The sequence below is a fragment of the Breznakibacter xylanolyticus genome (assembly GCF_003254275.1).
GTDB lineage: Bacteria > Bacteroidota > Bacteroidia > Bacteroidales > Marinilabiliaceae > Breznakibacter > Breznakibacter xylanolyticus.
Genome location: NZ_QKZK01000006.1, coordinates 115,343 through 173,013 on the forward strand (window position 1 = coordinate 115,343; position 57,671 = coordinate 173,013).

The following is a 57,671-nucleotide window of genomic DNA, read 5'->3' on the forward strand; positions in this document are numbered from 1 at the left end:
CTGCTTGCTGGTGGGGTGAATATTCACCGTGTCGCCGGCATCGGTGAGCACCACCATGCCGGTATTGGGAACCTGACGATAGGTCATGAGCTGCGCCTCACGAATCTCGGGGTTTTGACTGCGGTGCGGGGCAATTTGTACAAAATAGAAGGGAAACTCGCCATTGCTAAAATCCAAACGCCAATTGGCAATCATTGCCGGAAACAGCGTGCGGTACTGCCAGGCGAGCGGTGCATTATTTTCGCCCTGATACCAGATAACGCCTTTAAATTTGTAATTGAGCAACGGATGCACCATGGCATTGTAGATACCATAAGGCGCTTTGTGACCTCCTTTGAGCAAGGGAGCTTTGGGCGGATTCTTTGCCGCTGCGCCGGTGATGATCCCGCCGGCAACATCTGATTTAAACTTTTCGAGAGAAGCTTTATAGGCTGCTTCGATGGAGTCGTTATGATCGATGATAAATTGGTAGCGTTTCACAATTTCATTGAGCCCCTCATGCGCCACCAACACATCTTTGCGAGTCCAGGCTTCGGCCGGTGTGCCACCCCATGATGCATTGAGCAGACCAATGGGCACACCGAGCTTTTGATACAACTCGCGTCCGAAGAAATAGGCCACGGCCGAAAATTCGGCCACCGTTTGCGGTGAGCACACCTGCCAGTCGCCTTTTACATCATCGAGGGGCACCTCGGAAGTAAGACGATCGACGGTAAACATGCGAATGGCGGGGTAGTTTGCGTTGGCAATCTCTTCTTCGTAGTTGTCAACCCCGGTGCGCCAATCCCCCTCGCCACCAAAACGACCCACATAAAGGTGCATGTTACTTTGTCCGCTGCAAAGCCACACCTCTCCCACCATGACGTCGGTAAGTTCAATCCTGTTGTTCCCCTTTAGGGAGATGGAAAAAGGACCACCCGCCTTGGGCGTTTTAACCACCACCAGCCACTTTCCATCGATGGCAGCAACGGTTGAAACGGCTTTTTTGCTCCAACTGGGCGTGATAGTTACTTTTTCACCGGGAGAAGCCCATCCCCACATATTGATATCGCACTGCTGCTGCAACACCATGTGATTGCTTACAAGAGCTGGTAATTTGATATCTGCGTTTGCAGGAATACCTGCCAGCAGAAGCAAAACCAATAGTAATTGAATAGATTTATGAATCATGATTTTTTCATTTTAAACCTTCGAGGTTTAAAAAACCTCGAAGGTTTGAAGTAAACATTATTTTCTCTTTGCTTTCAGTTTTACATAGGTGATTTCGTCGCGATTGCACACCACCTGCCCATCGACCATTTTCAACTCCACCACCTGAATGGAGCTCCGGCGCTGCTCGGTGGTGTCATTGGAATCTACGCCGTCGCGCCTGCCGGGATGGGTAAAATAATAGACATAAGCACGGTCGTTGCACACCACCACGTCGGCATGGCCGCCTTTCACCATGTCATCCTCGCCTTTGCCGGGTTCCTGCAGAAGATTGCCGGGAATTCGTTTCCAGGTCAGCAGATCATCAGACTGATACAAAGCCAATCCCTTCCACACATCGGTGATCATCCAGTATTTCTCATTCCAACGAAATACCTTGGGCCCTTCGCCGCCCTGATCACTTACCACGCGTCCTTTGTCCGTCCAATTGTAAAGATCGGGACTGTCGGCATAAAACATCGACTTACCGGCGCGCTCATTGTTGTACCACATGCGCCAGGTACCATCGGGCAATCGATAGACACAAGCATCAATCACGCGGTCGGAAGCGAGCTTGAGGGTCGATTCGTACTTCCAGTTGATCATATTGGTGCTGGTAAGGTGCATGATGTCGCGCGGATGTCGCCAATCTTTAAAAATGCCCGGCACGTAGGTGAGATACATGTGATACAAACCGTCGTGTTCAATCACCTCGGGCGCCCAATGGGTGTAGTCGGTGAGGCGATACTGAATGTCGGCCGTGTCGCGATAGGTCCAGTGGGCGCCATCTTTCGACTCGGCAATGCCAATGCGGGTTCCGTGCACCCAACTCACGCCATCGAGCGACGGGTCGTTGGCACGACGGTTGGTGTAAAACATGAACCATTTTTTCTCGGCTTTATTCCAGATGATGACCGGATCGGCAGCGCCGTCGCACACAGGGTCACGAAACAATGGCTTGGGAGCAGGCACACCGGATCGGCGTTGGGATTGACCTCCCACAGGCAGCACTGACAACAGCGCCAGGGTGATGATGAATTTTTTCATATTTTAAAAAAGTATCAAGACGTAAGTATCAAGATGCAAGACCAAGCACAAACCTTCAAGGTTTTGAAAACCTTGAAGGTTTCGTGACGGCTACTCCACCACCGTGGCCGCCATCAACCCGATAATGACATCGGAGGTGGTGGCCCGAATGGTGAGCGACTCAAGCATTTTATCAGGGTGGATGGGCATGTCGAGCAATACGGCAGCACCACCATCAATGATGCGGTTCGAGTATCCTTTGATGGCATTATGACCGTCGAAATGGCTGCCCATCCAGCCGGTTTTCAGATGCAGACGCACGGGGGCGGGCTGAGTGATTTCAAACGCCTTGCCATCGTGAAAATAATCCTGCTCGATGGGGCACCAGTTGTCGGGATTCACCAGGGGCAACACCTCACCGGAGCCGTCGGCATATCGCACCGTCACGGTTCCGTTCACCATTCGGCTTTGCATGGGATTGGTTGATCCGGCCATCATCAAATAAAGATGACGCCCCTTTCCTTGCAACACAACAGATATCGAGTCGGGGTAATTGTCCCACAACGATGCAAACGCAACATTAGGCACTTCAGCGGCCGAAGGTGTCGCAAGCATGACGCCCGACGGGCTCACTACCCTGTTACCGAGTTTGGCTTTTTCACGCAGTCCACTGTCGTCAATTACCGGATGGATATTCGGATAACACCAGTTACCCACCCCGTGTTTGGGCAGTTGCAAAGTGGGATGCGGCCAGCGCGGCGTGAGGTATTCCTGCTGAAAAATGTCGGTAATTCGGGCATTGAACACACCACTCAAATCGATTGTCGTCTGGGGCGTAGTTGATTTTAGCATCAACGCAGATACAAAACGCCCCGACCCCAAACTGACGTCACTCCCGCAACGTCTCACCTCTATCAGGTTATCGCCCGGCATCAACAAGGTCGCTTCTACTATGAACAAGGGTGATGTATCTCGTTGTTGCAATGTAACATTGGCATGCACCAACCGGTGGTTCACCCACACATCGACCGTCACCGGATGATTGAAGTAATTTGTTAATTGTAACGACATGCCATCGTTATGAGATGCCAGAACCAGCACTTCTACAGGCTGAACGACCTCGACGGGTACCGGCATCCACCACATAAAATCGCCCTGTTTCACGCGGGCAAACAACGTGCGATGTCCCAATTCGCCCGATATCTTTCCATGAATATTGGATTTTTGATCGACCCAAATTTCCTTCAGCAATTGCTGAGGATCGGATACCTTTACCACCTCATCGAGACTGAAATCATCCCCAAGCGCCACCTTGACTTCTTGAGGTTGAGCACGCAAGGCATCACCGCCCCACTCGGCCTCCACCACCAGATGTTCAGCAGCTTCAGCCTCGACCACCACTTGGGCATGAAAAACCTCCAGGTTGCATAAAGTATAATTTGCGGGACGACCATTGACGGTGATGCGCACCACTTTATCGCCCCTTGCTTTCAAATGGATGCGCCACTTCAACGTTTGAGGCAAGTGCTGAGAGAGTTCATAACGGTCAACAGAACCGTTGCGTTGATAATTGAATGATAAATCAGGTGTCTGCAATGCAGCATGGTTCCAGCCATCGGGCAGCCCCGGCATCACATTCAACACACCACAGAGGGCATCGGGTCGAAAACCGAAAAGACCCTCAACTAGCGAGCGGGCAGTCATGCCAACTTCATCGGCAAAGTCTCGGTACATCTCGCCCCGCGAGGCATCGAGAGCCGACAGTTGCACAAAATTGGCCGGGCTGCCCCCAAGATACATGGCATCGAGCAAAGTGGCTTTCCACAAGTCAAAAGCCGTCTCAGAGCGGCCGGCCTGCCAGTGAGCCAGGGCGGCATGCAGGTTTTCGGCCATCACCACATTGTTGATGCTCCAGTCGTAGGGCTGCCAATTGGTGGTGGCATGCACGTAATAATCACACAGGCGACGCGTGTCACCCACTAAACGAGACGTGTCGGAGGTGATGAAAAGGCGGGGCAAACCGGTCTCAATGTAACGCGATGCCTGCCAAGACATTTGCGGGGTGGCAGGTTCTGAGTCGAGGGCATGATAGATGGTCCACAAAGCCGCCGAGGGATGCAACGGCTTCTCACCCATCCACTCCTGGTATTCGGTAAAATGCCCCACCGATGGCATCCAAAGACGACCTCGGAGGGCTTCATTAATCTTTTGAGCCTCGAGGGCAAATCGTTGACCATCTTCGCCAATGAGTTTGGCGATTTGTGCGGCCATCGTGTTGGCAAAATAGTTATAGGCCGACGAGTGGGTCACCGCGCCACCGCTGTACTGCAAGGCATCACTGGCCCAGATGCAGCAGTAGGCATCGTAAAGGCCGTCGTTGTCGGCATCGAAATTGCGTTTTTCCCAGTCGAGGTGGCGCACCACCACCGGCCACATCTCACGCATGAAAGCTGTGTCGCCCGTCCACCTGAAATGCCGCATGAGCGCATCAATGAACACCAGGTTCATGTCGTAATGATGTGGGCGAATGTCGCCATTGGGATTGCGGCAGATGTAACCACTGGTGAAAAGGGCGTTGCCCAGCTTCTCTTCTTGTCGGGCCAGGTTTTTGGCCGGGTCGGGCACCGAGGGTCCCCAAGCAGGCTCAGTGATTTGCGACCGGGCATAACTGCGAAAGTGGCCTTTGGCACGGTCGTGCCAGCCCAGCGGGTCGGCAGTGTATGGACCTCTCCAACCATTGAGGCGCATGCGCCAGCCGATGGCGCCGTGCAGATAAGTGGAATCTTCCCATATGGCATCGGCGGCCACCGCCAAAGCAGCCCCCAGAGTGTTGATGTACGGGTCGGGGGTGGAAACGCGGATACGCGAAGCCAATCGTGCCCGGTCTGCTTCACTTTGTTGAAATACTGCCGGTATTTGCTTATCGGAGATGTGGAAATCAGCAGCGACGGCGGGCACTTTCAGTTGAAAGAACAAGGGTTTTATCCCAACCCCCGGCACCGTAGCGACCAACACAGGCGTATCGGAAACCGATGATTGTAGAAGTTGTTGAGGATGATTGATCAACGCAGCGTCACCCACACGCAATGATGCCGAAGCGGGAAAAATGCCCATCACCTGTTTTTTATCGCCTGTGGCTGACGGCGTCATGGGGATCACATTATTTCCGTTGCCGTATTGAAGAAAAAAACGATGGCCACTGATATCAAAACGATTGCCCACGCAGTTGTCGGGCTTTAAATCAAAGACATCTGACGGGTCGGCATTCATGTCCCCTTCGCGACTGAAGCGCTTGTCGGTGGCTCCGCCAAACGCAGCCACCAGTTGAATGTTTATGAGCTTTTGGTCGGCTTCGACCTTCAGCACCATCCCTTCACCCAGCGAAAGCGCCAATAACGTGACTTTTAACGAAGCCTTTCCCAACAATGAATCGCGCAGGGTATAAATCATGGAACCGGCACGGTAGCGGGCTTCAATGGTTTGAAAATTTTTCAGCCACTTGCACTGCTTCCCATTGGAGATGCCCAAGTGCAGGTTACCCCCAAAACGAGGCATGTACATGGCAAATTCGGGCAAGTCGCCCGCCTCGACCCGGAATCCGGTGTTAGTACCGTACAAAGCCCGATTAAAGCGCTTTGTGCCGTTAATAATGACAAAGTCATCACCATCGGGTCGATAACGCAATGGTCTCGCCGGCGCGTCAACAGTTGATGGCTGTGCGACAAGCGATGTAAAGGCAACGATGAACAAACAGAAAACAGTGAGAAGCCGGAAGGTCATTGGGGGGGGGTGAAGTTTAAAGTTTATAAGTTAAGGGTTTAGGGTTTAGGGTTTAAAATTAATTAAGCAGGCAATAATGCATCAAAACTGCAGGTGTTAGCTTTAGAAAACCATGAAAAAAAACAACAACATTTCTCTCTATATCAAGATATTCGCAACAAGCACGACGAGCCTTTGCACCTCAGCGTTCAATCCAACGTGCATCAAAAAAAAACCCGCCAGGCATGAGGCACCTGCCGGGTTATCACAAAATTAAACCACTCAATAAATCATTTTAGTTTGTACACTTCGGTACCGGCCAACAGCACGCACCCCAAGCCGTAGTCCTCAAAGTCGGGCACACTCGACACAGTAACAGGCTGACCATCTTTGGGCTCCTTGCCGGTTCCCTGTATGTAACCGAGAAAACCGTTGGGCTGCACGCACTCGGTGGCAATGGCATTCCACCCTTTGAGAATGGTGGGCAGATATTCCTCGCGCTTGAGGATACCGTTGTTCACGCCCCAAGCCATGGCGTAGACGAACAGCGCCGTACCCGAAGCTTCTTTGCCGCCAAAGTGATTGGCATCGTGCAGGCTCACGTTCCAAAATCCGTCGGCACGCTGAATGGGCTTAAGGGCTTTGGCCATGGTCTGCAACATCTTCACGTACTCATCGCGGTGCGGCGCATTCTTGGGCATGGTGTCGAGCAGACGAGCCATCACCGAAATGACCCACCCGTTACCACGCGACCAGTAGCAATCCTCACCATTGGGTTCTTTGTAAGGAGGCACAAAATCCTTGTCGCGCCACCACAAGCCATCCTTGGCATTGAAGAGGCCATTGCCGCCATGCTTGGTTTTGCTATAGTTATAAATCTCGAACATGCGCTCATAGTAACGGTTGTCGCCGGTAATGTTGCCCAGTTCGGCAAACACAGGCATCACCATATGGAAGGCATCAATCCACCACCAGTCGTCGTTTTGCGGGGTATTCACCATCATGTCGATGGACGTCTTAATATTGCGCAAGCGCTCGGCCTGAGGATCCATCTTCCAAAGGGCAATGTAAGTCTGACCACAGCAATGGTCATCGGCGTTGCGGGTGGTGTTGCCGTTGCGCATGCCCCACTTGTGAAACTCGCTCCAACTGAGCATGTAGTCGTAATACTCCTTCTTGGGATAGATTTTATAAAGCTCGGTCAATCCCTCGTAATACACGCCTCTGGTCCAGATGTTACTGGGGCGCTCGCGGTCGGTGACGAGTTTCATGCCCACGTCGGGGAATTTTTTCATGAAATAGTCGTTGGCACGAACAAGGGTGGCCAGCACCTCTTTGCGATCGGGCAACTGCTGTGCCAGAGCGGTTCCACACAACATGGTGGCAACAATGGCCAGAATGAATGGGTGTTTTTTCATGTTTTAAAATTTAAGCCCCGTCATCCCCAAAAGGGGGAATATGGGGTTGTTGTCATTAATATTCAGTCAATGTCTTCTTGTGTTCATTTTCTTTTTCGTGCACTTTTGCACTCCCTCCAATCATCATGCGTGATTCGTCATTGTTTAAACCGAAGAAACCACCTTCAATTTACATCATTTTGAATCACTTCGCACAATAAGATTATCGCCCCCGGCATGATAGGTCACCTGTTTGAGGGTCACTTTTTTGTCGTTCTCCACCATCAGCCGCTCACCTTTTGGGGTGGTAATTTTAATATTTTCGAGTTTCCAGTTGCTGACGTGTTTCAACTGTCCGGTCACGGCGGCCTGCACGTCCACGTTACGCACGGTGACGTCGGTGATGGGCGATACCTCAAGCCCTTCCACATCGAAAGCAGTGCCATACACATTAATGGCCGTGCAGTTTTCGAGCGTGATATTGCTGAATCGGGCGATGCCTTTGCCATCGGGCACCGGTTGGGTCATCACCTTCCAGTGTTCGGGCATCTCGGTCATGTCTGCAGGCAGTTGAGCATAGCTATAACTGGGATTCCAGTTAAGCGTGACATGCAGCAAGTTTCTCACTCCGTCGGCCTGGCAATCGATCACCGTAATGTCTTCGGCACCGCCGCCACGTGTCATGGCCGATTTGAGATGCAGCACATTTCCGGAACCATAGGCTTTCATGCGCTCAGCTCTGACATGACGAATCCAGCCGGATGTTTCGCTGCCAATGACCAACACACCGCCGCCGGCACGGGCTATGTTGTCGTGAAACCAAATGTACTCCGAAGGGCGATTCACCCGCAAGCCATCGGCATCGCGACCTGCCTTCACGCAATAATTGTCGTCGTTGCAGTCGATGTCGCAGTTCATCACCTCCACGTAGGATGACGAGTCAATGTCCACCCCGTCGGTACTGGGTCCTTTGCCATCGATGTTATTGCGGATGATTACCCCGTCGACCGTCACATTGTGGCAATACATCACGTGCACCGTCCAAAATCCGGCTTGTTTGATGGTAATGCCGCTGATGGTCACATGACGGCTATTGGCCACCTCGAGGGTGCGAACCCGTTTGCTGTCGTAATCCGATGCCCAGCGCAACCCCATAGGGGTATAGGCTTCGCGAAGATTCCAATAGTGTTCCCAATGCACCTTCCCCTGGGCATGAAGGGTTCCTTTACCGGTAATGGCCACATTTTCCTGGTCGAGCACATTGATGACCCCACAAGGCCACATCATCTCAATACCGGCCACCCGCGTTAAAATTTCGGGATAATACTTTACATCCATGAGTGCGCGCAGCTCTACCCCCTCGGCAATCTCAAAATTGACATTGCTTTTGAGGTAAATGGCTCCGGTATGATAAACACCAGGCAGGAAAGTCACCTTACCACCACCGTTGGCCGAACATACATCAATGGCTTTTTGAATGGCAGCCGTCGAAGCAATTACCTTGCCTTGGAATGCGCCATAATCATTAACACAATATACCCGTCCAGACTCCGGAAACCTTTTAGCGCCGGTCAGCTTCAGCCAATCCTGCGCCTGCACGCACATGGCCAATGCAAGCATCATCCCTACCACTATCCCTCTCATCATTTTCACGCAATTCATTGATTCGTTTTCAAGCCCACCATCCCCCGTGGGGACATCGGCAAGAGTTCAAACAAATTTACATCAATCAGAGGGTTAACCCTTTTCAACCATGAATGACAATCATCCACAACGACCATGAATTTTGTGTCAAAAAATGAAGAATATTTGCACCAACCATCACTATTTGACAACCCGGGATCAGTTTCCGTCGGGTTTCTCGTTGGCAGCCATAGGACTTATCGATAATGACCAGCTGTCGGGATCGTCGGGGTGTGAAGGATCAAATTCGGGAACATCGGTGGTGAGAAATTGGGCAAGGGGCAGCTTCAGATCAATGATGCCTTTGCGAATGCAGCGGGCGATCTCATAGGCTCCAAAACTGTTGAAATGGGTATTGTCTTCGAGTTTTTGTTCCTGCCCCGGCCAGGTATTGGCAGGATAATGCACGAATGCTTTGATAGATTTCTCCGGCCCCCATGCTTCGTACATGATTTCACTCATTTGATTCAGATCAACAAGAGGAACCTGCATGTCGGCAGCCACTTTGCGAGCCGCAGCGGGAAAGTCGCCCAAGGAGTGAACCACCTTGCCGTTGGCGTCGAAATTGCGACGATGCATAGAGGTGACGATAACGGGATTGCCGCCCTTTTGTCGTGTTAAGGAAACGAATTCACGCATCAAATCGGAATACGAGCCCCAAGCACCATGCTCATCGCCCTTGCGCTTTTGGTCGTTATGACCAAACTCGATAAAAAGGTAATCGCCGGGTTTCATCACACTGAGAATCTTGGCCAACCGCTGCGATGCCTTGAACGAATGAAGCGCTTCACCCGATTCGGCATAGTTGGCCACCACCACTTTCCCGTGTTCAAAAAAACGGGTGATCATCTGCCCCCAGGCCGCCCACGGCTCCTTGTCCTGATCTACCACGGTGGAATTACCCGCCAGAAAAACCGTGGTAGCCGTGGCATTGGGAACAATCTCCATGGCACACACCGAAGGCAGACTGTCGCCAAACTCAATGGTGAGCTTGTTGTCCCAATTGAGATAGCCCTTTTCACGGGGCTTAATGCGAATGCGTTCATTGTCACTGATGCGAGGCGTGCGCACATTCACGGTGAAGGTGCGCTGAAGGGTCTCACCACGAACGGTCTGCATCTTCTCGAGCATCAAACGGCGCGACTCGGCCTTGACGGTGGTCGATGAAGTGCCATTGGGATTTCCCAGCGTCAACGTCACGTCGTAATTCCCCTCCGGCAATTTCACCGAAAAATAAAACGGCCTGTCCGAAAAGCAATAATCAGAAGTAAGGGCGTTGCCCTTTTTGTGCTTCTCGGCTGCGGGGCGGGTATTGTAATCAAACCCAAATCCCGATGCATCAGAATAAACCATCTCGGGTGCCACCCGGGTGTACCCTTTGGCCGTTTTGCCATTTCCGAAATCGAACTTCATGGCCTGTCCCATCACCGATGTTACAAACAACACGAAGGCCGCGCAAATAAAAAGAAGCTTTTTCATGAATTGAAAGGCATTAATTAAAAACCGCTGAATGAGTTTAAAACAATTGACTCAACAAACACAAAATCAAAATAAACGCTGAGACACGAAGACGCTGAGTTTATTCTTAACTACTATATAACTCTTTTGAGTTATCTGCATTTTTATTTGAACACAGGTTTAATCGTATCTCAAACGCACAACACAACTTCAGAAAACTCTGTGACTTTGCACCTCTGTGTTCATTGAAAACTCTGTGTTCCCTAAACACCGTGTCAATGAAAATTCTTCATTACTTTATCTCTTCCCCAAACTGCACCGAACTGTCGTTAATGGTGTAGGGATGCAACTTCAGGAGCTTTATCATTTCAGAACCGGCCAGCAACACCGGCCCATAACTGTGAGCAGCGAAGACGTTCACCGGACGGTAGTAATAAAACGCAGGATCAAAGCCCATTCCCGTGCCCACACAGGTACCTTCCACCTGTCCTCTGTCGGTCACTTTAGTGGCAACCGCATTCCAACCCAACAGAGCGCAAGGGCCATAAGCCAATGGATTAAGCCAGCCGCGGTTAATGCCCTTGGCAAAGCAATAGGTATAAATGGCCGTGGCAGATGTTTCCAAATATGAATCGTTGCGATCGAGCAACTGATGCCAAAAGCCTTCACCCGACTGACAGGCCGCCAAACCCTTGGCATGAGCGCGAAACTGAGCCAGCACGGCATCATAACCCGGATGCGACTCGGGCAACACATCCAGCAATTCGGCCATGGTCATGAACGCCCATCCGTTGGCTCGTCCCCAATGAAACGCAGGATGCGGCTCCATGCCCTGCACCCAGCCGTGCATGAACAACCCTTTTTCGGCCACGAACATGCGCTGCGAAAACTGCAACACCTGTTTTACGGCATCATCAAAATACTTGCTTTCGCCGGTGAGCTTGCCCATCTGCGCCAGCGCAGGAACGCTCATAAACAGGTCGTCGAGCCAGATGGTATTGGGCAGTGGCCTGTTTCGAGCCAACGTGCCATCGCTGAGGCGAAACTCTTTGTTGGTAATGTAGTTGATTTGATGATCGATGACCGGACGGATGTCGCCCCCCAACCCGGCGCGATGAGCCTTGATGAAACCGGCACAAAGGGCACCGCAGTCATCGAGCGCATGAGGGGCCACAAAGCCCTTGAGAGGATTCACCGCTTGGGGATTACTTTCAAATCGCTGAAGACAAGCCGGAAACAGCTTCACCAGCAGATTGAGTCTGCTCGATACATATTCGGCATAACGCTCATCACCGGTGGCTTCGGCAGCACTGAGCATGCCGGCATACGTCACGCCCCACTCGTAACTGGTGAGGCGATAATCGGCTTTGGCAAAAGCAAATTGTTCGGGCAAACGACTCAGGTCGTCCACCGATTGACCGGTCTGGCCATCGACCACACGCGCCGGGGTCACCGAATCGAGATAAACCAACACCCTGTTCAACACCGCCGAGATATCCTGGGGCTGAGTGGTGCCATAAGGTGTTTGATAATCAGGCTGCATCAGATGCAGCGGGGCAGTGGCATCATTCACCTGATCGGGATGACTTCCACCGGGCTGGGAGCACGACAACAACATCATTGTGCCGGCTAAACAATAGGAAATGATTTTCATATGTTTATAATTAAGCCCCCTAATCCCCCAAAGGGGGACTTAAGGGTGTTGTTCTTCTTAATGATCTGGTGGAACTCGCCAATAATCATCCCTCTGTGTAAGTAAGGCTTACTCATGGCTCATTTCATTGGTTGGGTTGTTATTTTTCTGATAAATATTTGATGATGAGAAGTGCAGGATGAACTAGTTCGTCCATGTCATCGCCAATATAAAAACCGGGATGGGGTGGCTGGTTGTAAGCCACATTTTGCCAAGCCACGCTGAGCCGGTAAATGGGGTCGTGCATCAGGGTCACCAAACGATGATGAGTGGGAATGTTGGTGGTATAGATGCGTAGCGAACGATTATCGAGGGATCGCAACACCACCTCCTCGCGCCAGTCGCCAAACAGGTCGGCACTGAGTCCCGGTGTCCCCTTGGAGCCGTTGTTGCTCACGCAGCCATCGGCCACCATTATATTTTGGATGCGCTGATTTTTCCAGTCCCATTTCATCACACGATTGCCGTCGAGGAGCTCGCGCAACAGGTCACCATCCCACCACACGGCAAAATTGCACGAGCGGGGATTGACCTCCGCAATTTTCTCTCCTTGAGCGTTCCACATCCCCACGATACCGGCGCCACGTACCCAGCACTCATTCCCCGGGTAACGCGGATCGACATTAAAAGCCACGCCACGACCGGGCCCTTCGCCCTTGTCGCCACCGTCTTCGTCGGCCTTCACAGAGGCAACTTTCCAAAGAATTTCACCGGTGCGGGCATCGCGAAAGTTCATCCCGGCATCGCCGAAATACTCCTGAATATTAAAGATCTCCAACCCGGGACGAGAGGGATCCAAATCAGAGAAGTGCAGCGCATCGGCATGCCCCAAACCTGTTGAATAAAGCCCTTTGCCATCGTTGTTGATGACCGCCGAGCCGTAAATGATTTCATCACACCCATCCCCATCCACATCACCCACGCTCACACTGTGGTTGCCCTGACCGTGAAAGGCACGATTGCCGGGCGTGCCGTCGTCGCTGTCGAAAAGCCAGCGTTTGGTCATCTGCCCGTTATGCCAATCGAAGGCAGCCATGGAGACGCGGCTGTAATAGCCACGACACATCACAATAGAGGGATGTAACCCGTCGAGGTAAGCCACACATGCCAGGTAACGCTCCGAACGGTTGCCATTGCCATCGTCCCACACCTGTGCCATATCGCTGGGCGTGGGATTTTTCAACGTGGGGTGTCGGGAGGGCTCATAAGGGATGGCACACAAGGCCGCGCCGGTGAGTCCATCAAACACGGTGAGATACTCGGGCCCGCGCAAAATGTGCCCGTCATTGTTTCGATGATCCGCTTTGGCATCGCCTATCACCTTCCCCACCCAATCGATGGTTCCATCGGCGGTCTTCATCACCACCTCGGCACGGCCATCACCGTCGAAATCGTAGACCAGAAACTGGGTATAATGGGCGCCCTCGCGTATGTTAATTCCCAAATTGATGCGCCACAACAGGGTTCCATCCATTTTATAGGCATGAAACACGGGGGCATCCGTCACTCCATGATGACTATTGTCGTGACCACGACCGGTCATGTGAACTACCAGTTCGTAAGATCCGTCACCGTCGAGATCACCGGGGGCAATGTCGCCGGGGATGTAGCCGTCGGGTGTTTGCAGGGGAATGGTGAGCCACGAATGAGAGGCTGCTTTGCGGTGGATGGCAAAATGACCTTCGTGAGCGCCCTCCACTCCATTCACCACAGGGGTCACGAAATAGGAATGGCCTTGAGCCGATGTGGATGTCACGTCCATCCACGAGGTGGCATCGACAAGGGGCAAGGCGTTAAGTTTTTGGGCTTTGCCATTCACCTGACGGTAGATGTTAAAGGCGGTCGATGGTGCGTCGGATGCCAGCAGTCGCCAGGAAACGAACACACTGTCGCGGCCGGCTCCCACAGCCACCAGTCCACGGTCGAGGTATTCGGCCTGGCGCTGGGCGGATAGGGTTAGGGATAACAATAATAACAACAGGGATAGCAGGGGATTTTTCATGATTTGATTATTGGGAATTTTTTTGGGGGGCGTAGAGACAGGGCATGCCCTGTCTCTACCTGGGGTCAACGGTATCATTCCACGGGCACCAACACCACCGGGGCATCCACACCGGATGGTTGCACGTCCCATTTGGATGCATCGAACGGTTTATAGGCAATGTTCACAAAATTGATTTCGCGGAAATTGCGCCAACTCATGCCTTGCTGATCCATCCAGCGAATGCGGTTGGCCATGAGGTTGGCCACTTCAATGCGAATGGTGTTGTCACCGTTGTGCAGGTATTCGCCCACGCGCAACGTTGCCGGCAAGGCCCACACCACGCCAACTTCGCGATCGTTGATATACACGCGGGCGGTTTCATATAGTTGGTCAAGCTGAAGCAGATAGTCAGCAGCGTTCTTTTTCAGATGAAAGGTGGTGGTATAAGAAGCCACACCCGAAAACCGGTTCATGTCATTGTTACCCAAACGGGTCCAGCAGCGAATGGTGTCGAGAGTGACAGGCTGCGGCAACACCGGGCCGCCACTCACAAACTGCAACTGCCAGGGGGTGGTGATGACAATGGGCGTTCCTGTTTTGTCGATGTAACGCCATGACGCTGTCCCTTGCGGAAGAACATCGGTGAGCCAAAGAATGCACGATTCACCGGGTTGCAACTGCACGCGCACCTGCATGCCATTGTTCTGAGGGCGCGAAGCGGCCACGCCCACCTTACCGTTCATGGGATTCATATACACCACCGAAGATGCAGAACGGCACAGGGGGATGTCCCCATCCACGGCATTGTCAGATAAATTGGTCAGGAAATAGTAATACCCTCCATTGGCTTTGCGCCGCATAAAACGCAATCCACGGTCGGTAAGGGTCTCACACGACACACCCACCACATCGAGCGCCTTTCTTAAATCGGACGAAAGCATCACGGTGCCATCACCGGTCTGCGCCAGCGAAAGGCCATTGACCTTCTCAAACGCCAAACTGCTTAACATCGACCGAAACACATCCCGACGACGCTGGAGGTCGTGATACCCGGGCACATCGGCAGGCAGTTTCTCAAAGATGACACGGGCACCGCCATGAGCCAGTTCAATCAGTTTCTTCAATGTCGCCACGGGCATGTAATCCGCTTCGGGCACGATGATGGTTTTATAAGGGTTGACCCCCTGATGAGTCACCAGCCCGCCATCCTTTAATGTGATGGCTTCAATTTGGGCATCGCTCACAAAATCGAACGAATAACCGCGAGCCATCAAGTCGCGCACAGGCTGCATGTGCAACCAGTTGTGGGCATTGTGTACGGTGAGTTGTTTCTCCATCCCGCTGGCATCCTGCCAAATGTCGTACACCGGCCAGTACACCAGCACGTCGTTGTCGTGACTACCGGACTGGAGCACACTCTGGCAACGGGTGATGTAATCGCTCATGTCATCCAGATGATTCCAGAAACTGTTAGTGGGTCCAAAATGCACAGAAGCATAAAAGAGCCACCCCGGCCAACCAGCCTCAGCGGGCGAAAAGGTGGTGCCATGAAAAAAGAGATGGTTGACTCCCGCAGCAAACAACTGGTCCACTTCGGGTTTCATGTGCATCAGACTGGTTTTGAAATGCTCGCGCAACCAGGTAAAGGTCTCGCACGACACCAGATTTTTGCCGGTGGTGTGAGCACCCGAGGATGCAAATTTTTGAAACAAGGGATCGGTATCGGAATATTTGGCATCGAGGCTGTCGCGACGATACCCTGGAATGGGGAATTCACCTCCGCCAAAAGTCTCAATCTCGGGCACATCCACCGTGGCATAAAGATCGAGCAGGTTAGCCGGGCTGCCATGCGACTGGTTCTTGGTGCCTGCTCCTTTGGCATGTGCCCATTGAGTCCATCCCACGGTGAAATGATCGTGCACCAGGTCGCTCATGGTCTGCCGGTAATCACATTTGATGCGAGCCATCAAAGCCGAGTCGCCATCACCATTGAGCTCGCGCAGATGCAGGCGCAAGTCGTAACCCCGACGGGTCTTGAACTCATCGAAAAACACAGGCGACCAACTGGCGCCAAACACCTCATAACTGTCGTTGAAGAAGTTGCGAACCATGGCATCTTTCCCGGCAAACGCCGAATCGAAACGAGACAGATATTTATGCAACGCCTCTTTCGAGAAATGATCGAAGGTGTAGCCTTCGCCACCGGGGGCAGGACGTTTGACCACCTGAAGGGTCTTGCCGGCAAAAGCGGCATACAATGTCCACTCACCCTTGGGGGCTTTCCAATTGAGGTGTCCCGACGCATCAAGGTGAGCCGTCACATCCACCACCCGGTTTTTGGAGCCATAAGCCACCACCGATTGCAACACGGCACCGGGGGCTTGCTTTGGGTTATCGACCTTAATAGGGTCTGTCAGGGTTTTACCTCCTGCCAGGGAGTACTTTTGAATGATGAGCCGCGATGCCGCCTCGCTAAGCATGATATGGGGACCGCCAAAAGGCCATCCGGTACCTGTGTTCATGTCGATGCCCATGCCCAGCGAATCGGCCACGGCCAGGGTGTGAGACAGCATATTCATCCAGCCGTCCGACAAAAAAGGAAGGTATTTATCCTCAAACCCTTTTGCACCGTAAATGGGGGTGATCTCCATGCCGCCAATCCCGGCGGCAGCATATTTATTCATCTCGGCCGATAAGTTAGCAGCATCAACGGCGCTTCCCATCCACCACCATCGCGACCAGGGTTTCATTTCCTTTTTCACCTCAGGCCATGCCTGTGTTTGGGCATGGGTGACGAAACAAGATGCCAGTAACAACGTGCAGGCGGTAGGGCGGATGATGTTTTTTATTTGATGAATGATTGGGGACATGTTTTTGGGGAATTTGTGGGGTTTAATGTTTTTTTTTTGGGGGGGTGCGTAGAGACATGGCATGCCATGTCTCTACCGGGGCAACCATCATTTGATCACCACATCCCGTTTGGTTTTACCATCGTGCAACACCACCACGGTCACCACACCATTGTTGGCGTCATATTTCCATTGATTCACGGCATCAGCATTGGGTGTTTGCGCCAGTTCGGTCGATTGTCCGTTGACATTCAACATCACCCCCGCGGGTTGCTTGTCGCAACGCACACGGAGCATCACGTTGCGGGGCTCCACGGCAAAAGTGCCTTCGGTGGCCGACAGGGACACTTGGCAACCGCTGTCGCCAGGATTACAGGTAATGCGAGTAATGGCATACACGCCATCCTGATATTTGGTGGAAACACCATCATCTTCATAAAGATCAAACGACGAGAGTTGCGTTGCCGGATAAACATCGACCGTGAGAGGATCCACACGCTTCTCGGCCATGTACTGCATGTCGGGCTGATAAGGAATAATGGCTCCGGCCTTTACGTACATGGGCAATTTCTCAATGGGTGTGGTAATTTGGATGTGCTGACGACCTTGCAGCTTTTCGCCGGTCCAGTAGTCCACCCATTCCCCTTCGGGAAGATACACCACACGGGTCTTGGCCGCCTTCACGGTTACGGGACATACCATCAGGTTGTCGCCAAACAGATATTGGTCGTCGATGTTGTAGGTATTCACATCATTGGGATACATCATCACCAAAGCCCGCATAATGGGCACACCGGTAGCATAAGCCTGATAATACGATGAGTAGATGTAGGGCACCAGGCTATAGCGCAGCTTGTCGTATTGCGTGAATATTTTCTGCGCCTCGGCACCATACGCCCAGGGTTCCTTGTAACTCGGGTGCTCCATGCCAAAGAGCATGGCCACGGGACTCAACATTCCAAACTGGCACCAACGAATGTACAGCTCAGGATCGGCCACATGTTCGAACCCGCCCATACAATGACTCCAGGCACCAATGCCCGACAGACCGATGTTGATGCCGGCACGCACCACGGGTGCAAAATATTGCCACTCCGAGGGCCAGTCTCCGGCAAAAATGAAGGGATAGCGCTGAATGCCTGCAAACCCCTCGCGGGTGTGGTTCATGCCGCGGGTGCCGTTATGTTCGGCAAACTGGCTATAAGTGGTTTTGGCATAAGCCACGGGAAACACGTTGTGCAGGGCACGGATTTCGGGCCCCTGAGGTCCGGTTTTGTCAACCAGCTCATTGCCCTGATGTCCAAAAGCACTGCCCTCGTCGGTCTTCACAAACTTGCAGCCCATATCGGCCAACGGTTTCATGCAGTTTTCCCACCACCAGTCGGAGGCACTCTTCTCGAAATAATTGGGGAAATCGCCCGCGTAGTCGCCTTCGGGGTAGGTGATACCGGCTTCCTGACCCAGGGTAAGAAGGTTTTTCACCTCCCCATTATCGATGCGGGGACGAATGTGCAGCCCCACCATGGCGTAGTTGAGGGCATACAACTGGTCGAACATGGCCTTAGGATTGGTAAATCCCGGGGTGCGCCACTCAAAGGAAGTGCCCCCCTTACCGTTCACTTTCCCAAAGATGCGCCACGTACTGTCGAGGTGAAGAATATCGGCGGGAATGCCCAGCTCGCGAAAGCGTTTGGCCAGCTTCACCACATAGTTTTGCGACGTCAGATGTTCATATCCCCAGGTGCCACCACTGTAGGTTCCCACGTGCAAGCCCATGGCAGCACGGGGCATCAGGGGCGAACGTCCCGACAAGGCGGTGTACTCGCCAATCATCGACGTAAAGGCAGGACCAAAAATAAAATAGTAATCCAATTCACCCGACGCAGCCGAGAAAGTATAGCGCGAAGCATCGGCCTTGCCCATGTCCCAGACAGAAGGATAAGCATTGTGAAAGAAGATGGCATAGCCACGAGTACTCATAAAGAAAGGTACCGGGGCATAATTGGCCTTCAGGGTGTTGTAGGCACCCACTTCATGAGGCAGCCCAATGCCGCGTCCCACGTTGAGTTCGATGCGTTTGCCCAACTGATCGACAAAATCCATGCGTTCCCCAAAGCCGAAAAAGTGCTCGCCCGGCTGCAATTGTTTGGTGACACGGGGCGTCTCGCCATCGTAACCACAAGGCTGTGCATCGGTATTGATGAGTTGATGATTCTTGTCGTACACGGCTATCCCAAAAGGCTGGGTATTGACCTCCACCAATAATTCGGAGGTTTTAATGGTAAGCAAACCGCCCTCCTGCGACAAGGTGTAATCGACCGCATCCCATTGATAGCGGTTCACCATCCAAGGTTCATTGTCGGCAAAAGGCTGCCCCGGGGCGGCCATGCGCACCCGAAACATGGTGGGCGAGCACAGTTCTATTTGATAACGGGCACTGTCAAGGTCAAAGGCCAGCACATTGCCATCCTGACGGACATCGATTCGGTTGCCACACGAGGCCATCAAAAGGACCATCCATGCCAGACCGACGAAACGGGTGATTGATTTCATATTGTTGATTTATTGTTTATTATTGGCAGAGACGCGATGAATCGCGTCTCAACGAATGCAACGAAATGGCATCATGGCATAACATTCAACCCCTCCCACCGCACGGTCCACGTGCCGTCGTTAGGGAAACCGGGGTTCACGGAGGTGCACCCGTCGTACCCGGCACACATCATGGCCATGGTGGTGAGGATGCCGCCGTTGCCGGGCAGGTAAATGCGCAAACGTGTGTCCTGATAGTTATGCCCGTTGGGCAGATAGGTGTTTTTTTGCACCTCCATCAACAGCGCATGAATGGCATCAGCAGGCTTGCCAAGTCGGGTGGCACACATGGCCGTCATGGGATAATCCCACCCCCAGGTGTGCGCCCAATCCCAATCGTTCATGAGATGATCGAAGGTTCGCGCCATCATGGCCGTGTCGAGCGAAGCCGAGCCGGGCATCATGCCAAAGGCACCCAACACCATGGGATGGTCGCGGCGCCAGGCGGGGTTGGTATAGGTATCGGGCGAGCTTTCAGCCACTAAGTATTTATCACCATCCGAAGCCAAAGGCGCCAGACCGTCGCGCACCTTCACCCACTTATCAGTAACCGGAAGCCCCATGCGTTGTTGCCAACCGATGGCCACATTGAGCGCATAAGCCCAATAGGCCAGTTCAAAGGGTGGATTGAGGGTGGTTTCGGGCTTGAAACACTCCTGTGCGGGAATAATGTTAGGCCCCAGCACAAACTGAGCACGCGTCTCGTCCCAGCGGGCAAACGAGGCCATAAAGTCGGCCGTGGCAAACACTAGGTCGGCATAGCGGGCCAGGGTGGCCGAGTCGCTTCGCTGGCGATAAATGAGTTCGGCAAAATAAATGATGTGCGGCTGTTGCCAAATGAGCATCTCGCCAATAGACGATGGGGAATCGCCCCCCGACGGATCGGTCATCTTGCCCCAACGCACACCTTCAAAGCCCTGACGTGCAGCCTTTGCTTTGGCCACATCAAAAACTGACCGGTACCACCCCAGTCGTTTCTCGAGCAACTCGGGGCGTCCCCACAGCACAAAATGGGCTCCATGCCACCAGTCCATCTCAAGGTGGAACTTCCCAAACCAACTATTGAACGTCAGCCCGGTTTCCTGAGGAGGATAGATGCCGGCACACTGCACACGGGTGAGATATTGCGACAATACCACGCGTCGCTCCAATTCGGCGGCACGCGGGTCGGAGGAACCACTGAAATCGACCGCCCCACCGCTCATCCAAAACTGCTCCCAGGCCACTTTAGATGCAGCGAGGGTGGCCTCGTGCAGAGGCAACGCATCAGCGGCCGACTCAGGCGCATAGCGCACCGACAATTCGAGCACCTCGCCCGAAGCAGACTGAACATTGATTTGGTGATGGTCGGTCTGCACAAACCGCACGGGCGTAAGCGACTGCACATCCACATCGTATCGGGTCGAGTCGAGTGAACGGGCAATGCGCCCGTGAGTGGGCGACACCACCGTCAACGCCGAGCGGTGACGCTCGGGTACAAGGGTGTCGAAGGCCATGTCGGTGTGCTTGCCGGTGGGATAGCCAAAGGAGAGCTTCACGGAGAGCAGCCCGGATTCGATCAAGGGCGAAGCAATGCGCACCGACACCACATCGGCATCGGGATGGCAAACGGTGGTCACCGACACAGGGGAGCCATCTACGCGAAAGCGGCTTTGAATGATGCCCGTCCATAAGTCGAGCGACTGCTGCACGTCGGTGATGTCGGCCATCGACACCACACGGCCATCGGCATGACGCATGTCGAGCCCCAATAACCCCAGGTGCAAACGATGGGGGTTCACACGAAAGTAATCGCCCGCCAAGGCCTTGCGATCGTTGCCTTTGTGCTGAATAGAGATGGGCACCTCGCGACCTTCGTAGACATAGGTTTTATACGCCTCGTGGCGCTGGTAGTTTTGGGTGTTTGGATAGCTGTGCCATCCCCAGTCGCTTTGCGTTCCCAGCGCAACACCGCGGGCATAAGCATCGGGGAAGGTCTGCAAGCCGGTGGCATCGACCGTAAAGGCAAAGGCTCCGTTACCCACAGTGAGCGACGAGAGGGTATCGAACGAGGTCACCGAGACCCCATGACGCGCCACCACACTGTGACGGTCGATAGGCCGGGGGGTGTTGCCGCCCGATGAACAAGCCAACAACACCCCGCTGAATGCGGCCAGAAACACAACTCTAAACAAATTGAACATACACAAACACAGTTTCGTTGTTGAAAGATATCTTTTCGGCAAAAAGAGATCAAGATACATTGTCGATTATACGAAAGACGATGAGACAGATGGTAAGATGAAGAAAGATATTATAGATTTCATTGTCTCTTCAGTCTCATCTATCTGTCTGACATCTAAAAATCTTCATGTTTTTCATCCATCTTAGACTCACACACTAAATGTCATTACATTTTAATAATTGAATTCACTTGTCGGCAGGACGCTCACCAAAGTAGAACCAAAGCGTGCGCTTGACAGTTCCCAGGGGTGCATTTCGCTCGCTGTCGGGGCCCAGTCGCTCGGTTTTGCGCGAGAGACCGGTGGCCATTTTGGTGCCAATGGGCGGAATGGCATCGAGGAACGAGAGATTCCCGGCCGGCAACGACGGATGAGGGTTTTTGTCGGTGAGGGCATAAAAATCGAACAGACGCACATACAGGTCGTCCTGCTCGGCCACCACCAATACCTTTCCCTCGGCCGTGCTCAGTTCCATCCAGGCCACATCGGCAAAATATCCTTTAAACTCGGGATAGATCCAGGGGGCACTTCCGGTTTGGGTGTTGTTGTAGATGCTTTGCCACACGTCAAGCGTACCTCCGGTGGTGCGGTTTTTCCATACGCGCACGGGTCCTTTGCCCAGCCACTTGGCATACATGGCATTCGACTCAGGATAGGTAAAGCTGATGCCGGCAAAGAGCGCCGAGTCGTTTTGCGAGTATTGATAATCGAGTTTCACCCAGCCATTGGGCATCATGGTCCATCGGGCGCTTTGCAAGACCCCGTCGAAAGTGGTCTCCACCACATGGTTATCGCCATCGGCAAAATGGGTGAGTTTTTTCAACACCGCCTGTCCGCCAGCGGGAATGGGGCCATTGCCAAATTGCAAGTCGTAATCCCAGTCGGTATCAATTTTCTCGAGCAACCCGGTTGCTTTACTGATGATGAGCGCCATGCCGGCAGCCTTCAGACTCACATATCCGGCCGAATCGCCAAAGGCAACGCCGGGTTTTGCCACCCGGGTTTGAGAAGGCATCACCATGGCCAGGGTCTCACGGGTTTTCCAGGTCCATTCGGCCACCAGCATGCCCCGGGGGTCATACGATTTCAGGCGGATGGCGTCATAACTTGGCCAATCGGCAGGCAAATTCAGGTTCAGCTCCCCATGAGCCACAGGCGCCACATCGGGCGAAGCCACCGTGTGCGTTTTCATCACCAGCGAACCACTCAAACGCGAATCGGGGTGCTGAAAGTTGACCAACTCAACCACAAACCGGCATTGGTTCAGGTTGGTGAAATGATATCGGTTCTCCACAGCCACCGTCCCGTTGAAGGGAGCCGGAAGTTTGGACATGTTGATTTTTACAGGGGTAAAGATTTCGCGAATGGCATAAAAGCTCCCCTCCTTTTGACGGTGAGGGCCCACCACGCCGTCGTTGGCATTTACGCCATTGACGTCGATGTGGTTGTGCATATCGGTGCGCACCACCGCCTCATCAGCAAACACCCACAGGAAGCCACCGCCGCTCATGGGCGACTGCCACATCAATTCCCAAAAATCGCGCAGACCGGCACCCCCGCCCCCATCGTCCTGACAATGGAGAAACTCGGTGGGCATATAAACATTATCGCCTTTCTCGAGGATGGCGCGCGTACTGTAATAATCTTCGTAGTGATTGCAGTCGATGCCGTTGAGCTCGTTGCCCGGACGGTGGTGGGCACGAATGAGCACGCGGCTCGAATGATCCCACAATTGGTAGTCGGGTTCGAGCTCACGGTTGTGGCCACCCTCGTTGCCATTGCTCCAAAAGATGATGGAAGGATGATTTACGTCGTGGGCAATCATCTCCTTCACCAGCTTGCGCCCCACGGGGGTATCGTAAGCATCCTGCCAACCGGCCAGTTCATCAATGACATAAAGCCCCAGTGAGTCACAAATGTTGAGGAAATCCTTGCCGGGAGGGTAGTGCGAGCAGCGAACGGCATTCATGTTCATCTCCTTGATGAGCTTCACATCCATCAGATCGACATCGGCATTGACAGTCCGCCCGGTTTCGGGCCAAAAGACGTGGCGGTTGATGCCCTTCATCTTCACCTTGGTGCCGTTGACATAAATGCCATCGCGAGGCCGCACCTCAATGGTGCGAAAACCGATAGTTTCGTTGAGCGAATGGAGCGTTTTGCCCCTGGCCAGCAGCGACACTTCGGCGCGGTAAAGGTTGGGCGTTTCGGCACTCCACAAACGGGGGTTCTTCACCATCCCTTTTACATCCACCACCTGAGCCCCGGCAGGTACCGAGGCCATGCTTTCGCCCACCAGTTGCCCCTGATGATCGCGAATGCGAACCACCACCTGACGTTCTGCGGCCACGTTGCCGGGATACACCCGGGCATGAAAGGATCCGTCGGCTTCGGCAGCAATGGCCATGCGCTGAATAAATTCCTGTGGCAACACCTCGAGATAAACAGGGCGATGAATGCCCCCGAAAATCCAATAATCGGCATATCGCTCGGCACGGTTCACCGAATGGTTGTCCGACATTTTGCTCACAGCCACCTCCAGGGTGTTGATCCCTGTTTTGATTTTGTCGGTGATATCGTACCTGAACTGATAAAAGGCACCCTGATGGGTATCGCCGGCCATAACGCCATTGATGGTCACCCGGGCATCGGTCATCACCCCGTCGAAGACGATTTGCACCCTTTTGTTGCCCCACGATTTGGGAACCTCAAAAGAGGTTTTGTAGATGCCGGTTTCGTCGGCAAAACGAAAGTTATCCCCATTGGTAAAATAGGCACGACCAAAGTCATAACAACCAAACCCCTGCTGCTCCCAGCACGAAGGCACCACTATTTTATGCCACTGACCGCTGTTACGTCCGGCCGAACAAAAAAAGTCCCATTCCACGGTGCTGCGGTTGTCGCGGCCACTCAGGTACACCACCTCAGTGGTGCTTTGCGCCTGAAGCGCCATCGACAGCAATATGGAGAGAGAGGCGATGATGTGTTTCATTTGTTTTAAAAAGTATTAAGATGTAAATATCAAGACACAAGAATTTACAGGGCTGATATATTGATGATCCGTTTTAATCAAGAAAATTATAACGAAATGCCAGTCAATGTCTTTAAGCAAGTGCGATACACAGAAGAGAAAAGAAGATGATTAGACTAAAGACAGATAGATTAGACTGAAGAGACGATGAGAACGGAACTATACATCTGTTTTCATCTCATCATCTGTCTCTTTGTCTGACATCTTTATCTCATCGCTAAACGACATTGATTCCCCGGGTCACATTGCGTCTGTCACAACAGTAGCATTGTGCCACCCACTAAAGCAGCATTGAAACCATCGCAACAATCGCGTTGAGTGGGTCACAATGGTGGAGCATGCGCCCCTGCCCCGGGGGATAGGGCTCCCCCCATTAAGGGGAGTATGCTCCCCAGGTCTGGAGGAAGATGCTCCCCTCATGTGGGGGCGCATGCTCCCCCAGTTGGTGCACTGCCACGATCCGAGGCTCCCTTACTGCCCGATGTTGAACTTGATTTCATCGGGCGCATCCTTGCCCATCTCGACCTTCACCACTTTTTTCTCTTCAAAAAGTCCGGTAATGACCTCACGGGAGAGCGACGCAGCGGGCTGAAATTTGTCGGATGCCATGTAATTGAGGATGCTGTATCGCATTTGTTTGGCAGCCAAACGGTCGTTGAGCTGACTGTCGAGGTCGATGCTGCACACCATCAGGCGGCCCTTGCCCACGTTGGCTTCGAACAGCATGGCCAGTCGCCGGCTCAAAAACCAGGTGTCGATGGGTTGCACGATGGGGCGGAACGATGGAGGGAAGTCCTCCAAGTCCATCACGCGCTGGCGGTGCGATACGTCGAACCACTGCACATCACTGTGATAATCGGTGGGGAAGTCGGCCAGCGCCGGGTGGTTGTGCTGAACGAGGATGCCGGTGGTGTGCGGCGGGCGCATTTTGAACCACGAGGTGTTCCAAAACACGGGTTTGAAGTATTGCACCACCTCTTTGCCGCGCACAGTGTGCTTGCCCGAGAGCAACAGCACCTTGCCGCCTTTGTCGAGCACATCGTACATTTTGGCATCGGGGGTGTCGCACACATACACGTCGGCCGGCGCAGGCATGTTTTCGATCACCGGATAAACCCAAAAGCTCCAATCGTTGGCATAGGCGCCAATGGTCACTTCGAGGCGCAGGCGCGAAGGTTTCTTGACCTCGGCCAGAATCACGCGAGCCACCCCCAGGGGCAAGCCGCTGCCGTAGCCAATGTGTTTGTTGAATTTCCCTTCTTTCACAAAGTTGCCATTCTCGTCGGTCACGCGCCACAACACATCCTGATTGGGCATCTGCGAAGCACTGTAATTGGCCACCAAAATGTCGGCATCAAAGGTTTCATCGTTCCGATACACAAACTTGGGGATGCGAGCCAAGGGCACCACATCGTTGCAAAAACGGCGAAACTCACCGGCGGTCACATAGCCTTTCTCGTCCCAAAACGAATCGACCATACCCACAATGGCACTGCCCTGACCCGAAAAGTCGTTGAGCCCCAGCAGTTGGAACCCGGCAGCATTAGGGGTGCGCAACGAGGCTTCAATCTCGGCCTTGTAACAGAGGGTTTGGAGTTTGCCGGAGGCCATCATCAAGTCGTGCGCCTGATCGGCCATGTGGTTATCGGCCAATATTTGCGCAAACATCATGTAGTTGCGGGCGCTCATCACGCCATCGTATTTCTTTATCTCGTCGAGGTTGGGGAACACACAATATTGCCCCATCTCGTGCGAGACGTAGGGATGCGGCCAGTTGGCGGCATCGCCCTTGCTGTAATCAAACATGGTTTCGGCACCCTTCTCCCAGGGGATGCCACGGGCGCCGGATCGCACAATGAAGTCACTCTCGGGTGTCACGCGCCAGGCACTCATGCCAATGGAGGCACTGGTGACCAGAAAGCGCTGATCTTTGTTTTTCCAGTAAGTCACGAAATTGGCCAGCCAGGGCAGCGACCCGCGTCCCCGTGGCTCATTGCCGTAGGCCAACATCATGAATGAAGGATGGTTACCGTATTCGGCCACAATGCGCTCGTACTCATCCATCAGGTAATTGTCCACGGGTTTGCCATCGCCCAAAGTGGTGGAGTGGTTGGCCCAGGCAGGCCCTTCGACCTGAAGGTAGAACCCGGCCTTGTCGGCAGCCACAAAGGCCGCACGGGGGGGACAATAAGAGTGAAAGCGCATGTGATTGAGACCAAAGTCGCGACACACCTTGATGAGTCGGGTCCACTCAGCTTCCTCCATGGCCGGATAGCCGGTTTTGGGAAACTGGCAGTTCTCAACCGTACCCCGCATTACAGTGGGGCGACCGTTGACCACAAATTGTTGTCCCATGGCCTTGATATCGCGAAACCCGAAGGTCTCGGTGTGCACATCGCTGCCTCCCGATTTGGGGGCTACGGTCACGGTCATATTGTATAGGTTGGGCGTGAACTCGTCCCACAAACGCACATCGGCGCCCATGGCATATTCCATCACCACGGTGTCGCCGGTCACCCAGGCCGAGGATTGAGGTTTATAGACCATTTTGGCATCAAAATTCATGGCCGACGGCTTGAGGGTCACCTTCACGGGCTGCTTTTGTGTGCCCTGGCTGAGCACCACCACGGCTTTTACCTTTCCGCTTTGGCGATCGGGATAAAGTAGGGCGTGCTTGATAAATACGGACGATTTGCTGTCGAGAGCCAAACGCCCCACGGTTCCGTTCCAGTTGCCCTGGGTGTGATCGGTCACACTGTGCGAGTTTTGCCCCACGTTGATTTCCTTCAGTCGGTTGTCGATGCGGATGGTAAGGGTATGTGATCCGGGCGTAAGATAATCGCTCAACTCCCAGCGATGGGGCACCGACAGGCTGTTTTGCAGGCCGGGCACTTCTTTGCCATCAACCCACACACGGGTTTCCCAGTGAGGGCGCTCCATCTCAAACACCACCCGGCGTCCGTTCCAGGCGGCTGGAATGGTCACGTCGCGCTGGTACCAGGCGGCGTTGACGTAATGCTTTTTAGGCGTGAGCCAAAAGGGGATGAAGATGTTACCCGGCTGGCGAAACTTCTCGGTTTTGGGATTGAAATAAAAGGAGCTGTCGTAAATGCTACCCGTCCATTTGGTAGTGAGGGTGATGTCGTCGCCAATGTTTTGCTCGGGCATGGAGCCGGGCAACTGAATACGGTCGGTGAGCGATTGTTCAAACCAGCGTTGTTGCACCCCCATGTCTTCGCGATCGGTGCGGAATCGCCATTCCCCATCGAGGGAGAGGCTGTTTTGGGCGGTTAGCGTAACCGCGGAAAACATCATTCCCAGACAAAACAGGAATGCGTAAATGGGACGACATCTCAACTTCATTGTGTTATGTTTTTGCATGCATATTATTATTGACCATGTACCAGGAAACGCGATGAGTCGCGTTTTTACCGGGTTTTGCGGGTGAGCTTTTTAATCACCGATGGTTTCACTTCGAGCACGGTGCCATGGCGAATGCCTTTGGGCATCGACAACAAGTGCGACACATCTTCCCAGTTGACCATGTCTTTAGAGCGAACGGCTCCATACTGATGGTTACGATATTTATCGAAATAGACATAAACGTATTCGCCCACTTGCAGGGCGGTGGGGCCTTCGGCCCAATAATTGCCCGTAATGGGCTCCGACACGTTGAGCGGATAAGGTCCGGCGGCTTGGTCGGCCACGGCCAGGCGAATGTTTTTCTCGGCCGGATTTGGATTCTCGTTTTTCAGAAACATGTAAAACTTGCGGTTCTTCTCGAGAATGGTGCAGTCGATCACACTGAAATCGGGGTTATAGAACATTTGGGTGTCGCTGAATGTCTTGAAGTCGCGCGTGGAGACATAGTACATGCGGTGGTTGTACTTGTTCTCGCGCTCACTCATTTGAATGGGCGAATGACGGTTGGGAATGGTGGTGGCCCAAAAAATAAGGTACTGCTTGTTCGCCTTGTCGTAAAAAACCTCGGGTGCCCAGCTGTTCATGGCTTCGGGCTCGTGAGCCATCACGGGAATTTCCTGCTGCGCCGACCAATTGATCAGGTCTTTTGAGGAGGCATAACCAATCACCCGGTCTGTCCAGCCCGATGTCCACACCATGTGAAAGCGCTTGTCGGCTCCCATAATGATGCAAGGGTCGCGCATGAGCTTGTTGGGGCCAATCTCGGGCGTGAGGTATGAGCCGCCATTGTTGAGGGCTTCCCACTTGAGGCCGTCGGTACTGTAGGCCAAATGCAAACCGTCCTGCCCGTTGTTGATAAAGTAGGAAAAGAGGTAATGCTTCTGTTGCGCCACCGCGTTCAGCGAGATGATAAGTGCCAGAATGGGGATGAGAAGATGTTTCATGGATTATGATTTAAGCCCCCTTGTCCCCTAAAGGGGGATTTCAAGGACGATGCTGATATTCTAAATTACACATGCCATTCGCCAATAATTCCTTAGGCAGCTACTGCAAGGATTATTGATGGCGCAATTCAAAGTCGAAGTGTATCGGCTCGTGAAAACTTATTTGAGATAAAAAACCTCATCGAGGGGGATGGTGACGGGAGAGTTGTCGGGGTTGGTTTCCATGATGTCGGCCATGTAAGCCCACCACTTTTGAACAATGGGGTTTCCGCCCAAATCCTGCGACGACTGCTCGCCGTCCTGCTTCTGCACGCCAAAAAGGATGTTGGTCTCTTCATCTAAAAAAATGGAGTAATCGAACACCCCGGTCGAGCGAATCAAAGCTTCGAGCTCGGGCCATAATTCGTCGTGACGTTTTTTGTATTCGGCTTTCATGCCGGGCTTGAGGTACATTTTAAAAGCAAAGCGTTTCATTGGATAGATTTTTATAGAACGTACATCGTTCGGTTCAACAAACAGTGATTTATCACCGTCGCCCAAAGCAACTCACAGGGTATAATTACCCACAAGAAGCCATGTTGGATGACAACTCAAAGTTTGTTAAAAACCGTTTAAGAAGTTAGAAAAATAGTGTCAACGTGCCATGAAAAATCGTTGCCGGGGGGCACGAATGGGTTGAAATTGTTCGGAAAACAATCAAAAAATCAGCCTCCGCAACGCTTTGGTGTTATCGTGCGTGAACAATTCGTCACCATCCATTCAGGGCATCCCGATTCCCGAAAATGCCAAACACGGTTGGAGAGACTCCGTCAGTTTTGTTGACAAACAATAGACAATAATCTATCAATGAAAACTGATTGCTGATGAATTTTAATGTTGCTCTTTGAAAAAATAATACATCGCGATACAAAAAAGAACTCAGTGCCTTAGCCTCAGCGTTTATTCGTAATCTGCGTGAGAATCATTACACAGAGAATTCACAGAGGAGACTCAGAGGTTCACTAATCCCCCAGAATCCCCATATAAAATTCAATATCAATTCGATACCGAAATCCTACTTCAATACTACTCGGGCATCATCACCCCGGCTGCTCTCGAACGCCTCACGGGCATCAACCGAAAACAACTTTGGAGCTATTTGCACGGTCACACCAAACCGCGTAAAGCCCAAATCCACAAAATAGAAACAGCCCTCCACCAAATTGGCCGAGAGCTGTCTGCTATCTCTTTTAAAGTCTAAAGCTGATGGGGTTTAAAGTGTAACAACCCGAAACGATTAAACCTAAAACCTTTATCCCTCAAGTGTCACGCTCACCTGTTTCATCTGCCCGCCCACGGGGGGATTGAGCTTGGAGACTTTCACTTTGAGCGACATGATTTGCGGAAATTCTTTTTGAATGGCCGTGATGATGCGCCCGGCCACATGCTCAAGCAGGTGCGACTTGATGGCCATTTCGCGCTTGGCAATGTTGTAAATGTGGACATAATTCACGGCATCGGCCAAATGATCCGATGCTGAGGCTGGGCCGCAATTGGTGATAAACGAAATGTTTACCGCAAATTTGTTGCCCACCACTTGTTCTTCTTTGAAACAGCCGTGATAGGCATAAAAAGACATCTCTTCGAGTTCAATCAATCCGTTCATGATAAATATTTAGCAAATCATTAATTCAAACGCCAGGCCAGCGTCACAACCCCACCGAAGGCATTGTAAAGATCGCCGGCATCGTATCCCAACGAGGTGGTGAGATGCCAGTGGGCAAAACGCGCGGGCATCCACTCAAGCTCCACCAGGTTATAAAACTGATTCTTGGCTTCTTCAAAATAGTAACCGTCTGTTCTCACCCACGAATAACGGTTCAGAAACTCTTCACCATAAGCTCCATAATTGCGCGATGCCGTGAATTTGGCACGATACCTCAACTGCGGCATCAGCCATCCCGATGCCGCCAGGTTGATGGCACGCACGCGGGTGTTGATGAAATAGACTGAGTTATTGAGCCGCCACTGAGGGGCAAACCTTGCAGCCATGTCGGCAGTGTGATACATCGGTGTGCCAAACGACATGCCCTGCCACGTCCAGCCGGCATAATACATGCCATTGTTCATGTTATCATCACGCCCGCCAAAAAAATGCCCTCCGTTCCAGCGGTCACGCAAATAACGATACAGATCGTCCTCACTCCAATTGGCAGCCTGATCGACCATGTCGGGAAGGCGTTGCGCTACAAAATCCTGCACATTGGGAATGGTGCCGGGCCAAATGCCTTCCTGAGCAACCGGGTCATAAGGGTCAGGCGTGCCGGGGCCGCTCTGCCAGTCGGTTCGTATCAGCTCAATGGCCAATGACGAAAACAACTGCTTGCCGGGTCGTTGCAATACCCATCCGGTGATGAAATCCTTGTTACGCCCCCAATTGACGTACATGCCCGAGCCATCGGCAAACGGCACCTGAAAATAGACATGGTTACTCCATTCGCCCCACGAGAAGGTCACCCCCGTGTGCCAAAGCCCCATGTGTGCCCCGGCAGCGTTGGTGGCTTCGCCTCCTCCCACCTCCTCGGATCCACTCCCGAAGAAGGTCGCCCAAAAGTCAGCGGGAATGCCTTCGCCACCATAAAGGGCCGAATGAACCAGCCCGACATAGGGTTGTACTTTTGTTTTACCCAGACGGATGTAGGCAAATTTCTCGTGCAGCAACACGCTTTGATGCCCCCGCTCAGTTCGGTCATCATCAAGCCAACCGTGCGATGCGGCACCACGAACCTCTACCCATCCGTTGGTAAAGGGCAGCGGTGTGTAGTCGAATATCCCCAGCCACAAACGCGGGATGGGCATGGCATTGCTGCTGCCCAGATACATGCCGGTGGTGAGAGAGTCGTTGATGGTATTGGGTAAAAAAGCCATCTTCCCGGCCGAGAAATCGATGAACCGATACCTCCCGGCCACATAAGCTTCGTGCAGGTAGCCTTTTTCTCCATTGTGATAAAGCCCTGCCACACCGGCCTGTAGGCTAAGATGCGCCAATGGTGACCCTTGCCAGGCAGCCTTGCCGTAAGCCGTCGCGCCCGATTGACCAAATTGCGCCTGTCGCCCCCATTGGTTGGCCACCAGCCACAATGGACGAATCTCATCGGACGAGAGCAAGGCAGAGGTTGAGGCTTCGATTTGAAGGCCTGCCGTTTGTTGTGCAAAACCATCCAATCCCAACATCAATGAGCATACAAAAGTCAAAAAACATGAACGTAAATACATAAAACGATTTTTTTTAAGAACGAGTCACCTGCAACCCCTCCCGGTTGATAGACATTTCCACCAATCGGGCGCGATTGTTCAATGGGTTATCGATAAGTATCTGTCGGATATTCTGTGCTGCGTGCGCATCTTTGGCGCAAATCACCATGTAACCTCCCCCGCCGGCACCCAACAGTTTTTGCCCAATAGCAAAATCGCTAATGCGTTGAACCATGGCGTCAATTTCGGGCGAAGTGGTGCCAGGATCAAGGGCCTTATTGAGCGTCCACGACCGCCCGATCATGGCCGCCGTGCGCGCATAATCCTGCCCCTGAATGGCATCGAATGTCTCGCGGGCATGATGCCGAATGCGGTTGAGCACCATCAACCGTTCCTGTTCGTTGAGAAACATCCCGCGCACGATCTCTGCCAGTATGTTCTTGGCCACTCGGGTGATGCCGGTATAGTAAAGCAGCCAGTTGTCCTTATATTGATAATCGACAAACAGATGGTCGGGCAACCAACGAATGCTCATGGGCGTTTGAATGCCGGGCTGCGTCTCTAACAACTTCACGCCGCCAATGATGCCCCCATACTGATCCTGCCATCCGCCGCCGGTTGTGAGCATCTGCTCAAGCAACAACGTTTGATGGCAAATGGTTTGTTTATCCCAGGCCAGACTACAAAAATCGGAAAGAGCCCCCAGCAATGTGGCGGCCAAAATTGAACTGGTTCCAAGCCCCGATCCCTTAGGCACAGCAGCCAGCAGCGATATCTCCAGTCCGCCACCAAAAGCCATTAATTGTTCCTGCAGTGATGCAAACGGAACCGCGCAGTGCCGGGGATGAAAACCGGCCAAACAAAGCGCCGCTCGGGCAATGACAAAGGCCGAGCCCACATTGGTGTAATCGCCCACCTCATCGAAAGTGGTAATGCGCTCCGACACACCGTTATCGATGGAACGCAACACAATATCGTTCGAGTCACTCAGGCGGACGAACGCCTGTATGGGCGGCTGACCGTTGAGATCAACGGCAATGTTAACCACCGCACCGCCATTCTGGATGCAGAAGGGCGGTGTGTCACTCCACCCCCCTGCCAAGTCGAGACGCACAGGACTACGCCCCCACACAATTTGATCGGTATAAACATTGAGGCGAGGCATCTCTTTTTGATGTGCCGATGACAGAATCAGCTCCCGCAAATGGGTAAACGCCATTGTCTCTTCGGCTTGCCCCCCATTCCCGGTTTGTCGCAACACTTCACTTCGAAACATGGCGTCCTGCATGCGGGTCACCAATGGCAAATCGACAGGCAATGAAGCCGGCAATGGCAATTGACCACTAATATAATCATTGGCAACTTGCTTTAAATCGGCCTGATAAAAGATGCTCCGGTGATGATTGGCGGCCAGCAAGGGCAAATTCTCGAGGCGGAACGCCCGTCGCTGTTCATACAAACGATCCAGACGTGCAGCAGCACTGATTTGGGTGGCCGACAACCGTGCCGACGTCAACCATAACGACCGGAAAGCTTCATTGCAGGCCGGCACCTCATCTATCATCCACTGCACAAAAGCACCCGACCATTGAGAGGCTTCCAGCACGGGAAACAAAGGCGCATTTTGGATGTCATCCACGCCGTCCAAACCGGCATCAACCAATGTCAATTCACGCTGCTGCAGCCAGGCAACCACGGAAAGATTCATCCATGCCGTACGCGAGTCATTGGGGTTGCCGCTAAAACGGTCATTGATGTGATAAGGGCGAATGCAATAGCGATATTCCTCAACAGGCACAATATCCAGACAGATGCCATCGGGCACATGCAATGCCCACTCGTTTTGGGGCATGCCGGTGATGATATGATTCTGCGTCAGCTCCCAGGATGCGGGAACATGACTGTTTTCAATCCAAATGTGATGATGCGATTCGTCCCATCGCTGCTCCGCCCGCGCATTGAGCACAAATAACGACGGATGGGGTTTCACCCGATGATGATGAATGGAACGCTGATCCTGCACCCGGTTCTGAATCTTTTCGGTGGAGCTTATTAGTTCAGCACTGGTTCCGTAGTGGTAAAACTCACCACCTTCCAATGGAACGATGGCCACCGACAAGGCCGCCACATCGGGATCCACCACCGAAGGATTTTGCCCCAAAGCCGTTCCAAAGGTGCTATACAAATCGTAATATTCGGGCACCCGATTGTCAAACGCAGCCCCATTCCAACCGCACTTCTTCATCAAAACGTCCACAGCCCTATCGCTCAATAACCAAACGCCAATGTCCATCATAAACAGATGAGAGGCTGCCAATTTTTCGATGGTTGCTTTATCGGGTTTCTGCAACATGAAATCGAGGTCGGCCGGGTGGTGACGCGATGCAAAAAACACCCCGTGCCGCGATGCCAAATGTGCGTCAACCCAAATTCCCAGGCAAATCACATCGGCCTGCGGCAACACAGGCGGTAGCTCAGGCGCCATAATCAACACATCGCCACTCACAATCATGGTGTTGACGTTGGGCGAAGTCGACTCCATCAACTGCTCATAAAGAGGCAACTGCAAGTCAAGCAGATTTTGGTTCACTCGCTGGCCGCGGCTCCAACGGAACACAGGAATGGGCGTCAAAATTTTGCCCGAAGGAGCATACGCCGGTAAACGACGGCTCTGTCCACCGGCATGGATAATGATTTTTTTTGATGACGACAAATAATCGCGCCAATCCATCATGACCCCATTCGATTGGTTATCCTGCGCCAACAGCCAGGCGGTTCCTCCGCCGGAGCCAACCTTTTGTCCTTGCGGATCACAAGTCACGAACCATTCCGGCTTAGATACTTCCTGTAAATCATGAAAAACAGGCACCAGATTATCGGGCAAAGAAAGCAGTTTTCGGCAACGATTCAATTCTTGTGCATTTTGCATGGGAAATGGTATTGAGAGGAAATAAGGTTGACAAATTTAATGAAACATTCATGATTACGATGGAAGGCACACAGGAGCATGAATATTGGGAGAAGTGCAAAAGTGCACGAGTGCAAAAGTCCCTTGATTTCGTTTTCACGGATAAAAAAAGAAACCGAAATTATCCTAGGTCACCCATAGTGGGATTTTTTTTTTTTGGGGGGGGGGGACAGCAGCAAGTTGATTCAACGTTAAAACAACCTCATCTGCGAACTATCGGGCAGGAGTTTAAAACTTTGACGATGCAACGGAGTGATGCCATGCCGTGCAATGGCTTCGCGATGTTTTGCAGTGGGATACCCCATATTTCCGTTCCAATTGTAATGCGGATATTGTTCATGTACCATGCACATGAACGCATCGCGATGCGTCTTAGCCAAAATACTGGCCGCCGCGATAGATGCGTACTTCCCGTCGCCTTTCACCACGCAGGTGTGTCCCACATGCGGATAGGGCTTAAAACGATTGCCGTCTATCAATAAATGATCAGGCAGCACTTTTAGCTGAGCCACCGCACGATGCATGGCCAAAATGGATGCATTCAGAATGTTGATGCGGTCAATCTCCTCATTGTCGACCAAGGCCACAGCCCAATCAATCGCTTCATGTTCGATGACAGGACGCAAGGCCTCGCGTTGTTTTTCGGTCAATTTTTTGGAATCGTTGAGCAGGGGATGGTAAAAACCATCGGGCAAAATGACGGCAGCCGCCACCACAGGCCCCGCCAGACAACCACGGCCGGCCTCATCGCACCCGGCCTCCACTCGGCCCGGTTCTAAATATGGGAGCAATGATGGCACAATTAGTGTTTCTCGTTGAACACGTGGCGTTGAAACAACAAAATGGAGAGAATCCCGATGGTGATGGCAGAGTCGGCCACATTAAACACGGGACGGAAAAAGAGAAAATTCTGCCCACCTAAAACAGGGATCCAATCCCAATAACGTCCTTGCCAAATGGGGAAGTAAAACATATCGACCACCTTGCCGTGTAAAAACGAGGCATACCCACCCTCGGCAGGAAACAAAGACGCAATCTGCGACTCACTGTGATTGAACATCATCCCGTAAAAGGCGCTGTCGATGATGTTACCCAGGGCACCGGCCATGATGAGCGATACACAAATCACCATGCCGGCAGTGGTGCCGCGTTGAATAATTTTGTACAAATAATACCCTATGGCACCCACAGCCACAATGCGGAAAACACTCAGAAACAGTTTTCCATAAGTACCAAAAAACTCCATGCCAAAGGCCATGCCGTTATTCTCCACAAAATGAATGTAAAACCAATCACCCAAAATGGGGAAATGATCACCCAACATCATGTGAGTTTTGATCCAAATTTTTAAAGCCTGGTCGAATAATAAAACGCCGAAAATAATGGCTATCGCTTGGGTGGATTGTTTCATTCAGATATCAAAATTGATGGCAAATGCCGTATGGTTAAGAACGGTGATATATTACACAAGAAAATTCTACAGAGGCCATCTTCTCAAAAAAAGCCTCTGTAAAATTCACATAAAGATGATCAGACAATAGCCGACCCGAAAAAGCGCATCGTTACTTCTGCTTTTCCTTGGCATCGATACACAAGGTGGCGTGAGGCACGGCTCGCAAGCGTTCTTTTGGGATCAGTTTACCGGTTTCGCGACAGATGCCATAGGTTTTGTTTTCGATACGCACCATGGCCGCCTGCAAGTGCTGAATAAACTTGAGCTGACGCTGAGCCAGTTTGCCGGCTTCTTCCTTCGACAATACGGCCGCACCTTCTTCCAACACCTTAAAAGTAGGCGAAGTATCCTGTGTGTCGTTACCGTCGCCGCTGGTGATGGTGTTTTTCAACAACTCATAATCACGTTTGGCCTTGTCGAGCTTCTGCTGAATGATGTCTTTGAACTCCTTCAGCTCTTCATCGGAATATCTGGTTTTTTCTGACATAAGATTCTAGTTTAGGTTTACTGATTAATGCGTGATTGTTTATGCTTTTTCAATAGATATATAAGTTACAACATCTTCGTCTATTTCTACAAGCTTTGCGCTGTTTTCGTTACATTTTTCGACCAATTGTACACGAACGGCCAAAGTTTGGGCGCCAATGTATGATGCATGACGCTCAATGGCTTCGTTGATGGCCTCGTGCCGTTGAATGGTGAGGTTGATTTTGTCGGTCACATCAAAGTCCGATTCCTTGCGCAGGTTTTGGATACGGTTGATAAACTCGCGTGCAATACCCTCCATTTTCAGCTCGGGCGACACATTAATGTCGAGCGCCACAGTCAATCGTCCTTCGGTAGCTACCAGCCATCCGGGAATGTCCTCGGAGGTAATTTCGGCATCTTCGGGCGACAGCGCGATGGTTTCACCATTGATGATGACATTGAAACAACCGGTACGCTCTAATGTTGCAATATCCTCCTGACTCATGCCTGCAACAGCTTCGGCGATGGTTTTCATCAACTTGCCATATTTAGGCCCAAGGGTCTTAAAATTGGCTTTGATTTTCTTCACCAACATGCCGGCACCTTCGCGAATGTACTCCAGCTCCTTCACATTGACTTCAGTCAAAATCAAATCTTTGACAGCTTCCAACTGAAGCTCGAAGTTCGCATCCAAAATGGGAATCATGATCTTGTTCAACGGCTGACGAACCTTCAAAGCCACCTTACGACGCAAGGCAAGCACCATCGACGAAATATCCTGCGCATATTGCATCCGTTCCTCTAATTGCGCATCAATGAGCGACAAATCGGCTTCCGGAAGTTTGGTGAGATGCACCGACACTTCGGCAAAACGGTTCGACAATTTATTGAGATCTGTAAACAGACGATCCATGTAAAACGGTGCGATGGGCGCTCCCAGCAATGCCACCGTTTCGAGGCAGGCATGCAGGGTTTGATAAGCCGCCAGCTTGTCCTGATTGAATTCGCCCCCCCAGTAACGTTTGCGGTTGAGGCGCACATACCAGTTGCTCAAATGTTCGGTCACAAAAGTCTGAATGGCACGTCCGGCGCGGGTGGGTTCATAAGCCTCATACGCCTCGGTCACCTCCTTAATCAGGCTGTTGAGCAGCGACATCACCCATCGGTCAATCTCGGGGCGCGCTGTCACAGGCACCAAGGGTTCGCGGCCGGTATAGCCATCCACATTGGCATACAAGGCAAAAAATGAATAGGTATTGTATAGCGTGCCAAAGAACTTGCGTTTCACTTCGTCCACGCCCCCTTCATCGAACTTCAAATTGTCCCAAGGCTGAGAATTGGTGATCATGTACCAGCGCAACGGATCAGAGCCTTGCTTTTCAATCACCGCGAAGGGATCAACCGCATTGCCCAGACGCTTGGACATTTTATTGCCGTTTTTATCGAGCACCAGTCCGTTTGAGATGATGTTTTTAAAGGCCACCGAGTCGAACAGCATCGACGAAATGGCATGGAGGGTAAAGAACCAGCCACGGGTTTGATCGACACCTTCGGCAATGAAATCAGCGGGGAAAGGGATGGAAAGCCCCCCTAAGTCCCCCCCAAGGGGGGATTCGCTTGAGGAAAACGGGAAATGCATTTGCGCATAAGGCATAGCCCCCGAGTCAAACCAAACGTCTATGAGGTCGGTTTCGCGCTGCATGGGCTGACCGTTATCGGCCACCAATATGATGTCGTCCACATAGGGGCGGTGCAAGTCAATCAGGTTATAATTCTCCTTGGAGAAATCGCCCGCCTTAAACCCTTCGAAAGGATTTTTGGTCATCAGCCCGGCCTTTACTGCTTTGTCGATTTCGGACATCAACTCCTCCATTGAACCAATGCATTTCTCCTGAGTGCCATCTTCGGTGCGCCAAATGGGCAGGGGAGTCCCCCAATATCGAGAACGGCTCAGGTTCCAGTCCACGAGGTTTTCGAGCCACTTACCAAAACGGCCGCTTCCGGTAGAAGCGGGTTTCCAGTTGATGGTGTTGTTGAGTTCAATCATGCGCTCACGCACAGCAGTGGTGCGCACAAACCACGAGTCGAGCGGGTAATAGAGCACCGGCTTATCGGTACGCCAGCAGTGAGGATAGTTGTGCGTATGTTTTTCGACTTTAAAGGCCTTGTTTTCTTTTTTGAGCATCACACTGATGTCCACATCCAACGTGGTGTCATCATCGGGCACCTTATCGTCGTAGGCATTTTTGACATAACGACCGGCAAATTCGCGGTACAGTTCGACATTGATGTGAGCGGCCACAAATTCGGGGTCAAGATCTTCGATGACAAAGAACTTCCCGGTTCGGTCGACCATGGGCTGGCGCTTGCCGTCCTTGTCGATCATCAGCAGCGGCGCAATACCGGCTTGTTTGGCCACACGGTCGTCGTCAGCTCCAAAGGTGGGAGCAATGTGCACAATTCCGGTACCATCCTCGGTGGTCACAAAATCGCCGGTAATCACGCGGAAAGCATCGCCCATGGGCGTCACCCAGGGGATGAGTTGCTCGTAGGGTATTCCGGCCAAATCGCGTCCTTTGTACTCGGCCATCACTTTGAAGGGGACTTTTTTGTCGCCTTCTTTGTATTCATCCAACGCCAATTCAGCATTCTTGGGATTGAAATGCATGTCGAGCAAATCTTTGGCAAGAATGAGCGTTACCGGCACGCCGGTGTATGGATTGAAGGAACGTACCTTCACATAGGTAATATCAGGGCCAACGCACAAGGCAGTGTTCGATGGAAGCGTCCAGGGCGTGGTGGTCCAGGCCAGGAAGAAAAGTTCGGTATCAACCCCGTCGAACAATTTTTCGGATTGGTCATTGCGAACCACCTTGAATTGCGCCACGCAGGTAGTGTCCTTCACATCGCGGTAACAGCCGGGTTGGTTGAGCTCGTGTGTACTCAGGCCGGTTCCGGCAGCAGGCGAATAGGGCTGAATGGTGTAACCCTTATAAAGCAGCCCTTTGTTGTAAAGCTGCTTCAAAAGCCACCAGATAGATTCGATGTATTTGTTATCGTACGTGATGTAAGGGTTGTTCATATCCACCCAGTATCCCATTTTGTGGGTCAAATCCTCCCACATATCGGTGTACTTCATCACGTCTTTACGACAGGCGTTGTTGTACTCGGCCACCGAAATGGTTTTGCCGATGTCTTCTTTGGTGATGCCAAGCGCTTTCTCTACACCCAGTTCGACAGGCAAACCGTGGGTATCCCAACCGGCCTTGCGATGCACCAGGTAGCCTTGCTGGGTTTTGAAACGACAAAAGATATCCTTAATGGTTCGAGCCATCACGTGGTGAATGCCCGGCATGCCGTTGGCCGACGGAGGACCTTCGTAAAACACAAATGAAGGATGCCCTTCGCGCTCGCTCAGGCTTCGTTCAAAAGCTTTATTCTCGTCCCATTGTTTCAGTATGTCCTTGTTGACCTGCGAAAGGTCCAATCCTTTGTATTCAGGAAATTTCAAGCCCATCATATCTTCTTTGCCTGGTTTTTAAAAAAGTCCACAAATATAGATTTTGAAGCAGTTAAAAACAAATGAAAATTCATCGCCCGACACATTGCGACTCAATGGCTCTCAACATTGAGTAAAACCTGATTTCAAACAAAATGCTGATGACTCAAGAAATTGATTCATGACAAAATGCCATGAGCCGAAATATTATCGGCTCATGGCATTTTGAAATCAAGCGATCGGTTACAAAACATCAACACCCGAGGGCAAATAAATCCGAAACTCAGCTCCTTCGTCTACCTTCCCCATGGCTTCAATTTCGCCGCCATGACGGGTCACAATTTGTTTCACATTGGCCAGCCCGATGCCGGTACCTTCAAACTCTTCGTTGGTATGCAGGCGTTGAAACACGCCAAAGAGCTTATCGCGATAAGCCATGTCGAAGCCCACGCCGTTATCGCGCACAAACAGCCCCTGCATGTTCACCTTGGGCTCGGGCTGTCCGATGACAATGACAGCTTCTTCACGCTGACGGGTGTACTTCACCGAATTGCCAATGAGGTTTTCGATGGCCGTTTTCAACAAGCTGCGGTCACCCATCACTACCGGCAAATCATCAATTTGCCAATGCACCAAACGCGTTGCAATGTCGGGGCTCAACTGGTCGATGATTTCCTTCACCACCTCATTCAAGTCCACACGGGTCATCAGCAAAGCCTTGCGGCCCAGTCGCGAAAAAGCCAACAATTCATCAATCATGGCCGACATACGTTGCGAAGCGGCATTGATTTTTTCGGCATAATTGACAATGGTAGGCGATGGTTGACTAATTTGATTGAAAAGAAGTTTAAAAAACCCGTCGATATGACGAATGGGTGCGCGTAAATCGTGCGACACGCTGTAGGCAAACGCCTCCAGATCACGATTGGCCTTGGCCAGTTGGTCGGTTCGCTCTTCGACAGTTTTCTCGAGGTTTTCGTTGATGTGCAGTATTTCAAGTTCAATTTTCTTTCGCTCGGTGATATCCTGAAACACATCGACAATCTTGATGGGCTCACCCGCTTCGTTGTACTCTACATCCTGAATGGAATGGATGTAGCGACTGCCAGATCCATCAGCCGGGGTAATGCGATACTCAATGTCGAATGCTTTCCCCTCTTCGAGCAATGCCTGTCGAGCCATTTTCAATCGCGCCACCTCATCGGCAAAACACCCCACCACTTCAGCCACCGGAATGAATCCCTCGACGGGCTCATAGCCAAAAATTCGCTTGGCCTCGACCGATGCCCAGAAATAGGGGCTGCCAATTTCCCACTCACTATAACCGATGTGGCCAACCGTTTGAGCCTTCTGCAATCGGTCACGATGAATGCGCAACAGCTCCTCTTTTCGCTTAAGCTCCGTAATGTCGTGCACCACAAACAGGAGACACTCCTCGTTGTTGAACAGCAATGGTCGTGCATTGAAAACACAGGTTAACAAAGAACCATCTTTCACACGCATGCCGGTTTCGAAATGCGACACTTCGCCGGTGGTTTTCAAACGCCGGAGCATCTCATCACGATCGTCCGCATTGGCCCACCAATTGAGTTCAACGGAGGTGTGCCCCATGCACTCATCCATGGAATAGCCCGTTAAAATGGTTGTGGCCGGATTGATGGACATGATTTTCCCATCGCTTTGCCGCGTAATGCCCACCATGTCGGGCGAGAGGTTGTAGATGTTTTGGAAGCGTTGCTCCACCTGTCGCAGGGATTCATTGGCCATTTTTTTTTCGGTGATATCCAATGCAATCCCGGCTATGTAGCTACGACCGCCAATGATGCCGGCCGAGGCCGAAAAATAGTAAAGCCGTTGTGTACCATCTTTCAAGGTCAAATAAGCTTCAACCTCGCCACTCCCTTCGGAAAACACAAAGCCAAGGACTTTTTCAACAATCGCCCAGTTTTTGTCATCGAACCAACTCCGAATGGTTTTATTCTCCAACTCCTCTTCAGGATAGCCTGTGCCGGAAACAAATTTGCGATTCCAACGGATCAAACGACCGGCTTCATCGTACAAGTAAACCAACCCCGGCACGCTGTCGAGCAGGGTATTGATGAAGGTTTGTTCATCGCGCAGCGCTTTTTCGGCCAAGCGAATGGCCGTCATATCGTGAATGACAAATAAGATGCAATCTTCGTCGTTGTATCGTATCAACTTAAATGAAAAGATACAGTTCAGCACCGAGCCATCTTTGATGCGCATATCGATAACATAATCCTTCAACTCACCGTCTCTTCGTAATATATCGACCAAAGCATCGCGTTGATAGAGGTTTACCCATAAATCTAACTCATTGGTCGATTTATTCACATACTCCTCAGGCGAGTAACCGGTCAAATGGGTGTACGAAGGGTTGGCGTCGAGAATAACCCCGTCGGACAAACGGGAGAGTCCGATGGCATCGGGCACCATTTCGTAAATGAGTTTCAATTTTTCCTCCGAGAGCTTCAACTCCCTTTCAGCCATGACACGCGAAGTAACGTCGTTCATCACTGCCACCACATAACCGTCCATGTATCGAAAGAGGTTCCATTCGATATATTTATTAACGATGCCATTGAAGTCGATGAACTGAAGCGTTTGCCCGCTGACATCCACATTTCCGAGCCGATTGAGCCACTCGCGGTTACGATCCTGCACAAACACCTCGTTAAACAACCGCCCCTTGGTGGCAGCGGCATCGATCTCCAGAATTTGAGATGCGGCAGGGTTAATTTCCATAAACTGAAAATCGACAGGTTGTTTGTCACGATTATAAATCATACGGTGCAACACCAAACCGGAAGTCATGTTTTCAAACAGCTTGCGGTACTTCTGTTCACTATCGGCCAAGGCCTGTTGCGACTTTTGCTTTTCGACCACCTTCCAGGCGGTATCCATCAACAATGTCAATTGCAAGATGTCATCGTGGGAATAATCGCCCTCTTTATTGGCCACCCCAATGACGGCAACAATGTGGTCGTTCCCCCAAACAGGAATAGACAAAAAGTTACGCAAGGGCACATGACCGGGAGGATAGCCCTTCTTGAGCGGATTATGAGCCGCAAAATCGTTAATGAGAATGGGTTTTTGCTGGCGCACGACCTCGCCCCACAAGCCGGTTTTATCCAACTCATAACAGGTTGCCGGGTCGGCAATGGTGCACTCAGGCATCACATTTCGGGACCAGGAGTTGAGGTTAAACACCTGTCTATCGTCATCATAATAATAAATGTACCCAATTTGGCTTTGGGTAATGGCAATGGCCTCATTGAGGGTGTCATCTAAAAACGTGGATACATTGTCACACGGATGTTGCAACACTCGCAACAAGCTATCGAGTCGTTTTCGGTTATGTTGAGCTTCTTCCTCGGCTTTTTTGCGTTCGGTGATGTCGCGCACCACAAACAACAAACATTCTTCACCCCGATAAATAAAACGTCGGGCCGAGAACAGCGCCGCCAACCGGTCGCCATTTTTCGCAGCCAACTGAAATTCAAAATTTTGAACGTAACCCTTCTCATTCACCAAACGCAACAATTCCTTGCGTTCATCGGGACAGACCCAAATACCCATCGCCAGCGAAGAGTGACCGATAATCTCGTCGTAATTGTAACCTAAGATAGTGCAAAAGGCAGGATTGACATCCATAAACGTTCCGTCAGAAAGGCGTGAAATGCCCACCATATCGGGGCTCAGATTGTAGAAGTGGGAAAATTTTTGCTCGGCATTTTTCACCTCGGTCAAATCGACAGCCACGCCCATATACCCGGTCACGTTCCCCTTGCTGTCGAGCAGAGAGGATACCGTGAGATTGACCGGCACCGTTGAGCCATCATTTTTGACGTAATGCCACTCATGAGTTTTGACAAGTCCTTGCCGGGCTTCATCGACAAACACATCAAATCCGGGTTCAATGGTGCGGTGGTAAACCCGTGACAGTCGGGCTGCGGAATCCATCAACTCGTCATGCACATGAAACAAAAGCGGCGAGCTTTTACCAATGAGTTCATCGGCCGCATAGCCCAGGAGCGTCTCGCCCGCTTTGTTGATGCTGGTGATGATGCCCGATGTATCGGTGGTGATGATGGCATGCCCGGCACTTTCGAGCACCGCCTGCCGAAAAGCCGCCAGCCTGCTTATTTCACGCTGTTTTGATCGCAACATCTGCCACCATACAAAAAACAAAACCATGCCTAACATCAACATCTGAATAAAGAAAATAGGCGCATATTCCTTATAAAATTCATTGCGTATTTGCCGCACGAGCAATGACGACACCACCACCCAGGGGGCGTTGCCCAAGGGACGGTAAAAGGCCATGATGTCATCACCATGCAGGTCAGCCCCAAAATATTGACCATCCCCATGCGCAATGGCGCGATAGTAAGGATGATTATTTAAAGAATCGACGTCATCAATTAGATCCAAATCGACCAACGCGGAAGTCAACCCCTTCATGTCAGAGGGTTTAAACCCAAGGGTGGGATAGATATAAGTCTCGGGATTGATGTAAAACACCATCACGGCACAGGTTTGCCCATCGGAAGTGGTGATGGGCGACAGGGTGCAAATGAACGATTTGGCCGAGGGAACCACCAGGTGGGTCAAGAGGATGCGACTTGAACGCAGGCACGAATCGACCATGGGCAGCAAATGGTCGTGCAGCGAACGAAATGTGTTGTCGGTGCTGTACATGAGCTGATGCTGCCATGACACGATTTGCACATCCGAAAAACCGCGCAGGGATCGAATCATCTCATTGCGATCGGAAATCTTCAGCACCATGTCGGGGGTCGATCGGGTTCCATTGAGTGCCAAACAAATGGCATCGGCATACAACGGGCTGGTGGAAAAATGCCGTGCATCGGCCAACCGCTCGTTCAACCAATCGTTAATCTGTGTTGTTTTAAAATCGTTGATGGTCTTCAAATCATCGAGCTTGGTATCGATGGCATCATTCAATCCCTTTTGGATGGAATAATAACTGTACCCAACAACGGTCAGGGTTAATAAGGCCATCAGCCCGAATCCCACAGACATGCGTTTGCGAAAACCTTTCATAAAAAACGAATATATGGTTATTGATCAACCTCAACGCTCTTCAATGTATTGATTAATTCATACAAATTCAAGAGGGGGGAGGAAGTGGAGGAGTGGAAGAGTGGAGGGTTTAGAAGTGGAAGAGTGGAGGAGTTTAGGGGTGGAGGGTTTAGGGGTGGAGGGTTTAGAAGTGGAGGAGTTTAAAAGGAGAACGGATTAGGGGTCTAATTATGAAACAACGCCGGAGAGTTGACGTATGAAATACGCATTGAAAAAGTGACAAAGCTGCAAAGTGGCAAAGTGGCAAAGTGCCTGAGATAAGGAAGTGCAAAAGAGTGCAAAAGTACGAGAGTGATATCGTTAGATGACTATATTTAAATAAAGACGAAACTAACCCAAAGTCCCCCTTCGGGGGATTTAGGGGGCTTAATTTTTAAAACACATGAAACAATTGTTCCGAATTTTATTGCTGGCTCTGTTGCCAGCCGCTGCGTTGGCGCAAAACGTGCAAATGCACTACGACCTTGGCAAAGACCGCCGGTACGTCACCACCACCGTGGAGATGTTTAAGCCCGATGCCTGGGGCAGCACGTTCTTTTTTGTGGACATGGACTACAATGGCGCCGACGTCAATGGGGTGTCGCAAAGTTACTGGGAGATTGCCCGGGGACTGAAGTTTTGGAAGTCGCCCTTTGAGATGCATGTGGAATATAACGGGGGCATGGGGCAATGGCAGCCCGGGGGCGCGTTTCAAATTAACGATGCGTGGCTCTTTGGGGGGAACTACACCTGGAACAATGCCGACTTCACCCGCATCTTTACGCTGCAGGCCATGTACAAAACCATTCGCGACAAGCACGATGCCTCGTTTCAGCTCACTGGCGTGTGGACGTTGCACCTGATGAACCGCAAGGTGACTTTTTCGGGCTTTGCCGACTTTTGGCGCGAGGACAACACCTTTGGCACTGAAACCACCCGTTACGTGTTCCTCTCCGAGCCCCAGTTGTGGTACAATGCCACCGAGCATCTGTCGCTGGGCACCGAGGTGGAAATCAGCAGCAACTTTGCCGGCAACAAGGGCATGATGGTCAATCCGACCCTAGCTGCCAAATGGAATTTTTAAACTCACCCCCTTTATATCACGCACATGTTAGAACGACTGTTTAAACTCACGGAAAACAAAACTTCCGTTCGCACCGAAATCGTGGCGGGCATCACCACGTTTATGACCATGGCCTACATCCTGGCCGTGAACCCCGGCATCCTGAGCGAAGCGGGCATGGACAAGGGCGCCGTGTTTACGGCCACCGTCATTGCCTCGGCACTGGCCACGCTGGTGATGGCATTTGTGGCCAAGCTCCCTTTTGCACTGGCGCCGGGCATGGGCCTCAACGCCTTTTTTGCCTACACAGTGTGCATTGGCATGGGTCACTCGTGGCAGTTTGCCCTCACGGCCGTGTTCCTCGAGGGGTTGGTATTCATCGCCCTCACGGCCTTTAACATTCGCGAGATGATGGTCAACGCAATCCCCGTGAACGTGAAGCATGCCATTTCGGTGGGCATTGGCCTGTTCATCGCCTTCATCGGCTTTAAAAACGCCGGCGTGGTGGTGGACGATCCCGCCACCCTGGTGCGCCTTGGCAACGTCACCGACATTGTGACCAATGCTTCGCCCCTGGTGGCGCTCATCGGACTCATCATTACGGGAGCACTGTTGGGATTGGGCATCAAGGGTGCCCTGCTCATCGGTATTGTGGTGTCGACCGTTCTGTCCATCCCCTTCGGCATTGCCCATCTGCCCGAGACGTTCGACTTTACGCCCCCCTCCATCGCGCCGGTGTTTGGTCAGTTTGAATGGACGCAAATCTTCACCACCGACATGGCCATCGTGCTTATCACCTTTTTGTTTGTCGATATGTTCGACACGGTGGGGACACTCATCGGGGTATCGTCGAAAGCCGACATGCTCGACAAAAACGGCAACGTGCCCCGCGCCAAGCAGGCCTTGTTTGCCGATGCCATTGGCACCACGGCAGGCGCACTGTTGGGCACATCTACCGTCACCACCTATGTGGAGAGTGCGGCAGGCGTGGCAGCCGGCGGACGCACCGGCCTCACGGCAGCCACCACGGGCGTGATGTTTATTTTGGCGTTGTTTTTAGCGCCCCTGTTTCTGATGATTCCGGCAGCAGCCACCGCCCCGGCGCTGATTTTGGTGGGTGCCATGATGATCACCCCCATCCGGAAAATCGACCTCGATGACTTCACCGAGTCCATTCCGGTGTTTCTCACCATCATCATCATGCCCCTCACCTTCTCCATCGCCGATGGTATTGTGTTTGGCATGATCAGCTATGTGCTGCTGAAACTGCTCACCCTTCAGCATCGTCAAATCAGCTGGGTGATGTATTTGCTGGCGGCGCTGTTTGTGATGAAGTTTTTTATTTGACAAACAGTGATTAAACGCTGAGATGCAAAGACGCAAAGATTTTCTATGATGTAAGAAACTGATTCAAATAAGCTCGACAGAAACCTGACCAATATCGTTTAGTTAAGCCCTGAAGGGGCGTGAGCATATCGGTTCGCGCCCCTTCAGGGCTTTTAACGTCTGACCCTTTTTCATCATAGGGCGATGCTCTACGCTAATGCCGGTGCCCCGTTGGGGCTTAACTAAACGACATTGAATCATCAACCTAAAAACCCTGTACCTCCGAGTTACTGTGTTCATTAAAACATTTGCTTATCGAACCATTAAGTTGGCGGGGAGCCGCCGGATGGCGACAAACAATCCACACCTGTTGGCGGGCTGTCGCAAAACTGCGGGAACAAAGTAACACCTGTTGGCGGGCTGTCGCCAATTTGCGGGAAGCCGCCAACAGGTGTTACTTCCTTGCCGACAAACTGCGGCAAAGAAGCAACAGGTGTGGAACGGCTGCCGACGATTTGCGAAGCCCGGCAACACATGTGAACGCTTGCCGGGCAAGGATGTTTGCAAGAACCACCCGTGCACAAACCTCATCAAACATTGCCATCGGCACACAAAAAAAACGGGCAGCCGAAGCCACCCGCCAAACAAAATCTATGAAAAAAAGAATAAAAGAAAGAGCTTAACCCAGGAACTTCTTGCGAAGGTCTTCGATTTCGGCATTGCCAATGGGCTGCAACTGACCAATAACGCCGCCCTGCACCAGTGACATGGCTGAGAATTCGGCCACTTCGAGTTTGTCGAAGGTTTGGAGCAACTTGTCGCTGGTGACCACCACCATTTCGTTTTCGACAATCACCACGGGCGTGTCGTTGCCCAGCACGCTCACCACTTTGTCGTGATCGCCAAAGGCATAATTGTTCACATCCTGAAGGAAAATCCAGCTTTCGGGAATGGTGCGCACGTCAAACTTTTTGTGAGCCACGCCAAAGCCCATTAAATAGGGCGCGGGAGTGGTGATGATGGAGTTGACATGGGGATGACGCTTGTAAATCTCCTGATGCAGGCGCACGGTGGCATCGGGTGTTTTACCGGCTTCGCGATGGCCATCCTTAATTTGCACCAGGTCTTCCACCTCAATGTCCCAACGCATCATGTCGGCCGGGGTAATCACAAAGTCGTTGCCTTTCCATCGCACCGACACGGTACCAAACGAACCGGCCATCATGTTTTGACGGCATGAGCGCTGCAGGATGTCAACAATTTCTTTGCGGATGCCCTTTTCGCACGAAGGATGTTCGGCCGAAGCCATCTCGGGCAACTGCACCGAAACTTTGGCAAGGTAAGCCTCGTGCTGAGCATCGGTGAGGGTTTTGCAATCGCCCAGGGTTTTGGCGTTGATGATGGTGCGCGAGCAGTACTCAAACGACTCGAAACGACGGTACGCATCCAGCATGTCGGTACCGGCCACCACGGTACCGTGGTTTTCCATAATCACGCCATCGTCGCCCTTCACAAACTGAGCGGCAATTTTCTCGCCCAACTCATCGCTGCCGGGCAGTCCGTAGGGGGCAAAACCCACCTTTCCGCAATACTTGCGGGTGTAAGGCATCACGTTCACATCGGGCACCACACGGGCAATGCTAAACGACACCAACGCTGGCGGATGGGCGTGAATCACAGCCTTAAACTCGGGACGGGCATCGAAAATGGCCTTATGAAAAGGATATTCCGACGAGGGTTTGTGAGGACCCACAATGGTGCCATCTTTCTTCACGCACATGATGTCGGCCGCGCGAAGGTTGCCTTTGTCAACAGCCGAAGGAGTCACCCACATGTCGCCATTCTCGTCCATGATAGAGATGTTGCCGCCCGATGTGGTGGTCATCCCCTGTCGATAAATTTTATCGATGATCATCACAATTTGATCGCGGGGATGCATGTTTTTAATATCCAGTTGTTTCACTTTATCTTAAATTAAAATTGATTGACAAAACAGACGGTTACAGAGCAGACCAGGGTTTGAGCCCCAAATCGACGGGGGGCTTTTGATGGGGAAATACCTTGTCGTAAATCACCAAGGCGGCCCCCAGCGCACTGGAGTTATCGACTTCGGACGTGTAGATTTTTAATGCCGGGAAGAAGTGCGCCAGCAATCGCACAAATATTTCGTTACGGGCAAAACCGCCCGACACAAACATGTTTTTCACCCCGTCGCCCTGCACATGCACCAAGGCAATGGCCTTTTGAGTTTCGAGGGTGATGTCGAACATCAGTCGGTGATAGGCCTCCTCAAAAGTGGCAAACTGAGTCAAATCGACCCGCTCATCCACATACTGCGGCGGCACGCCTCCCACAAAGAAACATTGTCCCTCATTGCCTTCACTCAGCATCCCCCTGAGCATGGGCTCCGACACCGTCACGGTTTTGTAGTGGTTGCCCTGCACGCCAAAATGTTTGGTCATACGGTCAACGTTCACATCGTGAATGTGGCCCATAAACAGTCGCGACGACTTCACCGGCTGCTGCGTGATGCTCATAAAGCAAAGACAATCGCGCTTAAGCTGATCGGCCGTGAGCGGCGAAGCGTTAAAGGGATTCATGTGAATGAACCAGGTTCCGGTGCCCACCAACACAAAAGGTTCGTCGCACCCTTTAAAATAAGGCGCCAGCGATGATGAACTGTCGTGAATGCCCACGCCGCACAGCACGTCACGGTTGGCAATTTTCACGGGAAACACGGTGTCGTTGTTCACGGGCTTGGGCAGGTCAATCTCTTCATCGGCCAGCCAGGGATGGTAATCCATCTTGTCAAAATCCCACATAAACGTATGGCACCCGATGGAGGTGGGTTCCGACACAATTTGTTTGGTCAGAAGATAAGAGAGATACTGTGGAAAATGAAGCACATGACGGGTGGTCGCGAACGTTTTGGCATGTTCGTTTTTGAACCACAAGGCCTGTATGCCCGAGTTGAGCATCACCCCCAAAGCCGGACTGGCCGTTTTTCGGCAGAACTCCGTTTGGCCGTCGTAACGGTCAAACAGCTGCTGCTGGTACTTGGCATCGATGGGTTTGAGGTAGTTGTAGATGGGCGTTTGACGCTTACCGTCTTGGCCGATAAAGGCCAGCGAAGCGCCATAGGTCGAAAAATTGACACCCGCCAGCTCATACTCGTCCGACACGGCAATGCGCATAAGGATGGCCAACATCCAACTCTCAATGAGTTCGATGTTATCGCACTCAAAACCGTCTTCATCGGTAATGGTGGGGAACTTCTGTTCCTCCTGCATCACCAGGTTCAGGCGGCTGTCGAACAACAACACCTTTTTATTGGTTTTGCCAACGTCGAAGATGGCAATCACTTTTTCCATATCATTCAAAATCATCATCAACCCCCGCACATGCCAAGGCAAGCCTCGATGTGCGGGGTTGAAGGGTGATAAATATTTGTATTAGCGTTTCTGCAATACGTCGGCTTCGTACTTCTGAATTTCGGCAATGAAATCGCCACCTGTGGGAACGTTGTTCACCAGACAGTAGTAATCCCACACGGCACCAAAGGCGCGGGTTTTCATGAGTTCGAGCATGGCCAGACGCTCAAAGTTTTTGCCTTTTTCTTCGTAGACCTTGATGGCAGCTGTGGGTTCCAACAAACCAATCATGAAGGCTTGTTGCGCCGCGCGGGTTCCCACTACATAAGCGCCAATGCGGTTGATGGAGGCATCGAAAAAGTCGAGACCAATTTTCACGCGGGGCAGGAAGTTGTTGCGAACGATTTCGGAAGCGATGAGCTGAATTTCGTCGTTGAGGGTCACCACGTGGTCAGAGTCCCAACGGATGGGGCGGGTCACGTGCAGCAACACTTCGTCAACAAACTGGAGGCACGATGAAATTTTGTCGCCAATTTGTTCTGTTGGATGAAAGTGACCGTTATCCAAACAAATCAGTTTGTTGTTTTTAACGGCATAACCCAGGTAGAAATCGTGTGACCCAACGGTCATGGCCTCGGCACCAATGCCAAACACCTTACTTTCTACGGCATCCTTCATGTGTTCCTTGGGATACTCGGTTGCAAATGCTTCGTCGAGCGATTTTTTCAACAACGCGCGGTGTCCGTTACGGTCAACGGGGATGTCTTTTGAGCCGTCGGGAATCCAGGTATTGTGCACGCAGGGTGTGCCTAACTGCTTGCCCATCTCGGCCGAAATGGCGCGGCAACGTTTCACGTGCTCCACCCAGAATTTGCGGTTCTCTTCGTTTTTGCTCGAGAGGGTAAAACCATCATCGGCCTTGGGGTGCGAGAAGCAGGTGGCGTTGAAGTCCAAGCCCATCTGGCGTTCCTTGGCCCAGTCGATCCAGCCCTGAAAGTGCTCCACACCAATTTGGTCGCGATCAACCAATTTACCTCCAAACTCACCATAAATGGCGTGCAGATTCAAACGTTGCTTACCGGGTAACAAAGCCAACACTTTATCCAAATCCTGACGCATTTGAGCAATGGTGCGTGCCTTGCCGGGGTAGTTACCTGTCACCTGAATACCACCGCCACCCAGCGTTGCATCGGGCTTTTCGAAACCGCCCACATCGTCAGTTTGCCAGCAGTGCAGACTGATGACCACCTCTTCCATCTTTTTCAACACCGCATCGGTATCCACACCCAATTCGGCATACTGCAGTTTGGCCAATTCGTAAGCCTTCTCAATCATTGATTTTTTATCCATTGTGATATTTTTATAATGTTAGAATTTTAAAATGTCGTTCGTTTTAAATCTTTAGTTCATTCACGCCTTCTTCTCAATCATTGCATTTCCCAACCTGTACTTTTGCACTATTGCACTCTTGCACTTAGGCACTTTCTTCCTTTGCTGCTTTGCCACTTTCTTACTTCATACTTCCCACGATGGTCGAAGCCACCAGCAACAGCAACCCAATAACCAACACCACCATGGTTTGCTTCCCTGAGTTCTTCCATTCGTTGAGAACGATGCCCCACACATTGCTGAAAAGGACATTAAAGGCCATCAGAATGCTCCAGGCAAAAGCACGTGTTCCCGGATCGAGCTGCACCTCACCCATGCCCATGAACAAAAACTGGCAATACCACAACAAGCCGGCCAGCGCACTAAACAGGAAATTGTTGACCAACTCCGATGAGGACAGCGAGAAATACTCCCGTCCGGTTTTATTTTTGATATTTAAAAAGATGCAGTAACCAAAGTTGGTGACAAAACCACCCAACGTCACCAGCAGGATGACCACGTTTTTGGCAAACAATTCGGGCGTCCCCAGAGCAATGGCGTTCACACGGATGCCATCTCCGGCATTGAGTCCCAGGTTAAAACAGGCGCTCATCACCCCGGCCAGCAATGCCACCAGGATGCCTTTTTTGAGTGCAAACTCTTTCACAGCGGCACGCTTGTCTTCTTCCGACATATTTTTCGACTTCAGGCTGCCGGCATAGCCAATCATGGCAATTCCGGCAATACACACCGACACCCCGGCCACCATAAAGATGCCTGCCGAAGTGGCAAACAAATCCTGACCGGCCAACAGCGGGGGAATGATGGTTCCAAATGCGGCGCAAGTCCCCAGTGCAATCGATTGGCCTAAAGCAACGCCCAAATAGCGCATGCTCAATCCAAACGTCAACCCGCCAACGCCCCACAACATGCCGTATCCCATGGCCTTTAACAACGCGGTTGTATCATAGCCCATCACCTGCCCGAAAGCACCGGATGGCACAATGAGCCAGGCTCCGACAAACGGAATCAGCAAATAGGCAAAAATGCTTTGCACAGCCCAAAACGATTCCCACGACCAATTCTTGATTTTCTTTTGCGGCACATAAAAACTTGACGCACCGGCACTCCCCAAAGCCATTAATGCAATTCCTGAAATAATGCTCATGTAGATTTTTTTTTAATTTTGACGCTTTAACATTTCTTGCAATAAGCTAAGCTTATTTAATAATTCAAAATTAGAAGGTCGAAAGGCCTTTATCAATGCAGAATTTGGCATTTGTTTTGCACTTTTTGACACACACATTATGAAAGACTTCTTCAAGTATCTTACACCAAGCGAAGACGATAAAGATTGGGGGATACACATAAATGTTACAGGATCGTCGCACGTAGCGCCCGATGTGGAATACCCGCTCAAGGCGCACCCGTCGGGCTATTACTTCTCGTGGAACTCGGGCCGAATCCTGCACGAATACCAAATATTATACATCACCGAAGGAAATGGCATCCTGGAAACCAAAGAGGGAAAATACAACCTTCAACCCGGATCGGTGATCCTGCTCACGCCCGGCAAATGGCACCGTTACCGCCCCAACAAAAACACGGGTTGGACGGAATATTACATCGGCTTTGAAGGCAAAATTGCGCGTCATTTCCTGAGCAACGCGCTGCTGAAAGAGAACCTGCCGGTGATTCATTGCGGCCTGCACGAGGAAATCATCGCCTGTTACAACCAGGCCTTCGACATCACCCAAAAGGCCAAGCCCGGCTACCAACAGGTGCTCTCGGGCGTGGTGATCAAGCTCATCGGTTTGATTCTCTCGGCCATTAAAAACAAGGAATTTTCGGGTAAACCCATCGAGACCATCATCGAGAAAACACGCCAATACCTGCACGACCATTACCCCGAAAACATCGACCTGGAAAAACTGGCTGCCGATAACGACATCGGGTATAGCTACTTTAGAAAGATGTTCAAACGATTCACCGGCATCTCACCCGGTCAATACCTCTTGCAGGTTCGCATTTCAAAGGCCAAAGATTTGATCATCACCACCGACCAGAACATCAAAGACATTGCACTGATCACGGGGTTCGATTCCATCTATTATTTCAGCCGGGTGTTTAAAGAAAAAACAGGAAAAACGCCCATTGAGTTGCGGCACAATGTGCTGAAACCGGAGGAGAAAGAGGAATAGAAATTCAGCACTGAATTCACAAACTACAATAAGCCTTTTTACCGCCAAGACGCTAAGGGATCGCTAAGAAAAAACATGGCGAACTTCACGTTCAATTCTCCTTTCTTAGTGCAACCTTATGTTTCTCACGGATGTCAATACCTCAAGGAACGAAACCTCACTCTGCATTACCTTGCAATAATTCAACAGCTTCCTCCAGAATCCGATCCCTCATTATCCGCGCATCCCCCCCACTGATCCACACCACCACATCGGGGGGGATGCCGGTCTTTTGAAAATCGCGGCCGTTGAGCAGGCGCGTTTGGGTGTTGGAGGTTCGCATGAGCCAGCCGTTTGACAATTCGCGTACCAAAGGGCTGCCACTGCCCCCACCGGTGGTGTCACCCACACTCACCACACCCGGCACCGACTTAAGGCAAACCAAAAATCGCTCGCCCGCACTGTAACATGTGCGATTGGTGAGCACCACCATGGGCTTCGTCCACCTGACAGGAGAGGGTGAGAGTACCACGGGCTCCCATTCTGAAAAATCGCCGGCATCACGGCCGTTTCGTGCTCTTACGTGGCAGACAACACGCTCAGCGTCGATGAAACGGCGAGCCAACTCATGACATTGCGACAGCAAACCGCCACGATTTCCGCGCACATCAACAATTAAAGCAGGGGCATCGGCCAGTTGCATCAAAATGGTATCGATAAATGCAAAATCGGCAGCCTCACCCACAAAAGTTTTGACACGCAGATAAGCCACGCCGCCGCGCAACCGTCCATAGTCATAAATACGGGTCGACAGGGGCAATTCATCAAAATAATTGTAGCCCAACTCCACCTGATTGGTTCGAAAATTAAGAAAGTAAGCCTCGTTCCCCACCGTTCCCAAGGGGGCAAATACGTTGGTGTGCGCATCACCGGTGAGGTTAACCATTTGGTGGAGATGCTCCAGCAAATCATCATCGGGAGTTTGGGCGGTCAGGGTGGCACGATGTACGGCATAGGCCGAGTCCCAATTGACCGTCTCATCCATATAGGCATAATGACGAGTGAAAGCCTCCCAGTAGGAGTCGAAGACAACGGGAGCCGATATAAGTTCAGACCGATCGTCGTGAGACTGACAACCGAAAAGGAGTGAAATCAAGAATAAGGCAAAGAGCCCCCTCATCCCCCAAAGGGGGTCTTTAGGAAGAGAGCAACGAATAATTGAATTCATCATTCGACGGTGCAAATCAAATTGATTCATAATTCAATGTCCTTTATTTAGTGACAATCGAATAACAGACAAGAAGAATTTTAGACAACAGACAGATAGATTAGACTGTGAAGAAGAAGAAGACAGATCTAAACATCTTTCCTTATCTCATCATCTGTCTCATAATCTGAAGTCTTCTTCTCTTAACTTAACGGCATTAATTCATAATTTATCAGTTCATCAGAATCAAAAAACATATCTCATCCCCATCCGAAACAGATGCGTACTTTCATGAAAAATCTCAGGCTGGTTACCCCGATACGCTTCCATCCCCCATGATGCCGATGCCTGCATCCGACGTGAAAGTAACCACATCACTCCGGCTTCGGCATTGAAGCCAAATCGCTGCGCGGGGGTGTAAATGCCCCAATACATTTTGGCCTGATAGCCGGTTTGTTTGATGTAATTATCGTCGGGATGAGCCGCAATAGTCAATACCGGCACACTGGCTTGCACATGAAAAACGAACTGTTTCCAATCATTTCGCCACGCAATCATGGGCGACAACTGAGGCAAAAGCACTTCGAAATTTCGGCGCACACCGGCTCCAAATTCGTAAAGCAGATTGTTGTAGGCCTGGTTTTGATGCATCCAGCCCAACCTGACGTCCATCCCACCCGAGAAGTATCCTGCCCATGACGACCGAAACACCTCCCGTTCGAAAGTCGTTTGCCACTGCAATGAACGGTATTTTAGCTCATTGGTTTCATACAGCGTTGCATCCATCCACACGGGCGAGAGGGTGGCGCTCATCCATCGCAAGTGACTTTGCATGTACCAACGCCCCATCGTCATCGACCCCGACAGTTGCACAGGCACCACGGCGGCATTCCGATAGGTGTAATGATTGAGAGCGCGGTTCGAAAGCTCTACAACGGCCAATCCGGTGGATGCAGATATTGACCTGCGGAAGGCCACCACTCCCTTCACTTCGTGATTTTGGGAGGATGCCAACGAGGTCAATAACAGACTGACGATAATGAATGCAATTCGAATCATGATGCCGAATTTACTAAAAAACCTTCCCGAAGGAAGGTTTCTGATCAATTATTCGAGCCGATGATGTGGTGCGAAGCACCTGCAACGATAAAAAAGATGAATAAGATTCTGCTTTAACGC

Annotated in this window: 33 protein-coding genes (1 of these 33 cut by a window edge); 3 read left to right on the forward strand and 30 right to left on the reverse strand. The window is 51.6% G+C overall.

The window, feature by feature from the left end; translation table 11 throughout:
- From LX69_RS05055 to LX69_RS05165, 23 genes are all read right to left on the reverse strand, one after another.
- A protein-coding gene (locus LX69_RS05055; RefSeq protein WP_111444741.1) for a sialate O-acetylesterase crosses the window boundary here: on the reverse strand, nt 1-1,170 show its 5' portion. 387 nt of this gene lie to the left of the window's left edge; 1,170 of the gene's 1,557 nt are visible here — the first part of the coding sequence; the start codon lies at nt 1,168-1,170; its stop codon lies off the left edge, out of view.
- Between the two features lie 57 nt (nt 1,171-1,227).
- Nucleotides 1,228-2,235, reverse strand: coding sequence for a family 43 glycosylhydrolase (locus LX69_RS05060; protein WP_111444742.1), 1,008 nt, complete (start codon nt 2,233-2,235; stop codon nt 1,228-1,230).
- 90 nt (nt 2,236-2,325) lie between these two features.
- Nucleotides 2,326-5,994, reverse strand: coding sequence for a DUF4450 domain-containing protein (locus LX69_RS05065; RefSeq protein WP_111444743.1), 3,669 nt, complete (start codon nt 5,992-5,994; stop codon nt 2,326-2,328).
- A 269-nt stretch (nt 5,995-6,263) separates the two neighbouring features.
- On the reverse strand, nt 6,264-7,391 hold the full coding sequence (locus LX69_RS05070) for a glycoside hydrolase family 88/105 protein (protein ID WP_111444744.1): 1,128 nt from the start codon (nt 7,389-7,391) through the stop codon (nt 6,264-6,266).
- A gap of 174 nt (nt 7,392-7,565) precedes the next feature.
- Entirely contained in the window at nt 7,566-9,017 is a 1,452-nt protein-coding gene (locus LX69_RS05075; RefSeq protein WP_245934941.1) for a glycoside hydrolase family 28 protein, read from the reverse strand.
- 195 nt (nt 9,018-9,212) lie between these two features.
- Complete coding sequence (locus LX69_RS05080; protein WP_111444746.1) at nt 9,213-10,532, reverse strand: rhamnogalacturonan acetylesterase; 1,320 nt, start codon at nt 10,530-10,532, stop codon at nt 9,213-9,215.
- A 271-nt stretch (nt 10,533-10,803) separates the two neighbouring features.
- A complete protein-coding gene (locus tag LX69_RS05085; protein ID WP_111444747.1) occupies nt 10,804-12,165 on the reverse strand; it encodes a glycoside hydrolase family 88/105 protein in 1,362 nt (453 codons plus the stop codon).
- Nucleotides 12,166-12,304: 139 nt separating this feature from the next.
- The gene (locus LX69_RS05090) at nt 12,305-14,206 is read right to left on the reverse strand and encodes a rhamnogalacturonan lyase (RefSeq protein WP_111444748.1); all 1,902 of its coding nucleotides are present in this window, start codon (nt 14,204-14,206) and stop codon (nt 12,305-12,307) included.
- Between the two features lie 74 nt (nt 14,207-14,280).
- Entirely contained in the window at nt 14,281-17,058 is a 2,778-nt protein-coding gene (locus tag LX69_RS05095) for a glycosyl hydrolase (protein WP_111444775.1), read from the reverse strand.
- An 87-nt stretch (nt 17,059-17,145) separates the two neighbouring features.
- Complete coding sequence (locus LX69_RS05100) at nt 17,146-19,590, reverse strand: glycoside hydrolase family 31 protein (protein WP_245934942.1); 2,445 nt, start codon at nt 19,588-19,590, stop codon at nt 17,146-17,148.
- 71 nt (nt 19,591-19,661) lie between these two features.
- Entirely contained in the window at nt 19,662-21,812 is a 2,151-nt protein-coding gene (locus LX69_RS05105) for a hypothetical protein (protein WP_111444749.1), read from the reverse strand.
- Between the two features lie 226 nt (nt 21,813-22,038).
- The gene (locus LX69_RS05110) at nt 22,039-24,843 is read right to left on the reverse strand and encodes a glycoside hydrolase family 2 protein (RefSeq protein ID WP_111444750.1); all 2,805 of its coding nucleotides are present in this window, start codon (nt 24,841-24,843) and stop codon (nt 22,039-22,041) included.
- A gap of 510 nt (nt 24,844-25,353) precedes the next feature.
- Entirely contained in the window at nt 25,354-28,245 is a 2,892-nt protein-coding gene (locus LX69_RS05115; protein ID WP_221621281.1) for a sugar-binding domain-containing protein, read from the reverse strand.
- Nucleotides 28,246-28,310: 65 nt separating this feature from the next.
- On the reverse strand, nt 28,311-29,249 hold the full coding sequence (locus LX69_RS05120) for a glycoside hydrolase family 43 protein (protein ID WP_111444751.1): 939 nt from the start codon (nt 29,247-29,249) through the stop codon (nt 28,311-28,313).
- A gap of 159 nt (nt 29,250-29,408) precedes the next feature.
- On the reverse strand, nt 29,409-29,723 hold the full coding sequence (gene rhaM, locus LX69_RS05125; protein WP_111444752.1) for an L-rhamnose mutarotase: 315 nt from the start codon (nt 29,721-29,723) through the stop codon (nt 29,409-29,411).
- Nucleotides 29,724-30,540: 817 nt separating this feature from the next.
- On the reverse strand, nt 30,541-30,894 hold the full coding sequence (folB, locus tag LX69_RS05130) for a dihydroneopterin aldolase (RefSeq protein WP_111444753.1): 354 nt from the start codon (nt 30,892-30,894) through the stop codon (nt 30,541-30,543).
- A gap of 20 nt (nt 30,895-30,914) precedes the next feature.
- A complete protein-coding gene (locus LX69_RS05135; RefSeq protein WP_111444754.1) occupies nt 30,915-32,504 on the reverse strand; it encodes a hypothetical protein in 1,590 nt (529 codons plus the stop codon).
- Nucleotides 32,505-32,517: 13 nt separating this feature from the next.
- Complete coding sequence (locus tag LX69_RS05140) at nt 32,518-35,412, reverse strand: bifunctional fucokinase/fucose-1-phosphate guanylyltransferase (protein WP_111444755.1); 2,895 nt, start codon at nt 35,410-35,412, stop codon at nt 32,518-32,520.
- 230 nt (nt 35,413-35,642) lie between these two features.
- A complete protein-coding gene (locus tag LX69_RS05145; RefSeq protein WP_394336308.1) occupies nt 35,643-36,251 on the reverse strand; it encodes a ribonuclease HII in 609 nt (202 codons plus the stop codon).
- A 2-nt stretch (nt 36,252-36,253) separates the two neighbouring features.
- Nucleotides 36,254-36,862, reverse strand: coding sequence for a lipoprotein signal peptidase (locus LX69_RS05150; protein WP_111444756.1), 609 nt, complete (start codon nt 36,860-36,862; stop codon nt 36,254-36,256).
- A 151-nt stretch (nt 36,863-37,013) separates the two neighbouring features.
- Complete coding sequence (locus tag LX69_RS05155) at nt 37,014-37,391, reverse strand: TraR/DksA family transcriptional regulator (protein WP_111444757.1); 378 nt, start codon at nt 37,389-37,391, stop codon at nt 37,014-37,016.
- A gap of 39 nt (nt 37,392-37,430) precedes the next feature.
- Nucleotides 37,431-40,892: an isoleucine--tRNA ligase gene (ileS, locus tag LX69_RS05160; protein ID WP_245934943.1), complete on the reverse strand. Its 3,462-nt coding sequence runs from the start codon at nt 40,890-40,892 to the stop codon at nt 37,431-37,433.
- 222 nt (nt 40,893-41,114) lie between these two features.
- Nucleotides 41,115-45,959: a PAS domain S-box protein gene (locus LX69_RS05165; protein WP_111444758.1), complete on the reverse strand. Its 4,845-nt coding sequence runs from the start codon at nt 45,957-45,959 to the stop codon at nt 41,115-41,117.
- A gap of 421 nt (nt 45,960-46,380) precedes the next feature.
- On the opposite strand from LX69_RS05165, the gene LX69_RS05170 reads away from it, so the two are divergent.
- Both LX69_RS05170 and LX69_RS05175 read left to right on the forward strand, forming a co-directional pair.
- On the forward strand, nt 46,381-47,061 hold the full coding sequence (locus LX69_RS05170) for a DUF5020 family protein (RefSeq protein WP_111444759.1): 681 nt from the start codon (nt 46,381-46,383) through the stop codon (nt 47,059-47,061).
- A gap of 24 nt (nt 47,062-47,085) precedes the next feature.
- Nucleotides 47,086-48,387, forward strand: a complete 1,302-nt coding sequence (locus tag LX69_RS05175) for an NCS2 family permease (protein ID WP_111444760.1) — start codon at nt 47,086-47,088, stop codon at nt 48,385-48,387.
- A gap of 302 nt (nt 48,388-48,689) precedes the next feature.
- Here LX69_RS05175 and LX69_RS17700 read toward each other — a convergent pair whose 3' ends face one another.
- From LX69_RS17700 to LX69_RS05195, 5 genes are all read right to left on the reverse strand, one after another.
- A complete protein-coding gene (locus LX69_RS17700) occupies nt 48,690-48,848 on the reverse strand; it encodes a hypothetical protein (RefSeq protein ID WP_170124247.1) in 159 nt (52 codons plus the stop codon).
- Nucleotides 48,849-49,045: 197 nt separating this feature from the next.
- On the reverse strand, nt 49,046-50,329 hold the full coding sequence (locus tag LX69_RS05180; protein WP_245934944.1) for a class II aldolase/adducin family protein: 1,284 nt from the start codon (nt 50,327-50,329) through the stop codon (nt 49,046-49,048).
- Between the two features lie 37 nt (nt 50,330-50,366).
- Nucleotides 50,367-51,737 carry an FGGY-family carbohydrate kinase gene (locus LX69_RS05185; RefSeq protein ID WP_111444780.1) on the reverse strand — a complete coding sequence of 457 codons (1,371 nt, stop codon included), beginning with the start codon at nt 51,735-51,737 and terminating at the stop codon, nt 50,367-50,369.
- A gap of 81 nt (nt 51,738-51,818) precedes the next feature.
- Nucleotides 51,819-53,087 carry an L-rhamnose isomerase gene (locus LX69_RS05190; RefSeq protein ID WP_111444762.1) on the reverse strand — a complete coding sequence of 423 codons (1,269 nt, stop codon included), beginning with the start codon at nt 53,085-53,087 and terminating at the stop codon, nt 51,819-51,821.
- 160 nt (nt 53,088-53,247) lie between these two features.
- Entirely contained in the window at nt 53,248-54,273 is a 1,026-nt protein-coding gene (locus LX69_RS05195; protein WP_111444763.1) for an L-rhamnose/proton symporter RhaT, read from the reverse strand.
- Between the two features lie 139 nt (nt 54,274-54,412).
- On the opposite strand from LX69_RS05195, the gene LX69_RS05200 reads away from it, so the two are divergent.
- Nucleotides 54,413-55,306: an AraC family transcriptional regulator gene (locus LX69_RS05200; protein WP_111444764.1), complete on the forward strand. Its 894-nt coding sequence runs from the start codon at nt 54,413-54,415 to the stop codon at nt 55,304-55,306.
- A 157-nt stretch (nt 55,307-55,463) separates the two neighbouring features.
- Here LX69_RS05200 and LX69_RS05205 read toward each other — a convergent pair whose 3' ends face one another.
- Both LX69_RS05205 and LX69_RS05210 read right to left on the reverse strand, forming a co-directional pair.
- Nucleotides 55,464-56,543 carry a S41 family peptidase gene (locus LX69_RS05205; RefSeq protein ID WP_111444765.1) on the reverse strand — a complete coding sequence of 360 codons (1,080 nt, stop codon included), beginning with the start codon at nt 56,541-56,543 and terminating at the stop codon, nt 55,464-55,466.
- A gap of 195 nt (nt 56,544-56,738) precedes the next feature.
- Nucleotides 56,739-57,551 (reverse strand): hypothetical protein, encoded by an 813-nt coding sequence (locus LX69_RS05210; protein ID WP_111444766.1) that lies wholly within the window; start codon nt 57,549-57,551, stop codon nt 56,739-56,741.
- Nucleotides 57,552-57,671: the final 120 nt, after the last annotated feature.

What these genes read in the sequence shown, in the direction of transcription:
- LX69_RS05200 (WP_111444764.1), top strand. Translation starts at nt 54,413, where the DNA reads ATGAAAGACTTCTTCAAGTATCTTACACCAAGCGAAGACGATAAAGAT.
- LX69_RS05115 (WP_221621281.1), bottom strand. Translation starts at nt 28,245, where the DNA reads ATGAAGTTGAGATGTCGTCCCATTTACGCATTCCTGTTTTGTCTGGGA.
- LX69_RS05175 (WP_111444760.1), top strand. Translation starts at nt 47,086, where the DNA reads ATGTTAGAACGACTGTTTAAACTCACGGAAAACAAAACTTCCGTTCGC.
- LX69_RS05065 (WP_111444743.1), bottom strand. Translation starts at nt 5,994, where the DNA reads ATGACCTTCCGGCTTCTCACTGTTTTCTGTTTGTTCATCGTTGCCTTT.
- LX69_RS05085 (WP_111444747.1), bottom strand. Translation starts at nt 12,165, where the DNA reads ATGAAAATCATTTCCTATTGTTTAGCCGGCACAATGATGTTGTTGTCG.
- LX69_RS05105 (WP_111444749.1), bottom strand. Translation starts at nt 21,812, where the DNA reads ATGTTCAATTTGTTTAGAGTTGTGTTTCTGGCCGCATTCAGCGGGGTG.
- LX69_RS05205 (WP_111444765.1), bottom strand. Translation starts at nt 56,543, where the DNA reads ATGAATCAATTTGATTTGCACCGTCGAATGATGAATTCAATTATTCGT.
- LX69_RS05140 (WP_111444755.1), bottom strand. Translation starts at nt 35,412, where the DNA reads ATGCAAAATGCACAAGAATTGAATCGTTGCCGAAAACTGCTTTCTTTG.
- LX69_RS05190 (WP_111444762.1), bottom strand. Translation starts at nt 53,087, where the DNA reads ATGGATAAAAAATCAATGATTGAGAAGGCTTACGAATTGGCCAAACTG.
- LX69_RS05060 (WP_111444742.1), bottom strand. Translation starts at nt 2,235, where the DNA reads ATGAAAAAATTCATCATCACCCTGGCGCTGTTGTCAGTGCTGCCTGTG.
- folB (WP_111444753.1), bottom strand. Translation starts at nt 30,894, where the DNA reads ATGAACGGATTGATTGAACTCGAAGAGATGTCTTTTTATGCCTATCAC.
- LX69_RS05080 (WP_111444746.1), bottom strand. Translation starts at nt 10,532, where the DNA reads ATGAAAAAGCTTCTTTTTATTTGCGCGGCCTTCGTGTTGTTTGTAACA.
- LX69_RS05090 (WP_111444748.1), bottom strand. Translation starts at nt 14,206, where the DNA reads ATGAAAAATCCCCTGCTATCCCTGTTGTTATTATTGTTATCCCTAACC.
- LX69_RS05075 (WP_245934941.1), bottom strand. Translation starts at nt 9,017, where the DNA reads ATGATGAGAGGGATAGTGGTAGGGATGATGCTTGCATTGGCCATGTGC.
- LX69_RS05135 (WP_111444754.1), bottom strand. Translation starts at nt 32,504, where the DNA reads ATGTATTTACGTTCATGTTTTTTGACTTTTGTATGCTCATTGATGTTG.
- LX69_RS05185 (WP_111444780.1), bottom strand. Translation starts at nt 51,737, where the DNA reads ATGGAAAAAGTGATTGCCATCTTCGACGTTGGCAAAACCAATAAAAAG.
- LX69_RS05170 (WP_111444759.1), top strand. Translation starts at nt 46,381, where the DNA reads ATGAAACAATTGTTCCGAATTTTATTGCTGGCTCTGTTGCCAGCCGCT.
- LX69_RS05210 (WP_111444766.1), bottom strand. Translation starts at nt 57,551, where the DNA reads ATGATTCGAATTGCATTCATTATCGTCAGTCTGTTATTGACCTCGTTG.
- LX69_RS05095 (WP_111444775.1), bottom strand. Translation starts at nt 17,058, where the DNA reads ATGTCCCCAATCATTCATCAAATAAAAAACATCATCCGCCCTACCGCC.
- LX69_RS05120 (WP_111444751.1), bottom strand. Translation starts at nt 29,249, where the DNA reads ATGAAACATCTTCTCATCCCCATTCTGGCACTTATCATCTCGCTGAAC.
- rhaM (WP_111444752.1), bottom strand. Translation starts at nt 29,723, where the DNA reads ATGAAACGCTTTGCTTTTAAAATGTACCTCAAGCCCGGCATGAAAGCC.
- LX69_RS05155 (WP_111444757.1), bottom strand. Translation starts at nt 37,391, where the DNA reads ATGTCAGAAAAAACCAGATATTCCGATGAAGAGCTGAAGGAGTTCAAA.
- LX69_RS05195 (WP_111444763.1), bottom strand. Translation starts at nt 54,273, where the DNA reads ATGAGCATTATTTCAGGAATTGCATTAATGGCTTTGGGGAGTGCCGGT.
- LX69_RS05165 (WP_111444758.1), bottom strand. Translation starts at nt 45,959, where the DNA reads ATGAAAGGTTTTCGCAAACGCATGTCTGTGGGATTCGGGCTGATGGCC.
- LX69_RS05070 (WP_111444744.1), bottom strand. Translation starts at nt 7,391, where the DNA reads ATGAAAAAACACCCATTCATTCTGGCCATTGTTGCCACCATGTTGTGT.
- ileS (WP_245934943.1), bottom strand. Translation starts at nt 40,892, where the DNA reads ATGATGGGCTTGAAATTTCCTGAATACAAAGGATTGGACCTTTCGCAG.
- LX69_RS05110 (WP_111444750.1), bottom strand. Translation starts at nt 24,843, where the DNA reads ATGAAACACATCATCGCCTCTCTCTCCATATTGCTGTCGATGGCGCTT.
- LX69_RS05150 (WP_111444756.1), bottom strand. Translation starts at nt 36,862, where the DNA reads ATGAAACAATCCACCCAAGCGATAGCCATTATTTTCGGCGTTTTATTA.
- LX69_RS05100 (WP_245934942.1), bottom strand. Translation starts at nt 19,590, where the DNA reads ATGAAATCAATCACCCGTTTCGTCGGTCTGGCATGGATGGTCCTTTTG.